The organism is Nocardioides sp. NPDC059952 (assembly GCF_042730435.1).
Taxonomy (GTDB): Bacteria; Actinomycetota; Actinomycetes; order Propionibacteriales; family Nocardioidaceae; genus Nocardioides.
In genome coordinates this window covers 1-55,293 of record NZ_JBHWLY010000005.1, presented here as the reverse complement: position 1 = coordinate 55,293, position 55,293 = coordinate 1, and the positions used below count along the sequence as shown (strand labels likewise).

Here is a 55,293-nt window from a genome sequence, read left to right as displayed (position 1 = left end):
GCCAGCGGGTTGTGCGCCAGCGAGACGTACGACTCGATGCCGTGGGTGAGCGCGTCCAGACCGGTCGCGGCGTTGAGCGCCTCCGGCATGGTGGTCAGCAGCCGAGGGTCGGTGATCGAGACATCGGGCACCAGGGCGCGGCCCATGATCGTGATCTTCACGCGGCGGTCGGTGTCGGTGACGATGCAGAACTGGGAGACGTCGGCGCCGGTCCCCGAGGTGCTGGGGATCATCAGCATCGGCGGGATCGGGCGCGCGATCTGGTCGATCCCGGCGTAGTCGAGGATGTCGCCACCGTTGCCCGAGAGCACCGCGACACCCTTGGCCGCATCCATGCAGGAGCCGCCGCCGATGGCCACGATGACGTCGGCCTCGGCCTCGACGTAGCGCTCGTAGGCGCGGCGTACCTCGTGGTCCTTGGGGTTCGGCGTGACCTCGGTCCACAGCACCGGGACGAGACCCTCGGCCCGGAGCAGCCGGAGCAGCTCGTCGACCCAGCCGGCCTCGACGATGCCGGGGTCGGTGACGACGAACGGTCGCCGGGCCCCCAGCCGGGAGGCGGCATAGCCCGCCTCCTCGAGCGAGTTGTGCCCGAAGACCACCTCGGGCGCCTGGAACTTCACGACCTGGTCCAGCGGGGCGCTGGTCGGTGGGACCTGCTCCTGGCGAGGAGCCAGCTCCCAGGTGCGTGCCATCACCGCCGTCGTCGGCGCCGCTCCGACGGCCATCTCAGAGACCGACCTCGCGGTCCAGCCGGGCGATCTGGCCGTCCGCGAGCGCCAGCAACGGGGAGCCGGACGGCAGCAGGGCCCGGAGCCGGAGCCACATCTCGTAGTCGTCGGCACCCCACGCCGACCGCGTCCAGGTCGAGACCAGGTCGGGCTGACCCGACTGCAGCACCGCCGCGCGCAGCTGCTGCGCCAGCGTCTCGCGGAGCCGGACCACGCCGGGCGCCACCGAGCGCGGCAGGATCGGGCCGCGATAGCAGCGGAGCGCGCCCGCGACGTCGCCCACCGCGAGTCGTGCCTCCACGCCCAGCCAGTCGCCGGTCACCTCGGTCGTGAGCCGGTAGGGCCGGGAGGCGAGGAACTCCTCCCCGAGCAGGTTGCGCAGCCGGTTCAGCTCGGCGCGGAGCGTCGAGGAGCCGCCGTCGTCCTCGTACAGCAGGACCGCGAGCTCGTCGCCCGAGAGCCCGCGCGGGGCGCTGGCGAGGAGCAGGAAGATCTCGCTGTGGCGGGGGGAGAGCCGCAGCTGCGCGCGATGTCCGCGCCCGTCGTCGATCGACAGCAGCAGGTCCTGACGGCCGAGCGTCTCCACCGCGATGCGTGCCCAGCCCGGTCGTGTCTCGGGCTGCCGCGGCAGCAGCTGCTCGCGGGCGAGCTCGGACTCCGCCAGCCTCGCCGCGGCGCGGACCATCGCCATCGTCTGGGGTACGACGATGGAGTCGCCGCCGGTGATGTCGAGGACGCCGAGCAGGCGTGAGTCGCCCGGGTCGTGGATCGGGGTCGCGGCGCAGCTCCACTGCTGCACCGAGCGCCGGAAGTGCTCGGCGGCGACGACGCTGGTCGGCCGATCGAGCCGGAGCGCGAGCCCGGGCGCGTTCGTACCGGCCAGGCGCTCGTCCCAGTTGCTCCCCGCGACGAAACCGATCCGCTCCGCGCGCCGGAGCGCCGCCGGAGCACCGCACACCCAGAGCAGCTGACCGGCCTCGTCCGAGACGGCCATGATCGCGTCGCAGTCGCGCGCCGCCTGCCCGAGCACGTCGTCGAGGAGCGGGAACACCCGCGCCAGCGGATGGGCCGCGCGGATGTCCCTCAGCTGGTCCTCGGGGAGCGTGATCGGCGCGGACGTGTCGTCCGCGGTCACCCCGGCGGCAGCGGATCGGTGCCATGAGTCAGCCACGGCTGCGCGCATCGAGGGGTTCTGCTCAGTGTGGTTCATCCCGACCTCCTCAAGTGATGAGGGTCACATTTGAAGGTTGCATTCACGTTGCTTCGGTCGATCTTCGCCGGCGTCCGGTGGTCGCAACGTTGCTGCAACCTCGGCGTTTCTAGCGTCTGTGACCACGATCACGCCCCAATGCCTGAACTGCCTGAGGAGAAGTCCCGATGACCGTATACACAGCTCCTGGCCAGCCCGACTCGCTGGTCACCGTCCAAGGCCGCTACGGCCACTACATCGGCGGCCAGTGGGTCGACCCGGTCAAGGGTGCCTACTTCGAGAACATCTCGCCGGTGAACGGCAAGCCGTTCACCGAGATCGCCCGGGGCACGGCCGAGGACATCGAGGCTGCCCTGGACGCCGCACATGCTGCCGCTCCGTCGTGGGGGAAGACCTCGACGACGGAGCGGGCCAACACTCTGCTGAAGATCGCCGACGTGATGGAGGAGAACCTCACCGCGATCGCCGTCGCCGAGACCTGGGAGAACGGCAAGCCGGTCCGCGAGACGCTCGCCGCCGACATCCCGCTCGCCATCGACCACTTCCGCTACTTCGCCGGAGTGCTGCGTGCCCAGGAGGGCACCATCGGTGAGATCGACGAGAACACCGTGGCGTACCACTTCCACGAGCCGCTGGGCGTGGTCGGCCAGATCATCCCGTGGAACTTCCCGATCCTGATGGCGGTCTGGAAGCTCGCCCCGGCGCTCGCCGCGGGCAACTGCGTGGTCCTGAAGCCGGCCGAGCAGACGCCCTGGTCGATCCTCAAGCTGATGGAGCTGGTCGGCGACCTGCTGCCCGCCGGCGTGCTCAACGTCGTCAACGGCTTCGGCGTCGAGGCCGGCAAGCCGCTGGCCTCCTCGCCGCGCGTGGCCAAGGTCGCCTTCACCGGTGAGACCACCACCGGCCGCCTGATCATGCAGTACGCCAGCCAGAACATCATTCCGGTGACCCTCGAGCTCGGCGGCAAGAGCCCGAACATCTTCTTCGACTCCGTCGCCGCGGAGAAGGACGCCTTCTACGACAAGGCGCTCGAGGGCTTCACGATGTTCGCCCTCAACCAGGGCGAGGTCTGCACCTGCCCGTCGCGTGCGCTCGTCCAGCGCTCGATGTACTCCGACTTCGTCGGCGACGCCATCGCCCGCGTCGAGAAGATCAAGCAGGGCAACCCGCTCGACGACACCACGATGATCGGTGCCCAGGCCAGCAACGACCAGCTCGAGAAGATCCTGTCCTACATCGAGATCGGCAAGGACGAGGGCGCCAAGGTCCTCACCGGTGGCGAGCGGAACATCCTCGAGGGCGACCTCGCCGAGGGCTACTACGTGCAGCCGACCGTCTTCGAGGGCGACAACTCGATGCGGATCTTCCAGGAGGAGATCTTCGGGCCGGTCGTCTCGCTGACCAGCTTCGACGACGAGGCCGACGCCCTCAAGGTCGCCAACGACACCCTGTACGGCCTCGGCGCCGGCGTATGGTCGCGCGACGGGTCGCAGGCCTTCCGGGCCGGCAAGGAGATCAAGGCCGGCCGGGTCTGGACGAACTGCTACCACGCCTACCCGGCCCACGCGGCCTTCGGTGGCTACAAGCAGTCCGGCATCGGCCGCGAGACCCACAAGATGATGCTGGACCACTACCAGCAGACCAAGAACCTGCTCGTCAGCTACAGCCCCGACGCACTCGGGTTCTTCTGATGAGCGCGACCCACGCCTCCTCCCTTCCGGCGCGGGTCGCCGTGACCGACGAGGCGGCGGCTCTGCTCCGCCGCCTCGTCGGTATCCACGGGCCGGTCATGTTCCACCAGTCCGGTGGATGCTGCGACGGCTCGGCCCCGATGTGCTACCCGAACGGTGACTTCCTGCTCGGCGACGCCGACATCCACCTCGGCGACCTGGACATCGGGCTGGACCACCGGGTGCCCGTCTGGATGTCGCGTGCGCAGTTCGAGTACTGGTCGCACACCCACATCACCATCGACGTCGTCCCTGGACGCGGCGCCGGCTTCTCCCTGGAGGCGCCCGAGGGCGTGCGGTTCCTGATCCGATCTCGACTGTTCACCGACGAGGAGGCGCAGAGCCTTGACCGAGAAACTGCTCAGCACTGACCATCCGATCCGCTTCGAGCCGCCCGCCGCCCTGGCCGCTGCCGCCAACGTCACCGAAGCGGCGTACGCCCGGGCCGATTCCGACGTCGAGGGCTTCTGGGCGGAGCAGGCCGAGCGTCTGACCTGGGCCGAGCCGTTCACCGAGGTGCTGGACTGGTCCGACGCGCCCCACGCGCGGTGGTTCGTGGGCGGGAAGCTCAACGCGGCGTACAACTGCGTCGACCGACACGTCGAGGCCGGTCGCGGTGACAAGGTGGCCTTCCACTTCGTCGGCGAGCCCGGTGACACCCGGGACCTCACCTACGCCGATCTCCAGGACGAGGTGTCCCGGGCCGCCAACGCGCTGACCGACCTCGGAGTGGTCAGTGGCGATCTGGTCGCGATCTACCTGCCGATGATCCCCGAGGCCATCGTCGCGATGCTGGCCTGCGCCCGCATCGGAGCGACCCACACCGTGGTCTTCGGTGGGTTCTCGGCCGAGGCGCTCGCCTCGAGGATCGAGGACTGCCGGGCCAAGCTGGTCATCACCTCCGACGGCGGCTACCGCCGCGGGGCCCCGTCGGCGCTGAAGCCGGCCGTCGACGCCGCCCTGGCGCGGCTGGGCGGCAAGAGCCCGGTCGACCACGTCCTCGTCGTGCGCCGCACCGGGGAGTACGTGCCCTTCGACGACGCCACCGATCTGTGGTGGCACGACGTCGTCGACGCTGCTTCCCCGGAGCACACGCCCGAGGCGTTCGACTCCGAGCACCCGCTGTACGTCATGTACTCCTCGGGCACGACCGGCAAGCCCAAGGGCATCCTGCACACCACCGGTGGCTACCTGACCGGCGCGGCCTACACCCACCATGCCGTCTTCGACCTCAAGCCCGACACCGATGTCTACTGGTGCACCGCCGACATCGGCTGGGTCACCGGTCACAGCTACATCGTCTACGGCCCGCTCGCCAACGGTGTCACCCAGGTGCTCTACGAGGGCACGCCCGACAGCCCGCACCGGGGTCGTTGGTGGGAGATCATCCAGCAGTACGGCGTGACCCTCTTCTACACCGCCCCGACGGCGATCCGGACGTTCATGAAGTGGGGACGCGAGATCCCGGACGGGTACGACCTCACCTCGCTGCGGCTCCTCGGGTCGGTCGGCGAGCCGATCAACCCCGAGGCGTACCTCTGGTACCGCAACGTCATCGGTGGTGACCGCTGTCCCGTCGTCGACACCTGGTGGCAGACCGAGACCGGTCAGATGATGATCAGCCCCCTCCCCGGGGTGACCGCCGGCAAGCCCGGCTCGGCGATGCGGCCGCTGCCCGGCATCGGCGCCGACGTGGTCGACGAGGAGGGTCGCTCGGTGCCGAACGGGTCGCGCGGCTACCTGGTCCTCACCAAGCCGTGGCCCGCCATGCTGCGCACGTTGTGGCAGGACGACGACCGCTTCGTCGAGACGTACTGGACCCGCTTCGCGGACCTCGGCTACTACTTCGCCGGTGACGGCGCCAAGAAGGACGAGGACGGCGACATCTGGATCCTGGGCCGCGTCGACGACGTGATGAACGTGTCCGGTCACCGCCTCTCCACGAGCGAGATCGAGTCCGCCCTGGTCTCCCACCCGCGGATCGCCGAAGCAGCCGTCGTCGGTGCCGCCGACGAGACCACCGGCCAGGCGGTCGTCGCCTACGTGATCCTGCGCTCCGGGGACGGCAACACCGGCGAGGCGCTGATCCAGGAGCTCCGCGGCCATGTGGCCACGGAGATCGGGGCCATCGCGAAGCCGCGGCAGATCAGAATCGTCCCGGAGCTGCCCAAGACGCGGTCCGGGAAGATCATGCGCCGCCTCCTGCGCGATGTCGCCGAAGGCAGGGACGTCGGCGACACCACCACGCTCAGCGACCCGAGCGTCATGGCGCTGATCGCGGAGGGATGAGATGGCCGTGCCCGCCACCGGCGTCGATCCCAGGACGATCGGGCGCAGCTGGATCATCGTGGCCAGGCACCGCCAGCCTGCCAGGACCGCGGCTCCGGCCCCCTGGGGCGAGGCGCATCTCAAGCGCATCGGCACCCAGGTGACCATCTGCGGTGCTCCGGCCCAGGGGTGGCACGCCTTCTGGCAGCTGCGGTCCGAGGACATCCGCCGGTGGTGCGCCGAATGCTCCGTCGCGGCACGCCCGACCCGCACCGTGTCGGGCTCCCTGAAGACCATGTGACCCCGAGGAAGAGGACGATCCATGAAGACCGTGATCCACACCTGCAGCTGCCCCGAGGTGTTCCATCAGCTCGGGCTGCACACTCGCGAGGGCGTGCTGCCGGCTGGTCCTCGCTGGTTGCAGGTGCTGGCAGGACTTCTGCGCTCGTCATGACTGAGAATTCGGTCAACAGGGACATCCCCTCACGATCGGAGACCCGTTGCCCGACTTCCGCCTCTCACGCCGGGCCGCTCTGCGCGCACTCGCCGGGATCGGCGCGCTCGCCCTCGGCACCGCGGCGTGCGGACCCGGCGATCCGAGCAGATCGACCGCCGCGCGCCGCCTCGGTGCCGAATGGGGGAGCCACGCCCGCACGTTCATGTCGTGGCCCGCGCTGGAGACCGTCTGGGGCGAAGACCTCCGTCACGTACGGCGGGACATCGCGCGCCTCGCCCGGGCGATCGCGGAGTACGAGTACGTCGTGATGTTGGCCCGCCCGGATCAGGTGGCCGCGGCGCAGAAGGCGTGCGGTGCCGACGTCGAGGTCATCCCGCTCGCCGTCGACGACCTGTGGGCCCGTGACACCGTGCCGCTCTTCGTCGAAGAGGGCGGAGAGGCCGTGGGTGTCGACCTCAACTTCAACGGCTGGGGCGACAAGCAGGTTCACGACAACGACGCCCGGGTCGGCCGGAGGCTGCTCGCGGAGTACGAGATCCCCCGCGAGCGGGCGCCTCTCGTCGCCGAGGGCGGCTCCTTCGAGACGGACGGCGAGGGCACGCTCCTCATCACCGAGAGCTCGATCGTCAACGACAACCGCAACCCCGGGAAGAGCCGCGACCAGATCGAGGCCGAGCTCGAGGAGGTCCTCGGCATGGAGAAGGTGATCTGGCTGAAGGGCGTGCGTGGCGAGGACATCACCGACGCACACGTCGACAGCCTCGTACGGTTCACCGCGCCCGGCGTGATCCTCCTGGACCGCGCCTTCCCCGGCACACCCGCCGACTCCTGGTCCCGCTCGTCGGACCAGGCCATGTCCGTGCTGAGCGAGGCGACCGACGCGAAGGGCCGCCGCTTCGAGGTCATCGACCTGCCTCAGCCCGATCCCTACCGGATCCGGGGCTACAGCGACGACTTCCTCTGCACGTACGCGAACTTCTACATCGGCAACGATGCCGTCTATCTGCCCGAGTTCGGTGACAGGAGGGCCGACGACCGTGCGCGAGGCATCCTGCAGGAGCACTTTCCCCGTCGCGACATCGTGCCGGTGAACATCGACACCATCGCCACCGGTGGCGGCGGCATCCACTGCGCCACCCACGACCAGCCCGGCAAGCCGCTCGACTGATCCCGCCGCGGCCGCGCTTAGGCTCATGGGCATGGACCATCGGGTGATGCTGATCGTCGGGGCGGCGCTGGCGATCATGATCGCGGCGTCGGTGTTCGCGCGGCGTACGGGGGTGGCGGCGCCGCTGCTCCTCGTGGGGCTCGGGATCGGGGCGAGCTATCTGCCCGGGGTGCCGGCGATCGAGCTCGACCCGGAGCTGATCCTGGCCGGCGTACTTCCGCCGTTGCTCTACTCCTCCGCGGTCAACCTGCCGGTGATCGACTTCCGGCGGAACCTCCGGCTGATCAGCTGGCTCTCGGTCGTGATGGTGATCGTCTCGGCCCTGGTGATCGGCGCGGTCGTCCACTGGCTGTTCCCGGAGATCTCGTTCCCGCTCGCGGTTGCGCTCGGCGCGGTCGTCAGTCCCACCGACGCGGTGGCGGCGACGGCGATCGGGCGCCGGGCCGGGCTGCCGCCGCGGGTGATGACGGTGCTGGAGGGCGAGAGCCTGGTCAACGACGCCTCCGCCCTGGTCGTCCTGCGGACGGCTGTCGCGGGGATCGCGGTGGCCGGCTCCTTCTCGCTGTGGCGTACGACGCTCGAGTTCGGCTGGGCGGTGCTGGGCGCGGTCGTGATCGGCGGCGTGGTCGGCTGGATCACCGTGCTGCTCCGCCAGCGTCTGGACGATCCGGTGCTCAACACGACGATCTCGTTGGCGGTGCCGTTCATCGCCTACTTCCCGGCCGAGGAGCTGAACGCGTCCGGTGTGCTCGCGGTCGTCATCGCCGGGCTGGTGACGGGCGGTCTCGGCAGCCGCCGGTTCAGCGCCCGCGACCGCGAGACCCAGGCCACCACCTGGACGACCTTCAGCTTCATCCTGGAGAGCGGCGTCTTCCTGGCGATGGGCTACCAGCTGCCGGACTTCGTCGACGCCGCCCAGGGTGAGACCACGCCCGGCGAGATGGCCGCGCTCGTCCTGATCATCGTGGGCCTGCTGGTCGTGCTCCGGTTCGTCGGCCTCGCCGGCCCCGCGCTCCGGGACCGGGAGGTGAGCCAGGAAGGCGTACGCAGCCGTCTGGACCAGTTCGAGGAGAAGCTCGACTCGCTGACCCCTGCGGACGACCGGGAGGACGCCCGGATCACCGCCGCTCGGCACCGGTTGGCGCGGGGCCGGGCGGACATCGACTTCGAGGAGCGGGAGCCGATCACCCGGCGCGGCTTCCTGGTGATCGGCTGGGCCGGGATGCGCGGCGTCGTCACGGTCGCAGCGGCCCAGACCATCCCGGCCGGCACCTCGCACCGGGCGACCGTCGTGCTCGCCGCGTTCCTGGTCGCACTCATCACCCTCGTCTTCTTCGGCCTCACCCTCCCGGCTGTGATCCGCCGGTTGCGATTCACCACGGAGAGCGCCAAGGACAGGCACGATGCGTTCCGCGCCCTGTTGCGTCAGGTCGGTGAGTCGGCCGTCGACACCCTCGGGCCGCTGGATTCGCAGACCATCGATGGCGAGCCGATCGACCCGAAGCTGGTGACGAAGCTCAAGGACCGCATCCTCCCGCGGGTGCTCGCGGGCGTGCAGGAGGCGCCGAGACTCCGTCCGGCGGTGATGGAGCAGACGATGATCCTGCAGATGCGCTACCTCGATGCGATGCGCGAGGCGCTCGCGACCGAGCGCAGCATCGGGGCCTACAGCTCCCACACCTACCGGAGGGTCGAGTCGATCCTCGACGACATGGAGAAGCGCCTCGACATGAGCTGATCGATCCGGTCAGCTCTGACGGGCGTCGTAGCGCCGGCGCTCGTCCTCGATCCGGGGGTTGTGCCGGATCGCCCACTCGGCCAGCCCCACCGCCGGCCCGACGAGGGTCCGGCCCATGTCGGTCAGCTCGTACTCCACGCGCGGAGGCACCTCCGGATAGCTCGTACGTGTCACCAGACCGTCGCGCTCCAGATGGCGGAGCGTGAGGGTGAGCATGCGCTGCGAGATGCCCGGGACGCGCGTCTTGAGGTCGCCGAACCGGGACCGGCCTCCGTCGAGGGTGGCGATCACCAGCAGGCTCCACTTGTCACCGATCCGGTCCAGGATGCCGCGGATCGCGCGTCCGCCGTCTCCCCTGATCAGGCAGGCCTTCTCGTAGTCCGACATCGGGCCCCTCCGTCCGCTCGGGCACACCGATGTGCCTTTTGTACGCCTCCCGGAAGCCGGTCATGCTGGATCTCGATCGGTCAGTTACTCATCGTAACCAAGGAGTTCGACATGGTGGTCGCATACGGGATCGTCGCGGGGTTGCTGGCGGCGTTCTATCTGTACTCGGGCGGGATCAAGGTGGTGCGGAGCCAGGAGCAGCTGGCGCCCATGATGGCGTGGGCGGGCACGGCGATCCCGATGGCGGGAGTCAGGGCGATAGGCGTGGTGGAGGTCGCCGGCGCGCTGGGGCTGATCCTCCCGCCGCTCACCGGCATCGCCCCGAGCCTGGCGATCTGGGCGGCGGCAGGTCTCGCGCTCGTGCAGGTGCTCGCGACGCTCTTCCACCTCTCGCGCGGCGAGCGGCGCGACCTGTGGCTCAACGCGGTCCTGGTGGTCGTCGCGCTCGTCGCGCTGGTCCTCGCCACTCGATCGTGACCGCAGCCGGCCGGGGTCAGATCGTCTCGAACCCGGCCATCATCGCCATGTCCTCGTGCTCCAGGTTGTGGCAGTGGATCAGGAACCGGCCGGCGTACTTCTCGAACCTCACCCGGACCTGGACGGCCTCGTAGGGACGTACGTCGACGGTGTCCTTCCAGCCGAGGTCCATCGGGCCGGGGCCGCGGTTGCCGCGGCGCAGGACCTGGAAGGGCGAGAGGTGGACGTGGACCGGGTGGTGCGCGTCGGTGAAGAACTCCCAGATCTCGGTGGACTCGCGCGGCACCCGGGCCTGCGGGACCGCCGGGTCGAAGGGCTTGCCGTTGATCCCCCAGCCGCGGCGGCCGTGCACGCTCGCCTGGCGGAAGTGCCACCTGCGTACGACCGCACCGGCGGGCTCCTCGGGCTCGGGTACGTCGCCCAGGCGCTCCGGGATCCGGACGTCGTCGGCCGCCTTCCTGCCGATGCGGAACCGCATCACCTGAGCGGTCCGGCCGGAGCCGAGACCGTTGCGCATCTCGACCGTCGTGCCCGGTGGCAGCGAGCGGAAGTCGACGACGACGTCGAACCGCTCGCCCGAGGCCATCGTGATCTGGTCGTGCTCGACGGGGGCGGCGAGCAGTCCGCCGTCGGAGCCGATCTGCGTGAACTCGACCGGCTTGCCGTCGGCGGTGCGCAGGCTGAGCGTGTAGCGGCGCGCGTTGGAGGCGTTGAGCAGCCGCAGCCGATACTGCGCCGCCTCGACCTCGGCCTCGGGCCACGGGGCACCGTTGACGAGGATGACGTCGCCGAGCACGCCGGCCATGTAGCGGTCCTCGACTCCGGGCTCGCCGAGCAGTTCCGGGTCGAGCGCCGGGTAGCGCAGCGCGCCGTCTTCGTCGAAGGCCCGGTCGGCGATCATCAGCGGCAGCTCCCGCTCGCTGCGCGGCAACGAGAGCGCGTCCTCCTCGTCGTCGCGGACGATGTGGAAGCCGGCCAGCCCACGCCACACCTGCGGGGCCGTGAAATCCATCCGATGGTCGTGGTACCAGAGCGTCGTCGCCGGCTGCTCGAGCGGATAGCGGTAGTCGCGCTTCCCCGTCCTGACCTGCGCCTTCGGGTCGGCCATGGCCTCGTGCCCGCCGTGCCCGCTCCCGTGCCCGACATGAGCGGCCGGCGCCTCGAAGCCCGGCGGCATCAGCAGGTCCGTCGGCCAGCCGTCGCTCTGCGCCGGGGTGTGCCCGCCGTGGAGATGCGTCGCGGTGGGCAGGGTGAGGGAGTTGGTGTGGCGTACGGTCACCGCCTCGCCGCGGCGGGTCTCCAGCGTCGGCCCGGGGAAGACCCCGTCGTACGTCATCATCTCGGTCCGCAGCCCAGGCAGGATCTCCACCGACGCGGTGCGCTGGGCGATCTCGATCATCCCGCCCGAGGGCCGCTTGACCGGCGGCAACGGCAGCGGGGTCTCGTACGCCTTCGGCAGCCGTGCCGCGCTGCGCAGGATCCGTCCGGTCTGCCCGGGGGCCTCGCCGCACGCGACCAGTGCTCCGGCGACCGGGGCGGCCAGTCCGGCGCCGAGGAGGGTGCGTCTCCCGATCCTCATCGCCGGACCTCCCGCGGGCTGCCGGCGCCGGGGCGCAGGGAGGCGATGGCCACGGCCACCGCCACACCGACGGTGAGGACGCCGACCGGGACGTGCAGCTGGAGGACCCGGGTGTAGCCGAGGATCGCCTGGACGTGGATGAGGAAGAAGAGCGCGACCGACCAGATGAGGAACCACCAGCGTCCGCGCATCGCGACGACGGCGCCCGCGGCGACCGGCAGCAGCAGACCGAGGCCCTGCAGCGCGGCCGCTCCCGCGGAGTGGAGGCTCAACGCCTCGAAGGTGCCGGCGAAGTAGGAGCCGATGAAGATCGGCTGCCCGATCGCGAAGAGCGCGGTCACAGCCGCGACGGCTCGGAAGCAGAAGAGGCTGATGCGTGGTCGGCGCTCGCGTATCTGTGTGGTCACGCCATCCACGATATGTAGGCAGAATACCTATGGCATCGGGCGTTCCCCTGACCGCCGGCGGATCCTCGTCGGGGTCAGCCCTGGTGGGTGAAGACCTCGTCGCGGGCCGTGTCGAGACCCATCTGAAGGGCGCCGCGGAGCACGGCGTCACCCGAGATCTCGGTGGGGACGACGGTCGGGACGTTGGGGCCGAGGGCGGCGATCGCCTTCTGTACGCGTGCGGCCAGGACCGGCCCGCCGGCGCTCCCGACCTCGCCTGCGAGCACGCACAGCTCGGGGTCGAGCACCACGCAGATGCCCGCCAGGCCGAGGGCGAGCCGCCTGGCCAGCTCCTCCAGGAACGGCTCGGCGTCGGGGTCGCCCCCGGCGGCTGCTCGGACGCAGTCCACGCCGCTGCCCTCCAGCCCGAACGCACGGGCGAGGGTGTCCATGGCCTCGACGCTGACCAGCGACTGGAAGGCCGCGTGCTGCGGGCTGTCGGTGCCGTGAGGCGTGGAGGCGCCCGGAACTGCCAGATAGCCGATCTCGCCGGCACCGCCGCCGGCGCCGCGGTGGAGGCGGCCGTCGACGATCACCGCGAGCCCCAGGCCGCGGTCGATCCAGGCGAGCACCGAGTCCTTGACGCCGTGGGAGGCTCCGGCGGACTGCTCGGCTAGCCCGGCCAGGTTGACGTCGTTCTCGATCAGTATCGGCCGCTGGAAGCTGTGGCGGAGGTCGGCGAGGACGCCCGCGCGCCAGTCCGGCAGGTCGTTGGCGAAGCGGATGTCGCCGGTGCGCGGGTCGATCATGCCCGGCGTACCGATCGAGAGGCAGCGGAGCTGCGGCATGGTGATGCCGGCGCTGCGGGTGGCGTCGGCGACCGTGGCCCGCACCGCCTCGACCGGGTCGGAGGCCTCGTGGGGGTCGAGGGCACCGGTGGCGAGCTCGGTGCCGGTGATGTCGGCGACCGACGCGGTGATCTGGTCGGGGCCGATGTGGAGGGCTGCGACATAGCCCGCCGACGGGACCACGCCGTAGAGCGCGGCGTTGGGGCCGCGACCGCCCTGCTGAGTGCCGACGACCTCGACCAGGCCACGCTCACCCAGCCGGATCAGCAGCTGTCCCGCGGTCACCTTGGAGAGACCGACGAGCTCGCCGAGCCGGGTCTTCGTCACCGGACCGTCCGAGAGCATCAGGTCGAGCGCCGCGCGGTCGTTGGTGTCACGGATCAGGTGTGTCCTGAGCGGTCTCGACATCGGCGGCGCTCCTTTCGAGGGTCGGGGTGGCGTACGGAAAGCAACTTAACAACTGAAGGGCCCGCGCCGGTGTTTGTCCACCCAGGGTCTAGACGGTAACTGTAAAGGAACCTTACAGTGGGGGCTCGATCGCCATCCATCTCAACCCCCTCAAGGAGCTTGGAATGCGTACTAAGACAAAGATCGCCGTTCTCGGCGGGATCTTGCTGGCGCCCGTCCTGGCCATGTTGCCGACGAGCCCCGCAAGTGCGCACGGCTACATCTCGAACCCCCCGAGCAGGCAGGCCCAGTGTGCTGCCGGCACCGTCGACTGCGGGGACATCAAGTACGAACCGCAGAGTGTCGAGGGCCCGAAGGGCCTGACCAGCTGCTCCGGCGGCAACTCCCGCTTCGCGGAGCTCGACGACGACTCGAAGAACTGGCAGGTCACACCCGTCGGTAGGAGCCAGACGTTCAGCTGGTCGCTGAGCGCCCGGCACAGCACCAGCACCTGGCAGTACTTCATCGGTGGCACCAAGATCGCCGAGTTCGACGACGGCGGCGCGCAGCCGCCGGCCACCGTCGAGCACCAGGTCGACTTCGGCTCGTTCACCGGCCGCCAGAAGGTGCTCGCGGTCTGGAACGTCGCCGACACGACGAACGCCTTCTACGCCTGCATCGACGTGAACATCGGCGGCACTGCCACCGACCCGGAGTCGCCGGCCCCGGTGGCCGGTGAGTTCCCGGTCAGCGAGGCGCAGTTCAACCAGCTCTTCCCCAACCGCAACCCCTTCTACACGTACGCGGGTCTCGTCGAGGCGCTCAGCGCCTACCCGGAATTCACCAATGCCGGGGACGAGGCGACCCAGAAGCGGGAAGCCGCCGCGTTCATCGCCAACGTCGCCCACGAGACCGGTGACCTGCTCTACGTCGTCGAGCAGAACGAGGCCAACTACCCGCACTACTGCGACCCCAATCAGTCCTACGGCTGCCCCGCCGGCAACGACCAGTACTACGGCCGCGGTCCGGTCCAGCTGAGCTGGAACTTCAACTACAAGGCCGCCGGTGACGCGCTCGGGATCGACCTGCTGAACAACCCCAACCTGGTCGCCACCGATCCGGCGGTCGCCTGGAAGACCGGGCTCTGGTACTGGAACACCCAGAACGGCCCGGGCACCATGACCGCGCACGCGGCGATGGTCAACGGCGCCGGCTTCGGCGAGACCATCCGGTCGATCAACGGGTCCATCGAGTGCAACGGTGGCAACCCGGGGCAGGTGCAGAGCCGCGTCGACAACTACACCGAGGTCACCTCGCTGCTCGGGGTGGACCCGGGCGGGAACCTCTACTGCTGATCGCACCAACCCGCACAGAACAAGCGGCGTACGCAGCCCCACCTGCGTACGCCGCTTGTTTCTGTTTTGTGACAACCGCACAAACAGGTTCTGTTCCTGTGCCGGTGCCCGCCGCGCGGCCGCGCCCCTACCGTCGAGTAGCAACCGGAACCCGGACAGCCCGGGCCGGATGGACGAAGGAGCATGCTCGGTGCTCGAATCACACCCCCTCAGGTCACTCTCTCTCCGGATCGCCGCGGTCGCCGCGGCCGTCACTCTCCCCCTCTTCGGTCTGGTCGCGCCGGCCGACGCGGAGAGCCCCTACGAGCGCGGGCCGGACCCGACGTCGGCCAGCGTCCTGGACAACGGCACGTTCTCCCTCTCCACCGCCTCGGTCTCCTCGCTGGTGATCGGCTTCGGCGGCGGGACGATCTACTACCCCACCTCGACCAGCCAGGGGACGTACGGCGGCGTCGTGCTCGCCCCCGGTTTCACCGCGACGTCCTCGGCCTACTCCTCGATCGCCCGCCGGGTCGCCTCGCACGGGTTCGTGGTCTTCGCGATCGACACCGACACCATCTACGACCAGCCCGACAGCCGCGGCTCACAGATCCTGGCCGCGGTCGACTATCTGAAGGAGGACGCCTCCTCCGCCGTCGCCTCACGCCTGGACGAGACCCGGATCGCGGTCTCGGGCCACTCGATGGGCGGCGGTGGCACGCTCGCCGCGGCCAACCAGGACTCCTCGGTCAAGGCCGCGGTCGCGCTGCAGCCCTGGCATACCGACAAGACCTGGCCCGGCATCCAGGTCCCGACCATGATCATCGGCGCGGAGCTGGACACGATCGCACCGGTGTCGTCGCACTCGGTCCCGTTCTACACCTCGGCCACCGGGGCGCGGGAGAAGGCGTACGGCGAGATCAACAACGGCGACCACCTCATCGCCAACACCGACGACGACTGGCAAGGGCGCCTGTTCGTCACCTGGCTGAAGAGGTACGTCGACGACGACACCCGCTACTCGCAGTTCCTCTGCCCGGCGCCGTCCTCGGTCAACCTGTCCGACTACCGCAACACCTGCCCGGACTGATCCTCCCGGTTCGAGCGTACGGAACCGGTCACCTCGGGGGAGGTGGCCGGTTCCTTGTGCTCGGCGTCTCGTCGGTGACCCCGGCGAGCGGCGGCGGTCGCTGCGCCGGCTCCGATAGGGTCGGATCATGCCCACGACCAGCCCGAAGGGCGAGGAGATCGTCGGATCACTGCTGCGCGGTCTGGACGTGATCGGCATCCTCAGCGAAGCCGAGCAGCCGCTGTCCCTGGCCGAGGTGGCGACCCTCGCCGACACCTCCCGGGCCACCGCCCGGCGGCTGCTGCTGACCCTGGAACGCGTCGGGTACGTCCGCACCGACGGTCGCACCTTCCAGCTGCGCCCCAAGGTGATGGAGCTCGGCGACGCGTACCTCGAGGGGCTGGGGCTCCCGCGGCTCCATCCTCACCTGACCTCGCTCGCCGAGCGGGTGCGCGACACCTGCTCGCTGACCGTCCTGGACGGCGACACGGTCGTCTACGTCGACCGTGTCAAAGCGGATCGGCTGATGACGGTCAACATCGCGGTCGGCACCCGGATGCCGGCGTACGCGATGTCCAGCGGTCGCGTCCTGCTCGCCGATCTCGACCCGGAGGCGCTGCGCGACTACCTCGAGCATCTGCATGCCGAGCCACTCACCGGACGCACCGCGGTCGCCCGTGACGAGCTCGCCCGCAGGATCGCCCAGGCCCGCAAGGACGGCTACGTCATCACCGACCAGGAGATCGACCCGACGCTGCGCTCGATCGCCGCCCCCGTACGCGGGCCCGACGGTCGCGCCATCGCTGCGGTGAACGTCGCGACCCATGTCAACCGCACCTCGGTCGAGCAGCTGCGCGAGGAGATCCTGCCCGAGCTCCTCGCCACCACGCGCGCCATCGAGGCCGAGCTGGCCGCCTCGTGACGCCGTGGTGCTCGCCCTCAGAGGTCGAGCACCAGCCGGGGGCTCTTCGAGCGCCCGACGCAGACCATCATGGTCTTGCCGGAGGCCCGTTCCTTCTCGTTGAGGATCGTGTCGTGGTGCTCCGGGACACCCTCGAGGACCGTGGTCTCGCAGGTGCCGCAGAAGCCGTCCTCGCAGGAGGTCATGATGTCGCAGTGATCCTCGATGACCTCGAGCAGACCCTGGTCGGAGCCGACGGTGAGGACGGTTCCTGACCTGCGCAGCTCGACCTCGAAGGAGTCACCGGTCGAGGCTTCGAGCAGCGCTTCGCCGTCGGAGGCGAACTTCTCCAGCCGCAGCTGACCGGACCGCCCCGCCTTCTCGCAGATCTCCTCGATCTCCTTGAGCATCGAGATCGGGCCGCAGGCGTAGATGAGGGTGTCGTCGCTGACGCCGTCGACGAGCGAGGCGAGGTCGGGGCGACCGGTCGACGAGCTGACGACGACCTTGACGTTCGGCCCGGTCGCGAGCTTCTCACGGAAGGCCATCGACTCGAGGTGGCGGCCGACGTAGACGAGCTCGTACGGCGACTTCTCACGCTCGGCGCGGATGACCATCGCCAGCATCGGGGTGATGCCGATGCCGCCGGCGACGAACAGGTAGCGCGGAGACGGCTCGAGCGGGAAGTGGTTACGGGGACCGCGGATGCGGACCCGCTTACCGACCAGTGCGGTCTCGTGGACCTCCTCGGAGCCACCGCGGCCCTCGGGCTCTCGGAGCACCGCGATCCGGTAGAAGCTCAGGTCGGCCGGCGGGCTGCACAGGCTGTACTGCCGGACGAGGCCCGAGGGCAGCTCGATGTCGAGATGCGACCCGGGCTCGTAGGCCGGCAGCAGACCGCTGTCGGGCACCAGCTCGAGCGAGATCACCCCGTCGGCCTCCAGCTTCGCCTGCCGCACGGTGACCTCGAAGAAGTCCTGCTCCTCGCCGGTCATGCCGACATCTCCTTCTCCGCCGCCGCGGCGCCGGCCTCCGCGCGGGCACCGCCGCGCAGCACGTCGAGCAGAGCGGCGAGCAGCTGGGGGCCGCGTACGGACACCAGCATGTCGACCTCCTGGCGCAGGGTGATCATGGCCGAGGCGCCGGCCGGCTCCTGCCAGTGCTCGGGGGCGACGAGGACGGCGGCGATCAGGTCGCCACCCTCGCGCGCCGCGGTGCACACCTCGCGTACGACCCGCTCGGGGACCTCGGTGAGGTCGCTCCCGACCAGGACGACCATGTCGGCCGACTCGGCGACGGCGCTGGTGCCGGCCGGCATCGGCGGCGCCCAGGCCCCCTCGCCCAGCGGCTTGGTCAGCGCCTCGACCGGGTCCGGCCCGGTCAGGATCTGGACGCCTTCGACCCCGAGCTTCCGCAGCTCGTCGACGAGCTGGGCGCTGCCAGGACCGAGCGGCACGACGAGAACACGGGCCTCATAGGACCTACGCAGGGGGTTCATCGGGTCTCCTTCACAGACTCGGAGCGGGTTGGGTCGACCCGCAGCCACGGGTCGATCACGACATGAGGGGTGAGCGGAGCCTTGCCCTGGTCCATGTCGCGCAGGCTCTGTCCGACCTGCTCCAGGGGAACGTTGTGCGTCGGGATCCGCTCCAGGCCGGTCCTGCCGGAGGAGAGGAGCTCGATGGCACGGGTGACGGCCTGCGGCGACCGGCCGCGTACGCCGCGCACGGTCACCAGGTTGCGGACGATCGCGGTCGGATCGAGTGCGGCGTCGCCACCGCTGAGCCCGGCGATCACCAGCACACCGAAGCGGCCCAGCAGCTGGATGGCGGTCGCCATGGTCTGCGGGGTGCCGATGGTGTCGATGACCGCGTCGAGCGGACCGTACTTCTCCCGTACGACATCGACGACGGTGTCGTCGTTGAGCTCCGTGGCCGCGCCGAGCCGGCGGGCGAGCCCGAGGCGTCCTGCGCTGGACCGGCGACCGAGCGCGATCACGGTCTCTGCACCGCCCGCGATGGCGGCGGCCACACAGGAGAGCCCGTGGTAGCCGGGGCCGACGATAGCGACCTTCGAGCCCGGGCCGACGCCGCCGGCGTCGAGGGTCCAGTCGACGGCGTTGGCCAGCGGCAGCGTCCAGGCGGCCTGGTCGACGCTGAGGTGGTCGGGCAGCGGGTGGAGCACGTGGCGCGAGGAGAGCTCCATGAACTCCGCGTTGCCGCCGTGCAGCCCCGAGGCGCGCGAGGCCGGGATCATCCCGACCCGCTCACCCCCGGTCCACAGATCGACATCGGCGCACAGCCGGTAGCGGCCGGCCGAGCACTCGGCGCACGTGCCGCAGCCTACGTACTCCTCGACGGCGACGCGGGTGCCGACCTCGAGCCCGAGCGCCTCGGCGTCCTCGGGGGTCAGGTGGTCGATGCGGCCGATCGTGTGGTGACCGAGCACCGCGGGAGCCCTGAGCCCCCGCTGGTGCAGCATCACGTCCGTGCCGCACACGGCGGAGGACTCGACGCGCAGCCTGCTCACCGAGGCCGGGAGCACCAGCTCCCGGACCTCGGTGTCGCCGGCCCCGTCACTGACGGCGGCGCGAACCAGCAGATCGTTCATCGGCGGAAGAGCCCCCGCTTCTTCGGGGCGACGCGGGCGTCGGCCTGCTGCTTGGCCTTCTCGACCTCTTCCTTCAGCTGGCTCCAGATGCCGTAGACGATCTCGCCGTACTCCTGCTCGTGGCGCAGCTGCAGGACGTCGCGCGGCCGCGCGAACGGCACGTCGATGAACGCCTTGGCCCGGCCCGGCTGGGCGCTCATCACCATGATCCGGTCGCTCAGCGTGACGGCCTCGTCGACGGAGTGGGTGATGAAGACGACCGTCTTGCGGGTCTCGTCCCAGATGCGGAGCAGCTCGGCCTGCAGGAGTGTCTTGTTCTGCTCGTCGAGAGCCGAGAACGGCTCGTCCATCAGCAGGATCTCGGGGTCGTTGGCGAACGCACGGGCGATCGAGACGCGCTGCCGCATGCCGCCGGAGAGCTGGTGAGGGTAGGCGTCGGCGAACTTCGTCAGGCCGGTCGCGTCGAGGTAGTGCCCGACGGTGTCCTTGATCTCCGACCTCGGGGCGCCACGCACGGTCAGGCCGTACGCGGCGTTGTCCCAGACGCTCATCCACGGGAAGATCGAGTCGCCCTGGAACACCATCGAGTTCTCCGGGCGGCCGGCGGTGCTGCCGGCGACCTCGATGGTGCCCGCCGAGGCCGACTCCAGGCCGGCGAGCATCCGCAGGAGAGTGGTCTTGCCGCAACCCGACGGACCGACGATCGTCAGGAACTGACCCTGAGGTACGTCGAGGTCGAAGGAGTCGACGGCGGTCACGACGTGGCCGCCGGGGACCGTGAAGCGCTTGCTGAGACCGCGGATCCGGATCTTCGGGTCGGCCACGGCCGACGCTGTCTCGGGGGCGGCCGGTGCAGTGGTGTTGGACATGAGGGGTGGTCCGTTTCTCTAGTAGGCCGCCGTCAGTGGCGGGTGATCCACGGGGTGAGCTTGTGACCCACGAATCCGACGATGAGGGCGAGCAGGAGCCCGACGAGCGCGAAGACCAGCAGGTAGGCGTACATCGACTCGATGGTGAAGAGCTGGAAGGAGTTCCAGACCATGAATCCCCAGCCGTTGCCCTGGCCGCCCATCATCTCGGCGATGGCGAGCATGATCAGGCCCATGCCGGCGCCGAGCTCGAGGCCGGTGATGACGTTGGGCATCGCCCCGGGGAGCGCGACGGTGCGGAAGACCGTGAACCGCTTGGCCCCGAAGTTCTCGGCGACGTCGTAGAAGATCGCCGAGACGTTCGAGACCCCGGTGTAGGTGTTGATGACGACGGGGAAGAAGACGCCCATCGCCACGAAGTACCAGATCGTGTCCTCGCCCAGGCCGAAGAAGAGCAGGAACAGCGGCAGCACCGCGCTCTTCGGGACGGGGTAGAGGGCGGAGATGATCGGGCGCACGGCCGCGTTCACGATCTTGTTGAGCCCCATCGCGACACCGAGGAGGACTGCCGGGATGGCGCCGACCAGGAAGCCGACGACCAGACGGGTGAGGCTGTGCTGGGACTGAGCCCACAGTTCGCCGCTGCTCGCCTCGGTCCACAGTGCCTGGAAGATCAGGGTCGGTGCTGGGAAGAACCTGTCCTCGAGGAGCCCGGCGCGGGAGAAGATCTCCCAGGCCACGAGCACGAGGATCGGGCTGAGGATCGAGATGGTGCGGAGGGCACCCTTGCTCAAGGTACGGCGCTGCTCCACCTGGCGGGCAGCAACCGCTGCCTTCGGGGTCGTGGCCGCTTCTGCAACGTTGGTCATGGCACTCATTCCTTGGTCGCGGCCTGGGCCGCCCTGTCGACGTAGCTGGTGTCGACCAGCGCGTCGAAATCGATGTGCGACGTGCCCGTGTAGAGACCCTGCTTGACGAAGAAGGCGTAGTCCTTCTTCAGGCTCTCGACGTTGAGCGATGCGTCGGGGTTCACGTAGCTGGGGACGGTCTTCTTGACCGCCTCAGGGTCGGTCTTGATGTTGGCTCCGATGATCGAGGCGATCTCGTCGGCCCCCGCACCGGCCCACCTGCCGCCCTCGACCGCCGCGCTGTAGTCGCGTGCGGCGTGCGCGTACGCGTTCATGAAGCACTGGGCGGCCTTGCCCTGCTCCTTGGGGAAGTCGCCGCTGTAGAGGAGCACGGCGAGCTGCTGGTTGTTGTAGACGGTCGTGGAGTCCGCAAGCTTGACCGCAGCGCCGCTGCTCAGCGCCTTGGTCGCGGCCGGCTCGGTGGTGAGCGCGGCGTCGATCGACCCGTTCTGCAGGGCAGCGACGTGGTCGGGGAAGCCGAGGAACATGTGCGAGACGTCGTTGTAGGCGAGCCCCTCGGTCTCGAGCAGCGCGGCCAGGGTCGAGGAGGTCGCCGTGCCGGGCGCCGGCTCGGCCACGCTGAGGCCCTCGAGGTCTCTGATGCTCTTGACCTTGCCCGAGTCGACGAGCTCCTTGCGGACCAGCAGCGGCATGTAGTCGTGGTTGGTCACCAGTTGGCCCTTGTCCGCGACGATCTTGATGTCGATGTCGCGGGCGATGCCGTTGTAGAAGCCCGCTGACGGGGCACCGGCGCCGACGGCCAGGTGACCAGCCGCCAGGTAGGGGACCATCTCGCCGGCCGACTTGAACGGGCGGAGCTTCACCTCGAGACCTTCCTCGGTGAAGTAGCCCTTGTCCTGGGCGATGAAGAGCAGGGCGTCGGAGAGGCTGTTCGTGATGCCGGCCTCGACCTCGACACCGACGCACGACGTCGCCCCGGTGGCACTGGTGCCGCACCCGGCCACGGTGATCGCCCCGAAGGAGAGGGCCACGGCGGCAACCATCGCGCGCGACCGTTTGAAGTGTGTACGCATGAGTCTGCCGATCAGATCGAGTGGAAGTTCTCGCCGGGCCTGACCGCCAAGACGTCCTTCGCACCCTCCTGGAAGGGCACGTCGCGAGGCAGCAGGATCGAGGTGGAGCGCACGCTGGTGTGCTCGGGAGCCAGACCCGGCAGCTTGTCGGAGTCGAGCTCCTCGAGCGCAGCGAGCAGGCGGCGGCGGGCAAGGATGATGGCGGCGTCGGAGGTGCCGAGGCGCTCCTTGGTGCGGTCGGCGACGATCCCCATCGACTCCTGCAGCGAGAAGTCCTGAGCAGCGATGCCCGCGATACCGGAGAAGGTCTCCTTGCGGCGCTGGGCGGCCCGGTCCATGAGGTAGTCGTTCTCGGCCGAGGCCAGCGGGTCGTACGTTCCCGGCTTGTACTTCACATGGATGCCGTCTCCGCCGTTGAGGGCGTTGATCTCGCGTTCGCCGAAGTCCTGGGTGGGGTGGTAGTTCCAGCTCCAGGCCCAGCAGGTCTCGTCGTCGATGGGGACCCAGGCGTGGCCACCCATCGGGTTGTGCTCACCGAACGGCGGGATGATCGTGTACCACGGCATCATCCACTGCGTGATGCGCCAGTAGTAGTTCTCCTCGTCGGCGTTCCGACGCGCACCGATCAGCAGGCCACCGTCGGACTCGGCCACCTCGAACTTCGGTCGGGTGTCGGCCTTGAGGTACTTGTTGCCCTCGGTGCCGGAGTGCAGCGGGTCGTCGTCGAGGTTGAACCGGTGCGCGAAGGAGACGTGGCTGGAGTCGATGCCACCCTCCATCGCCTGCAGATAGTTGGAGAACTGGCGACGCTTCGAGATGAAGCGCTTCTCCGGGTTGAGACCCATCCACTCCAAGTTCGGCAGCGGCGGCTCCGTGCCTGGGTCGCCCATGTAGGCCCAGATCAGGCCGCCGGCCTCGACGGCCTCGTACGCCCGCTGCTTGATCTTGGAGCAGAACTTGCTGCCCTCGGGCTCGGACGGCATGTCGACGCAGTTGCCGTCGATGTCGTACTTCCAGCCGTGGTAGGCGCACCGCAGGCCACCCTCCTCGTTGCGCCCGAAGTAAAGGGACGCCGTGCGATGGCTGCAGAACTCGTCGATCAGGCCGATGCGGCCCTCGGAGTCACGGAACGCGATCAGCTTCTCGCCGAGCAGCTGCACCCGCACGGGGTCGCAGTCGGCGCCCTCGATCTCCTCGGCGAGCAGCGCGGGGATCCAGTAGCGACGGAACAGGTTGCCCATGGGGGTGCCCGGACCGGTCTGGGTCAGCAGGTCGTTCTGTTCACGGGTGAGCATTCAGGTTGCCTTTCAGAGGGGTGATGCGGCGGGGAAGGCTGATGAGTGCTGCCGCCACGAAGGCGGCCAGCGGAACCAGCCAGGCGACGCCGAAGCCGGCGCCCAGATCGAGGGTGAGTCCGAACGCGAGCGGTCCGGAGCCGAAGCCGAGGTACATGCCGGTGGCCAGGAACGCCGTCGCGGTGCCGAGGGATTCGACGGGGACGGTGCTGATCAGGACCACCATGGTCACGGAGTTGGAGGCGAGCGCGGCGGCCCCGAACACGGCGGCGCCGACCCACACCAGCCAGCTGCCGACCAGGGTCGAGGCCATCACGAGCACGACGCCGAGCGCGGCGCCGATGGCCAGGACGAGGAGCGTGGAGGCCTGCCGGGAGCCCGCGTCCGCGTGGCGGCCCCACCAGATGCGGCTCAGCAGTCCGACCAGCCCGACCAGCGCGGCGATCAGGCCCGCGGGGCGCAGGCCCAGACCGAGTTCCAAGTGGGCGAAGAGGGGGAGGTGGGCGTTGGTGGCCTGGAGGCCGAACCCGATGAAGAACGTGTACGCCGTCAGCATCACGACCGAGATCGGTCCGGACTCCTCGGTCCTGCCGGGTGTCCGGTCGGCCCTGGCCAGGGGACGGGTCGCGAGCGCGCTGACCACACCGAGGATCCCGAGGACGACACCGGCGGCGACGGCCCAGCGCCACCCGGCGGCGGCCGCGATCAGTGGAGCGGCGAGGCCCGCGACGAGCTGCGCGGCCTGGACCCCGGACTGCTTCCAGCCGATGAGGGCACCTCGCTGCTGCACCGGCACGCCGGCGACCATCCGGTTGGTGGCCGGATTGGAGAGCGCCTGGGCGACACCGCTCAGGACGCCCGCGACCACCACGACGGCGTACGACTCGGCGAGTGCCAGCACGGCGAGGCCGGAGATCGAGCCGACCGAGACCGCGACCATCACGGTGCGCGCGCCGAAGCGGCTCGACGGCCCGCCCAGGAGAAGTGCCGTGAGCGCTGCAGCGCCGAAGGTCACGGTCGAGATCGCGCCGTACTCGGCCGGGCTCAGATCGAGGTCGGCGATCACCAGGGGAGAGATCGCGGTGAGTGTGTAGAGAAACAACGGCCCGATGCCCATACACACGAACAGCGACATCCACAGCGCCGGGGAGATCTTCTCCCGGGCGCTGGTGGCATCGGCCGTGTCGCTGCTCATCTGACTCCATTCCGCTATGCGCACAACTGTGCATTGTGACCGTGGACACACGGTTACACGGCGAAGACCTCAGGTCAAGTGAGGGGCGGGAAAATCTGCCCGATCTTCGTTAGGGTGTGCGCATGGCGGAACGAATCGTGGCGGATGACGAGCGGCGGGTCTCCGACCGTGACGTCGTCCAGTCCCTGATGCGAGGTCTGGACGTCGTGCGGGCCTTCGACGGCACCCATCCAGAGCTCTCGCTGGACGAGGCGGCCGAGCGCACCGGCTTCAGCCGGTCGGCCACGCGGCGGCTGCTGCGTACCCTCATGACCGCGGGGCTGGCGGTGTACGACGGCCGGCACTACCGCCTCACGTCGCGGCTGCTCGACCTCGGCTACGCCAGCCAGTCACGCCTCTCCCTCGCCGAGGTGGCGCTGCCTCATTGCGAGGAGCTCTCGCACCGGCTCGGGCGGACGGTGTCGCTCGCCCGGCTCGACGGCGACAGCATCGTCTACCTCCTGAGGGTCGGCGCGCCGCGCCTGGTGGCCGTCTCGCTCCACGTCGGCAGCAGGCTGCCGGCGTCTCTCCCGGCCATCGGCCGGGTCGTCCTGGCAGGTCTCCCCGACGAGGAGCTGGCTGGCTTCCTCGCCTCCGACGCCTTCCAGGAGCAGTCGGAGCGCACCGGGTTGTCCGCCGATGATCTCGTCAAGGAGCTGGTCGACATCCGCGCTCGCGGCTGGTGCCACGTATCGGAGGTCCTCGAGGCCGGGCTCAGCGCTGTCGCGACACCGATCCGCAACCGGGCCGGCCGGGTGGTCGCCGGGCTCAACGTCTCGACACGCACCGGAGGGCAGGCGCCCGTGCTCGATCTTCTCGACACGGTTCCGGACCTGATGCGTTCGGCGGCGCGTATCGGCGACGACCTCCACCAGACCCACCAAGCCTGAGGCGCGCGTCCTGGGCGGGGGAGGTGGCCGGTTCCTTGTGCCCGGCATTGGAAGATGGGGGCATGACCGGAAATAGTGGAAACGGCGGCAGCACAGGAATCCGCGTCGCGTCCGTGGACGACATCCCGGAGGGTGAGGGGATCGCGATCTCCTCCGACATCACCGGCACCGAGGACGACATCGCCATCCTGCGCGACGACGACGGCACCTGCTGGGCCCTCAACGACACCTGCACCCATGAGACCGCTTCGCTGGCCGAGGGCTGGGTCGAGGACGGCGACGTCGAGTGCCCGCTGCACTCCTCGCGGTTCAACCTCAAGACCGGCAAGGTCGACGGGCTCCCGGCCACCCGGGACACGGTTCCGCACCGGGTCGAGGTGCGTGACGGGGAGGTCTACCTGTTCCCGAACGAGCGTCCGTGACGGTCTCGTCGGTCCTCGTCGTCGGTGGCGGGATCGCCGGTGTGTCCACGGTCGCGGAGCTGCGGAAGAGCGGGTACGCCGGTGAGCTGACCCTCGTCTCCGTCGACCCGTTCCCCTACGACCGCCCACCACTGTCCAAGGAGTATCTCGCCGGCGGCCGCGACCTCGAGTCGATCGCACTGCAGGCACCGGAGTGGTACGCCGAGCAGCGGATCGAGCTGATCGGGGATGCGTTGGTGGAGGTGCTGGATCCGGAGGCCGGCACGGTGACGCTGTTGGACGGTCGAGAGCTCTCCGCCGACCGGATCGTCCTCGCCACGGGTGGGGGGTCGCGGTGGCCGGACGTCGAACGCGTCGTTCGGGAGCTGCTCGACCATCCAACTCCCGGCCGAGGACTCCCGGTGTCGACCACCGGGATCCACACGCTGCGAAGTGCCGAGGACGCCGATGCGTTGCGGGGCGTACTGCTCCCGGGCGCCCGGCTGCTGATCGTCGGCGCCGGCCTGATCGGGGCCGAGGTCGCCTCGACCGCCCGGAAGCTGGGGTGTGAGGTCGTACTCGTGGATCCCGCCGATCCGCCGATCGCGGCAGCGGTGGGCATCCGGGTCGCGACGTGGCTGCACTCCTTGCACTCCGTCCACGGGGTGGAGACGGTGACCGCGACGGTCCGGAAGGTCGAGTCGACGAGAAGCGGAGTCATGGCACACATCGAGGGCGAGCCAGGGCCGCGTACGTTCGATGCCGTCCTGTTCGCTGTCGGGATGGGCCCCGACACCATCTTGGCGAAGGCTGCTGGGCTGGACGTCGAGAACGGAGTCCTCGTCGACGGCCGTCAGGTCACCTCGCACCCCGACGTCCTGGCCGTCGGCGACTGCGCCCGTCGTCGCGGCCACCGTCGCGTGGAGCACTGGGAGGCGGCCCTGAACGACGGCCAACGGGCGGCGGCAACGATCCTCGACATCGATCCTCCCCCGGAGACCGCACCTTGGTTCTGGACCGACCGCTACGACCTGCACGTCGAGGTCGTCGGTGAGATGCGCGAACCGGACGCCGAGCACACCACCGTCGTACGCGGCACCCTCGGCGAGCCGCCCTTCGCCGTCTTCACGCTCCGCGGCGAGCATGTCATCGGTGCGGTCTCGGTCGACGACCCGTCTGCTGCGAAGGCCGCGCGCCGGATGATCGACCGGGGTGTCGACGTACGAGCTTCCGATCTCGCCGACCCCGGGATCGACCTCCGAAAGCTGTTGCGCGGGGCCAGGTAGCTCTGGGCTGCAGACTCCCGCCATGGCGGGGTTGTGGCGCGCTTCGCGTCCTCGCGCACCCTCAGATTCCCGCCATGGCGGGAAAATGCGCCCGCCCGCCCGAGGGCACACACGAAGGACGGCGCCCCGCGAGATCGCGGGACGCCGTCCTAGGGGAAAGATCTCAGACGGTCAGCTGAGCGGGCTTGGACTGGTTGGCGACGCGGTTCTCGGAGTCGATGAACCAGGCGAGCTGCTCGACGCGGGTGATGATCGCGTGCAGCAGGTCGGCGGTGGTCGGGTCCTCGGAGTCGATGTCGTCGTGGATGTCACGAGCGGTCTTCGAGGTGGCGTAGAGCGCGGCGGCGGCGAGGTCGGCGGCGGTCGCGGTGTCGACCTCGGTCGCCGGGAGCGGCGCGAGGGTGGTGTCCTCGGCGACGGTGCCGGTGCGGCCGTCGGGGAGGATGTAGAGCGCACGCATGCGCTCGGCGACCTCGTCGGTGAAGTCGCGGGCGGCGTCGACGACCTCGTCGAGGACGAGGTGCATGTCGCGGAAGTTCTTGCCCACGACGTTCCAGTGCAGCTGCTTGCCCTGCAGGCTGAGCTCGGTCAGATCGACGAGCAGGCGCTGCATCTGCGTCGCGAACGCCGGGCTCGGGACGAACGCGGGGTGCGAGGTGTGGGTGGCGCTGCTCGTGGCGGTCTGCGTGGCCATGTTCGGTGTATCCCCCTGGATCGATGTGGTTCGTTCTTGGTGACATCCACTGTGCCACCTTTTCTTGAACGATTCCAGAAAGGTTAGTCTTCCCTAAGTCATCGCCGTGGCTCGCGGCACGCCGTAGAGTCGGTCCGTGCCGCCAGCCGGAGACGATCCAGCCCCCCTCGTCGCGCGGGTTCGCCGCCCGGAGGTCTTCGAGACCAGCCGGCTGAACACGGACGCGCAGGTCGAGGCCTGGGAACGCCACAACGCGTGCGCCCTCGTGGCGCTCGAGTGCCGGCCGATCGACGGCCACGGGTTCGACGCCCAGGAGGTCAACCTGCAGCTCGACGAGATCCATCTGGCGCGGGTCCGGGCCACTCGCCACGTCGTCGAGCGGCCGGCCAGCCTCGTCAAGGAGATCCCGGCCCGGTCGATCGCCGTCTATGCCAGCCTCCGCGGCGAGGCGATCCTGGAGTACGCCGGCCGCCGCAAGGTGATCCGGCCCGGGCAGCTGATCGTGTGCGATGTCGACGCGCCCTTCCTGCGGGGCTTCGGGCACGGGCTCGAGGAGCTCGCGGTCAAGGTGCCGGTGCAGGCCTTCGCGGCTCGCACCGGGATCACGTCGATGCCGGAGCCGCTCGTCCTCGACGCCGGCCGCGACCAGGACCCGCACGGGCGAGCGCTCGTGCAGATGGTCGGGCGCGCGCTCCGCCCCCACGACCCGGTGCCGGCCGACGAGGAGGCCGTGCTCGACCTGATCTCGGTGATCGCCACCGCCGGGAAGGTCTCGCTGGCCACGGCCCACAGGGCAGCGGCGAAGGCGTTCATCGAGGACCATCTGGCCGACCCCGGCCTCTCCGCCCCCACCGTCGCCGCGGGCGCCGGCATCTCCGAGCGCCACCTGTCCCGGCTCTTCGCCGACGCCGGCACCAGCGTCCCCCGCCACATCCTCGGCCGCCGCCTCGAGCTCGCCTACGCGATGCTCGCCACCGGCTCGGACCCGGCGATCCGCACCGTCGACGTCGCCGAGAAGTGCGGCTTCACCTCGGCCTCGTACTTCTCCCAGGCCTTCCGCAAGCGCTTCGGCGTCGCCGCCGGAGACGTGCGCCGCGCCGCTCGTGCCTGACCGAGTTGTGTACGCCACAGCTCACGTATCGGCGCGAAAGGGTGACAAGTCCACCAAAGTCCGATAGGTCTTCCATGCGATTTTCCGCCAATCGGACCCTGCTTCCCACCTGTAGGGGCGGTGGCGGACGACACTCTCGAACACCCCACACTCTCTAAGGAGACGTACGTGCGCAACGGACTCACCACCGGACGCGGCCTGAGCATGGCCGCCGCCGGTGTCGCAGCGATGGCGCTGACCTTGACGGCCTGCGGGTCGGGCGGCATCGACGACGAAGGCGGTGGCGGCGAGGACACGCTCACCATCGGGTTCGTCTCGACCGAGACGGGCTCCTCGGCGCCGTTCGGCGAGGCGAACAGCTTCGTCGTCGACGAGATGGAGGCCTACTTCAAGGACCACCCGGTCAAGGCAGGCGACAAGGAGCTCGACGTCGAGATCGTGGTGCGCGACGCGCAGAGCGACACCACGAAGGCCGGGGCGGTGGCCGGCGACCTGATCAACAAGGACGGCGCGGACATCATCGTCGCCTCCTCGACGCCCGACATCGTCAACCCGGTCTCGGAGCAGTGCGAGGCCAACTCGATCCCGTGCATCACCACGGTCGCCCCGTGGCAGCCCTTCGCGATCCGCAGCGGCGACAAGCCGGCCGACCTGAAGTACAGCTACCACTTCTTCTGGGGCCTGGAGGACGTCGCGACGGTCTACGCCGACATCTGGGGCAAGGTCCCCAACAACAAGAAGGCCGGCGGCCTGTTCCCGAAGGACCCCGACGGCGAGGCCTGGGGCGCCAACTTCCCGGCGCTGACCGAGGCGTCCGGGGTCAAGATCGACAACCCGGGCAACTACCCCAACGGCACCAAGGACTTCTCCGCCCAGATCAGCGCCTACAAGGGCCACGACGTCCTGGTCGGCGTCCCGATCCCGCCGGACTTCACCACGTTCTGGCAGCAGGCGAAGCAGCAGGGCTACAACCCGAAGGTCGCCACCATCGGCAAGGCGCTCCTCTTCCCGAGCAGCGTCGAGGCGCTGGGCCCGATCGCCCACAACCTCTCCACCGAGGTGTGGTGGACCCCGACCGCGCCCTACAAGTCCTCGCTGACCGGCCAGTCCGCGCAGGAGCTGGCGGATGCGTACGAGGAGAAGACCGGCAAGCAGTGGACCCAGCCGCTCGGCTTCGCGCACGCGCTCTTCGAGGTCGCGACCGCGGCGGTGACCGAGGCCGGCTCGACCGACGCCGACGCGATCACCAAGGCCCTCTCCGGCCTCGAGGTCTCCACGGTCGTCGGTGACGTCGCCTGGGGCAAGGACGCGAACGTCCCGCCGTACGTCGCCAAGACCTCGCTCGCGGGCGGTCAGTGGCGCCAGGTCGAGGGCGGGGAGCACCCCTTCGAGCTGGTCGTCGTGCAGAACTCGCTGGCTCCCGACGTACCTCTCGGGGGCGAGCCCGAGGCACTCAAGTGACCTCTGCCCCACCATCGCTCGAGGTCTCCAGCGGCGTGCCCACCGGCGCGCTGCTGGAGGCCGAAGGCCTGGCCAAGTCGTTCGGCCAGGTCGTCACCGCCCGCTCGGTCTCCTTCCACGTCGCCGCCGGCGAGGCGCTCGGCATCGTCGGGCCCAACGGCGCCGGCAAGTCCACGCTGCTCAACCTGGTGACCGGCACGCTCCCGGTCGACGCGGGCGCCATCCGATTCGACGGCACCGACGTCACCCGGATGCCGGCGGCCCGCCGCACGGCCCTCGGGATCGGGCGTACGTTCCAGATCCCCCGCCCCTTCGAGGGGCTCACCGTCTTCGAGAACGTGCTGGTCGGGTCCACCTTCGGTGCGGGCGCGCGTCGTCGCGAGGCCGACGCGCAGGCCTGGGAGGCGCTGGAGACGGCCGACCTGACCCGCTTGGCCAACACCCCTGCGGGCTCGCTGCGCCTGCTCGACCGCAAGCGGCTCGAGCTCGCCCGCGCACTGGCCACCCGGCCGCGGCTGCTACTGCTCGACGAGATCGCCGGCGGCCTCACCGAGCACGAGCTGCCCGCGCTGATCGAGACCATCTCGGCGATCCGCGACAGCGGCACCGGCGTCGTCTGGATCGAGCACATCGTGCACGCGTTGCTGCAGGTCGTGGACCGGTTGATGTGCCTGGCCCAGGGCGACGTCGTCGCCACCGGCGACCCGCGCGAGGTGATGGCCAGCGATGCCGTCGCCGCCGTCTATCTCGGTTCTCCCGACCTGGAGGGCGAGTGAGCCCGGCGAATGCTCACCGAGGTAACTCGGTCAACGGTCACTTCCTTCGTGGAGTTCAGCGAAGGGAGCGCGAGGTCAGTGAGGTACCTCGGTCAACGTTCCAAAGCCGCCCGGCGAATGCTCACCGAGGTAACTCGGTGAGCGACTACTCCGCTCGTGGAGTTCCGCGAAGCAAGCACCCCTTCACCGAGTTACCTCGGTCAGCATCCCGGAGAACCCGATGACCCTGCTCGAGGTCGACGCGATCGACGTCGCCTACGGCGACTTCCGCGCGCTCCACGGCATCACCCTGACCGTCGCCGAGGGCGAGACGCTCGCGGTGATCGGCGCCAACGGCGCCGGCAAGTCCACGCTGCTGAAGACCATCGCCGGCCTGCTCCGTCCGAGCGCCGGCCAGATCCGCTTCGACGGCCACAACGTCTCCCACACCCCCGCGCACCGACGGGTGCGCGAGGGCATCGCGCTCACGCCGGAAGGACGCCGGATCTTCGCCTCGCTCACGGTCGAGGAGAACCTCAAGGTCGGCGCGCACGGCCGCCGGCCCGGCCCCTGGAACCTCCGGACCGTCTACGACGCGTTCCCGCTCCTCGCCGAGAAGCGGGCGCGCCGAGGGGCCCATCTCTCCGGTGGCGAGCAGCAGGCGACCGCCATCGGCCGGGCGCTGATGTCCAACCCGAAGCTGCTCCTGCTCGACGAGGTCTCGCTCGGCCTCGCGCCGGTCGTGATCGCCGACATCTACCGGGCGCTGCCCACCATCGCGGAGAAGGGGACGACGGTGCTCGTGGTCGAGCAGGACCTCACCCAGGCACTCACCGTCGCCGACCGGGTGCAATGCCTCCTCGAGGGCCGCACCGTCCTCGAGGGCGCCGCGGCCGACGTCACCCGGGAGCAGGTCCAGGCGGCGTACTTCGGGGTCGATGCCTCGGACGGAAGGGAGGCCGGCTGATGGACTGGATCAACGCGGTCCTCCAAGGACTCCTGCTCGGCGGGCAGTACGCACTCCTCGCCTGCGGTCTGAGCCTCATCTTCGGCGTGATGCGGATCGTCAACCTCGCCCACGGCGTCCTCGCGGTCGCCTCCGCCTATCTCGCGTTCTGGCTCGTCCAGCTGACCGGGATGCCGTCGTTCCTCACCATCGTCATCGTGATCCCGGTGCTCGCCGCGGTCGGCTACGCGATCCAGCGCGGCCTGTTCAACAAGGCGCTGCGCCACGGCGAGCTGTCGCCGCTGCTGGTCTCGTTCGGCCTGGCGGTCATCGGCGCCAACCTGCTCCAGGAGATCTTCACCGCCGACTCCCGCAAGATCTCGATCGGCGACCTGTCGACCTCGTCGATGAGGCTGGGCGACCTACGCATCGGCGTCTTCTCGCTGATCACGCTCGTGGTGGCGGTCGCCGTCATCGTCGGCCTCCAGCTCTACCTCTCCCACACCCGCATCGGCCGCGCCATGCGCGCGACGAAGGACGACCCCGAGGCGGCCACGCTCATGGGGATCGACGAGAAGCACATGTACGCCCTGGCCACCGCCATCGCGATCGGCACCGTGGCCCTGGCGGGTGTCTTCCTCGGCATGTCGACGCAGTTCAGCCCGACGTACGGGGATCTGGTCCTGATCTTCGCCTTCGAGGCGGTCATCATCGGTGGGCTCGGCTCGTTGTGGGGCACGCTCCTCGGCGGCCTCGTGCTCGGCGTCGCGCAGACCGTCGGCGCCCAGATCGACCCGGCCTACGGCGTCCTCGCCGGCCACCTGGTCTTCCTGGTCGTACTCCTGTTCCGGCCCCAGGGCCTGCTCCCGAAGGCGGTGGCCGCATGAGCACTCTCGCCCTGCAAGACCTCAAGGTCGTACGCGGCGGCTGGCCGTCGCTCACCGGCGGCGGCGTCCTCGCCGCGATCGTGGTGTTCCTGGCCGCGGCGCCGTGGTTCGTGTTCAGCCCGGGCGACGTGACCAACCTGGTCACGCTCTTCGCGCTGATCATCCTCGGCACGACCTGGAACCTGATGGCCGGCTACGGCGGGCTCGTCTCGATCGGGCAGCAGGCGTACATCGGCGCCGGCGGCTACGGCGTGATCAAGCTCGCCGACGTCGTCGGACTGCCGATCCCGGCCGCCGTCCTGGCGGCCGGCGTGGTCTGTGCGGCCCTGGCGATCCCGACCTCGTTCCTGCTGTTCCGGCTGGTCGGAGGCTATTTCGCGATCGGCACCTGGGTGGTGGCCGAGGTCTTCAAGCTGGTCACCCAGGAGCTCCCGGGCTTCGGTGGCGGCTCCGGCCTCTCGCTCACCGCCTTCCAGGGCGTCGACCGGGTGACCCGGATCGCGACCGTCTACTACCTGGCGCTCGTGCTGGCCGTGCTCGTCGTGCTCGCGACGTACCTCCTGATGCGCTCGCGCGTCGGGCTCGGCCTGACCGCGATCCGTGACGACTCGGTGGCCGCGGCCTCCCTCGGCGTCGCGGTGCGGCGCTCGCAGCGTCTCGTCTACGTCGCCGCCTCCGGCGGCGCCGGCCTGGCCGGCGCGCTGATCGCGGTCAACGGCCTGCGGGTCTCGCCCGACTCGATGTTCTCGGTCCAGTACACCGCCTTCATGATCTTCATCGTGGTCATCGGCGGGCTGGGGACGATCGAGGGCCCGATCCTGGGAGCGGTGATCTTCTTCGCGCTGCAGCAGCTGCTCGACTCGTACGGCACCTGGTATCTCATCGCGCTCGGCGCGGTCGCGATCGCCGTGGTGCTGCTCGCCCCGCGGGGGCTGTGGGGGCTGGCGACACGGGGTCGCTACGAGGTCTTCCCGGTCGGTCGCCAGGTTTATCCACAGGGTTCTCCACAAGAGCCCTAGTCTGTGGATTTCGGGTGATTTTGGACTGACTGGTCCTGATTCGAGGTAGGCTCGGCGGATGGCCTTCACCACTAAGGGCATGGCCACGCGCCAGCGACTGCTCGAGGGCGCGGCGACCTACCTCCGCAGCACCGACCCCGGAAATGCGACGTTGGACGACATCCGCGCGGTCACCGGGACGAGCAAGAGCCAGATCTTCCACTACTTCCCGGGTGGCAAGGAGGAGCTGTTCCTCGAGGTCGCCCGGCTGGAGGCCGCCCGGGTGATCGAGGACCAGCAGCCGCACCTCGGCGAGCTCGACTCGTGGGCCGCCTGGGACCGCTGGCGCAGGGCGGTCCTGGCGCGCTACCAGGCGCAGGGTGCGAACTGCCCGCTCGCGGCGCTGATGAACCAGGTGGGCAGCGTCCCCGGCGCCGCCGAGGTCTCGACCACGCTGATCCGCCAGTGGCAGGACCAGGTGCAGCGCGGCATCGAGACGATGCAGGCGAACGGCTCCGTGAGCGCCGAGCTCAACGCGCGACGTACGTCGGCCGCGATCATCGCCGGCATCCAGGGCGGTGTCTCGGTGCTGCAGGTGACGGGTAGGACCGACCACCTCGAGGCGATCCTGGCGCTCCTCATCACCCACCTGCGTGAGTCATCTCCCGCCTAGAGCCCCTGCCAACTCGCGCCGGGACGCGATCCCGAGCTTCGTGTAGATCTTGCGCAGATGCCACTCGACGGTGCGCGGGCTGAGGAACATCACGGCCGCGATCTCCGGGTTGGTGCGTCCGGCGGCCGCCGCGCGAGCGATCTGGGACTCCTGCGGGGTGAGGCCCTCCTGGACGGCTCCCGTCCGCCGGGGAAGGTTCTCACCGGCCGCCGCGAGCTCCCGCGCAGCCCGGTCGGCGAAGGCCTCCGCACCCATCGCGGCGAAGGCGTCGTAGGCCGTACGCAGCACCTGCCGCGCGTCGGCGGGGCGGTTCTCCCGGCGCAGCCACTCCCCGAAGAGCAGCCGCGCCCGGGCGAGGATCCAGGTCATCCACGACCCGTCGAGCTGGTCGATCGCCTCGAGGTAGAGGGCCTCCGCCTCCGCCCCGGGAGCCACCAACGCGTCGACCAGGGCCTGGACGCCCCGCGCCCACGGGGCGTCGACGCCGCGGGTCCGCTCGGCGAGCCGGTCCCGCGCCTTGGTGGCGCGGGCGAGATCACCCGTACGAGACGCGGCCTCGACCAGCTCCTGAAGCGTCCACTGCAGGACCGCGACGTCACCGTGCTCGGCGGTTCGGTCGGCCGCCTCGAGCGCTTCCGCGTAGCGGCCGAGGCCGTTGAGCAGGGTCGCGCGGCTGAACCCGGTGACGGCCAGCAGCCAGCCGAGACTCCCCTCCTCGGCTTCGCGGCCGAGGGCGTCGATCTGGTCCAGCGCCGAGGCCTCCTGGCCGCGGGACGCGGCGAGGATGACTGCGGTGGCCGAGCGCGGCGAGGAGCCGGTGGCCCCGCCGAGGGCCTCGGCCTCGGCGACCAGGTCCGCGGCGTCGGCGAAGCGGCCGGCGTGGATCAGCGCCATCGCGCGGGAGGACAGCGCGTAGGGCAGCAGCGAGCGGATGCCGGTCTCGCGGGCGTACGCGAGGGTGCGCTCGGTCCGGGCCTGGTAGGCGGCGTCGTCCCACACCTCGTGCACGAGGATCGCGCACAACCAGGCCAGGTCGACGTCGTTCTCGGGTCCGACCTCGGCCAGGGCTCGGGTGATCAGCGGCACCGAGGCGGCATGGCCGTCGAGGACCCAGGCCGAGAGGGCGGTGAGCAGCAGCCCGGCCGGCTCCTCACCCGCAGGTACGCCGCGAGCGGCCTCCGCCGCCCGGCGCAGCTCGTCGGTGCCGTACCGGCCGGCGTTCACGCCCGCGGCGATCGCCGCGAGGTACGTCTCGCGCGCAGCGCTCGGGTCGAGGGTCTCGAGCCGGTGGGCGGCCTCGAGCAGCGCCGGCACCGCGCCGACACCGGCGTCGACCGCGAAGGTGACCTTGGCCCGCAGCCGCTCCAGCCGGGCACGCTGGACCAGGTCGAGCGGGCCGAGCTCGGCAGCCGAGAGCGCACCGGGCACATCGGTGAGCGCACCGCACGCGAAGAGCGCCTCGGCCGCGGCGAGCATCCGCCCTGCTCGCGTGGACGCGTCGGGAGTGAGCTCGGCCGCCCGCTCGAGGAAGGCCGCGGCGGCCGCCCGCCCTCCGCGCCCGAGCGCCCGGTCGGCGGACCGCTCCAGCTCGTCGGCCACCTCCTGGTCGGGGCCCAGCGCCGCGTGCGCGCGGTGCCAGGCGCGACGGTCCGGGTCGACCTCGGGATCGGTCGCGGCCGCGAGCGCGGCATGCACCGCACGGAGCGCGGAGGCGTCGGCCCCGCGACGGCTCGCGGAGCGGACCAACGGGTGCCGGAAGCGCACCGTCGTCCCGATCTCCAGCAGGCCGGCGTCCTCCGCCGGGGCGGCGGCGTCCAGACCGATCTCGAGACGCTCGAGGGTCCGCAGCAGCAGGGGGAGGTCGCCCACCGGCTCGACCGCAGCCGCGAGCACCAGAGTCCGGGTGGCGGCCGGCAGCGCGGCGATGCGTCGGGCGAAGCCGTCCTCCATCCGGCTGGTGAGCGGCGTGGAGCTCTGCCCGCCGAACCCGAAGTCGAGCTCGGCCCGGGTCAGCCCGCGAGGCAGCTCGAGCAGGGCGAGCGGGTTGCCCCGCGTCTCGGCGATGATCCGGTCCTGCACCCGGGCGTCCACCGGACCGTGCAGGGCCGACTCGAGCAGGATGCGCGCGTCGGCGTCCGCCAGACCGGTGACCTGCAGCTCGGGCAGACCACTGAGCAGCTGCTCGTCACCAGGCGTGCGCGCACCGAAGACGAGCGCCACCGACTCGGAGTCGAGGCGTCGGGCGACGAAGGTCAGGATCACCTCCGACATCCGGTCCAGCCACTGGGCGTCGTCGACGACGCAGACCAGCGGGTTCTCGGAGGCGGACTCCGCCATCAGGCCCAGCACGGCCAGCCCGACGATCAGCGCCTCGGGCGGTTCGCCGGCGCTGAGGCCGAACGCGGTCGCGAGCGCGGCGCGCTGCGGCTCGGCCAGCCGGTCGATGTGCGGCATCAGCGGCGCGCAGAGCTGCTGCAGCCCGGCGTACGCGATCTCCGACTCGAGCTCGACGCCCGCGGCCCGGACGACCCGGCCCGTGGTCGCGCGATCGCTCAGGTAGTCGAGCAGTGCTGTCTTGCCGGCGCCGGCCTCGCCGCGGACCACCAGCACCCGGCTCTGTCCCGCGCCGATGTCCCGCACGATCCGATCAAGGGCGTCCCGCTCCGTACGCCGCCCGCGCAGGGCGGAATTCTCCGTGCTCATCGTCTGTCATTATGACGCGCGTTCGCTCACCTCCTGGAGCAGGAAGCCGTTGCCGTCCGGATCGGCGAACGAGGCGAACGAGGCGTACGACCTCCGGCCGGGGCTCAGCCCGGCCAGCCGGTGCGCGGTCCCGGCGTGCGGGAACACCCCGCCGGAGTCGTGGAAGATCTCGCTCACCTCGACACCGCAGCCGAGCAGGTCGCGCCGGGCCCGCTCGATGTCGGTGACGAAGAGGTGGAGGTTCTGCACCGAGCCCGGCTCGGCGCCCGTGATCCCGCGCCCGATGATGATGGAGGTCGGGGAGCCCGGTGGGGTCAGCTGTACGACGCGGAAGTCGTGGTCGTCGATGTAGTCGGCGTCCTCCCGGAAGCCGATCCGGTGGTAGAAGGCCTTGGCCCGGTCGACGTCGGAGACCGGAAGCACGAGCAGCTCGAGTCTGTAGTCCATGTCGGCACTGTGGCCCAACGGACGGACGACGCGCCCGCGGTCGAGCCACTGGTGATGCCTGGCGCCGGGACACCGGTGGGTGACCCGTGGGTCGGCCAGTGTCCTTCCCTGGTGTCCGGCCAGTGGGTCTGCCGAGAGAGTCAGGGCGTCGAGAAAGACACCTCACCACAGGAGAACATCACCATGGCACTCAGCTACACCGGCACCGTCACCACCACGGGCGAGGGACGCAACGGCGGCCACATCGCGTCGAACGACGGGGCCATCGACCAGGTCCTCGCGACCCCCACCGAGCTCGGCGGCGCCGGCGGCGGCACCAACCCCGAGCAGCTCTTCGCGGCCGGCTGGTCGGGCTGCTTCATGGGTGCGCTCCGGCTCGCGGCGGGCGCCGAGAAGATCCGCCTCGACGGCATCGAGATCACGGCCGACGTCACGCTCAACCACGATGAGACGCAGGGCTTCTTCCTGACCGCGAAGCTCGAGGTCGTGGCCGGCGGCGTCGACGAGGAGACCATCCAGCGCCTCGCCGAGAAGGCCCACCAGACCTGCCCGTACTCGAAGGCCATCACCGGCAACGTCCCGGTCGAGATCATCGCGCGAGCCAAGTGACCTCGAGCGACACCCAGCCCGGGTCGGTCGACGCACTGGCCCGGGCGGCCGACGTCCTGCTGCTCGCCGCGACCACCGCGCTCGGCTGGTCCAGCCCGTGGCTCCCGTATCGGCTTCCGTATCCGGCCACCATCCACGCAGAGAGAGACTTCCATGCTTGATCGACGGAGCTTCACCAAGGCGGTCGGTCTGGCCGCGGGCACGACGGCGCTGATCGCAGCCGGAGGAGGCCCGGCCGCCGGCCAGGCACCCCGGAGGCGTCCGCACGCCCCGGAGAGCACCTCGTTCGAGGACGTCCTGCAGATCGAGGCCGGCGAGCTCAGCGTCGGGTACGTCGACCTGGGCCCGCGCGACGGCCGGCCGGTCGTCCTGCTGCACGGCTGGCCGTACGACATCCACAGCTTCGCCGACGTGGCGCCGATCCTGGCGGCCCAGGGCTACCGCGCGATCGTGCCGCACCTGCGCGGGCACGGCAGCACGACCTTCCTCTCGAGCCGGACGTTCCGCAACGCCCAGCAGTCCCGGGTCGCCCTCGACATCATCGACCTGATGGACGCCCTCGGGATCGAGCAGGCAGTGCTCGCGGGTTACGACTGGGGTTCGCGTACGGCCGACATCATCGCCGCGCTGTGGCCGGAGCGGGTCAAGGCGCTCGTCTCCGTCACGGGCTACCTCATCACCAACCGGGAGACCCAGAAGAAGCCGCTCCCGCCGGCCGCGGAGTGGGCGTGGTGGTACCAGTACTACTTCGCGACCGAGCGCGGCGCCCAGGGCCTCGCGGACGAGACGTACCGCGTCGACCTCGGCCGCCTGGTCTGGCGCTTCAACTCGCCCACCTGGGCCTTCGACGAGGCGACCTTCCTGCGCTCGGCCGAGGCCTTCGGCAACCCGGACTACGTCGACATCGTGCTCCACAACTACCGCTGGCGGCAGGGCCTGGCCGACGGCGACCGACGCTACGACGCCCTCGAGCGCAAGCTCGCCGCCGGGCCGTCGATCTCGGTCCCGACCATCACCCTCGACGGTGAGAAGGACCCGTTCACGCCCGCCGGCGACGGTGCCGGCTACCGCGACCACTTCACCGGCCCCTACGACCACCGCACGCTGGCCGGTATCGGTCACAACGTGCCGCAGGAGGCGCCGCTGGAGTTCGCCCGCGCCGTGGTGGACGCCGACTCCCTCTGAGTCGTGAGCCGGAGCCGCCCCGATCCAGGAGGATCGGGGCGGCTCTGTCGTTCAGGTCAGCCGAGGATCCGGCGGAAGGTCTCCTGCAGGTCGGCGGCGAACGCCTCGGGGTTCTCGTAGTGGACGAAGTGGCCACCCTTCAGGTGGGCGTTGACGTTGACCACGTTGAACATCCCGCGCGTCGGGCCGTTCTCGAAGGAGGCGATCCGGTCCTCGACCGTGTCGATGGCCGGTGGGTACGCGTCGCCGAGCAGGAACGTGAACCCGGCCGGCGGCTCCACGACCGGCCGACGGTCGTGAGAGGGCACGAACCGGTAGCGCTCCGCGTTGCGGTACATCCGGATGGAGGTGCCGATCGACTGCGTCACCCAGAAGATGGTCGCCTGGGTGAGGATGAAGTCACGCGGGAACGCCTCCTCGAAGTCGCCCCGCTTGTCGCTCCAGGACTTCCAGCGCTTGAGCAGCCAGGCCAGCATCCCGATCGGGGAATCGTTGAGGCCGTGCGTCAGCGTCGAGCCGTCCAGCATGTGCGCGGCGACGTGCGAGGCGTACGTGTCGACGAAGTACGTCCAGCCGGCCCGCCACTCCGCCGAGGCGTCCTCGGGGACCTTGGCCCCGTCGGTCAGGTCCCAGAACCGCTCGTTCTCGAACATCCCGGGGACGAGATCATGGCCGTAGTGCAGGCCGATGATGCTGTCGGCGTACTTGTGGCCCAGCGCGCTCGTGACGAGGGCGCCGTAGTCGGAGCCGGCCACCGCGTACTTCTCGTAGCCGAGCACCCCGGTCATCAGCTCGTGCATGATGTCGGCGATCTTCCAGTAGTTCAGGTCGCCACGGCCGACGGGCGTCGAGAAGCCGAAGCCGGGGAGGTCCGGGATGATCACGTCGAACGACAACGAGGGGTCGCCGCCGTGGGCGGCCGGGTCGGTCAACGGCTCGATGAGCTGGTAGCTGAACTCGCCGGGCCACGGCCAGCCGTGGTGGATGATCAGCGGGACCGGGTCGGGGCCCTTGCCGCGTACGTGGACGAAGTGCACCGGCGTGCCGTCGATCTCGACCTGGTGGCGGTCGTAGGTGTTGAGCCGCTCCTCCTGGGCGCGCCAGTCGAAGCCGTCGGCCCAGTACTCGACGAGAGGCTTGAGGTACGCGGTGCTGATCCCGTAGTAGCCCTCCTCGTTGTCGAGGTCGTCGAAGAAGCGGGTCCGCCTCAGGCGGTCCCGGAGGTCGTCCAGGGCGTCCTGCGGGACGTCGATCTTGAAAGGGGTCGCCTCGGTCACGGTGTGTGCTGCTCTCTCTGTTCGGTGTGAAGGTCAGTTGGTGAAGTCGAGCCGGACGCGGGTCTGGGTCAGCTCGGCGATCCGCCAGGAGCCGTCGGTCTTGACGAACCGGGCGTGGTAGTGGCCGAACCCGTGCATGCGGCGGAAAGGGATGGCCTCGGACAGCTCGGCGTCCTCGGGCCGGGTGACGATGTCCTCCATCGCGAAGACGCCGTTCGCGCTCGTCTCGGAGTCGACGTCGATCTCGTCGGAGAACAGGTGGTGGATCAGGGTGACGCCGGGGCCGCCGCTCGCGCCGACCGTCGCGGTGATCTCCTCGCGTCCGTTCATGTGCAGCCAGACCGACCCGTCCGGCTTGTGCGGGGTGAAGGTGCCGTCCTCGGTGAACAGGTTCGCCAGGTCCTGCCAGCGCTGGTGGTCGGCGTAGCGGACGTAGCGGGCCATCAGACGGCGTACGTCCTCGGTGATGCCGAGTCGCTCGAGGGTCTCCATGAGATTTCCTTCCTGTGTGGACTACTTGGTCCAAACAGGATGCTCCGCGAAATTTGGACCCACAAGTCCAGAATCTCGGCGGAGTGAACCCGTCGCCTTACTGGCGGGTAACATTGCTCGGGTGACCGAGACTTCGTCCCCCACGACCATCCCTGAGGCGTACGGCATCGAGCGTGCCGAGGGCACCAGCTTCACGCTGACCGTGGTCCGTGCGGCGGACCCCGAGGCGCCGACGCTGCTGGTCGTGCCCGCGATGGGCATGCCGGCCGGCTACTACGACAAGCTGATCGTGGCCTTCGCGGAGGCGGGGATCAACGTCGGCCGGATGGAGCAGCGTGGCCACGAGGAGCTCGGCGGGCGCGTCGCGGGCTGGTCCTACGACTTCGGCTACGCCGACCTCGTCGACGACATCGCCGCGGCCGTCGACCGCCTCGGCGAGCTGATCCCGGCCTCGGCCGGCGCGGCGTACGTCCTCGGGCACAGCCTCGGCGGCCAGGCCGCCAGCGCCTACGCGGCCCTGCACCCCGACCGGGTCGCCGGCCTGATCTACGTCGCCTCGCAGACGCCCTACTGGCGCAACTACGGCCCGGGCTTCCTGGTCGCCAGCCAGGCGATGGGCCTGGTCGGTCGCGTCGTCGGCCACTTCCCCGGCAAGCAGCTCAAGTTCGCCGGCCGCGAGGCCCGCACCCTGATGAGGGAATGGGCGCGGTACGCCCGCACCGGCCGGCTCCGGCTCGGCAGCCCGGCCCGCGACGTCACCCCGGCCATGCGCGCCCTCGCGAAGCCCGCGTTGATCGTCTCCATCGAGGGCGACTGGCTGGCCCCGAGCGCGACGGTCGACGAGATCCAGCGTCGCATGCCGGGCCTCGAGGTCGCCCGCGTCCACCTGGACGAGCCCGGCATCGACCACTTCAAGTGGGCCCGGAAGCCGGACTCGACCATCGCCGCAGTCCAGGAGTGGCTCCCGCGCTAGAGGTGGTGTCGGTCGGGCCTTCGGCTCGCTGGCCCGATCATCGGGCATGCCGCCGGTCGAGCCGCCGGAGCCGCTAGGCGGAGGCGTGTCGAGACCAACACAGTCGGACTACCGCTACGACTTCCCTCGACGCCGAGCCAGATCGTGCAGCCGCTCGAAGTCTCCGGCTATCAGTGCCTCCCGCTTTGCCCGACTCCACCCCTGGACCTGTTTCTCGCGTCGATAGGCATCCTCGATCCGCTGATGTTCCTCTGCGTACGCCAAGGTCACTGGCAGACGCCGAGCAGTGAACTCGGCACCTTGCCCAGCGTTGTGCGCGGCCAATCTCTTTTCGAGGTCTACGGTGCTGCCGACGTACAGCATGTGGTCGCGGCAACGAAGGATGTACATGAAGGCCATGTCAGTCATTCTTGGCGAGAGCACCGACAACTTGGCCCCACGAGGATTGCTGTGTGCCTACCGGACACCTCGATCGCTGATCTGGAGAAAACAACGATGACCCCGGCGCATTCCGCAGTTGAGAACGAGGATCTCCCATGGTTGAGGACCCTGCTCGATGCCGGTGTGGATGTTGAAGAGTCGGATGGCGGCATGACCTTGTTGCAGCGCGCGATCGATGTCGAGCTTGATGGGCACACGCAGTCTGGTGAACCATTGCACGTTGATGTCACGGCGTACCTGCTGGCTCGCGGAGCCGACCCACACCGGTCGACCGAGGGGCATGGTGCAGGATCGGCTTTTCATATGGCGAGGACTGGCGGGCACTGGCTCGCGGTCGCTCTGATCGAAGGCTTGGCAAAGTGAGCTGAAGGTGATCGCCGGCCAGCCGGAGCGGTAAACGACCGTGTTGGTCTCGACACGCCTCCGCCTAGCGGCTTCGGCGGCTCGACCAGCGGTGATCCGTACGCATTTCCGCCAACCCGCGACCCCACCTTTGAAGCGGCCCGATCGGGCCGGTAAGACTCGCCTTGAGACTGCGATCCCACACCCCGCCGCGGTCTCAGAAAGGTGAGAACATGCCAGTCTTCGACGACGGCCAGCAGGAGACCGAGGTCCCCGAGACCGAGGATGTCGTGACCACCGACGTCCTCGTCGTGGGATCCGGCCCGGCCGGTGCGTCCGCTGCGCTCTTCCTGAGCGAGCTCGGTGTCGACAACATCATGATCACGAAGTACCGCTGGACCGCGAACACCCCGCGGGCGCACATCACCAACCAGCGCGCGATGGAGATCTTCCGCGACCTGGGCATCGAGGAGCAGGTGCTGGCCGACGCGACGCCGCACGAGCTCGTCGGGGACACCGTCTTCTGCACGAGCATCGCCGGCGAGGAGATCGGCCGGATCCGCACCTGGGGCACCCGCCCGGACCGGGAGGCCGACTACCAGCTGGCGAGCCCGTGCCTGACCGTCGACATCCCGCAGACGTACCTCGAGCCGATCCTGGTCCGCAACGCGACCGAGCGCGGCACCCAGACGCGGTTCTCCACCGAATACCTCAGCCACACCCAGGACGACGAGGGTGTCACCACGATCGCCCGCGACCGGCTGACCGGCCACGAGTACAAGATCCGGTCGAAGTTCCTCATCGGCGCCGACGGCGCCCGCACCCAGGTCGGCGCCGACATCGACCTGCCGCTCGAGGGCGCGATGGACATCGCCGGGTCGATGAACATCACCTTCAAGGCCGACCTCTCCGAGCTCGTCGACCACCGCCCCTCCGTCCTCTACTGGGTCATCCAGCCGGGCTCGAACGTCGGCGGCATCGGCACCGGTCTGGTCCGCATGGTCCGCCCCTGGGACGAGTGGCTGATCGTGTGGGGCTACGACATCAACCAGCCGCCGCCCGAGCTGACCGAGGAGTACGCGGTCAAGGTCATCCGCGACCTGCTCGGGATGCCCGACCTGGAGCCGGACGTGACCGGCTACTCGCTGTGGGGTGTGAACGAGATGTACGCCACCCACGCCCAGAAGGGGCGCGTCTTCTGCGCCGGCGACGCCATCCACCGGCACCCGCCGTCGAACGGCCTCGGCTCGAACACGTCCATCCAGGACTCCTACAACCTGGCCTGGAAGCTCGCTGCCGTGGTCCAGGGCTACGCCGAGCCGTCGCTCCTGGAGTCCTACTCCGCCGAGCGTGCCCCCGTCGCCAAGCGCATCGTCACCCGCGCCAACCAGTCCGCGCGCGAGTTCGGTGAGCTCTTCGAGGCGCTCGGTGTCGTCGGTCTCGAGGGCGAGGAGATGGCCAAGGCCATCGAGGAGCGCAAGGCGAACACCCCCGAGGGCGCGGCCAAGCGGGCCGCGCTGGTCACCGCGATGGAGCGCAAGAACTACGAGTTCAACGCTCACGGCGTCGAGCTCGGCCAGTTCTACGAGTCCGACGCGATCGTCTCCGACGGCACCCGGCCCGCGCCGACCGACGACGAGGACCTCTACCACCGGATGTCCACCTCGCCGGGCGCTCACCTGCCGCACGCCTGGGTCGGCGACAACGTCGAGAAGCACGCGATGCTCGACCTCGCCCCCTACTCGCAGTGGACGCTGATCACCGGCGTCGCCGGCGAGGCGTGGTCAGATGCTGCGGAGGCGGCCCGGACGAAGTTCGGGATCCCGCTCCAGACCGTCGTGATCGGTCCCGGCCGGGAGGTGACCGATCTCTACTTCGACTGGGCCAAGCTCCGCGAGGTCGAGGAGTCGGGCGCGATCCTGGTCCGTCCCGACAAGCACGTCGCCTGGCGCTCCATGTCGCTTCCCGACGACCCCGGCGCCGTGCTGGGCGAGGCGGTCGCGACGCTGCTGGGCAAAGCCTGATCGTTCCGGCTGAGCGGGGGGAATCTCATGGAGTTCATGCATGAATCGCTGCCGCAGCGGGTCCGCTTCGCCACCGGCGAGGCACCCGCGGCGGTGGCCGCCGAGATCGAGACACTCGGTGCAGAGCGGGTGATGGTCATCGCCTCCGCGCGCGAGGCCGAGCTCGCCGCCCGGGTGACCGATCTCGTCCCGGTCGCGGTGCGCCACGACGAGGTCGTGATGCACGTCCCGGTCGAGGTCGCCGAGCGCGCCCGGGACCGGGCGGCCGAGTCCGCGGTCGACGCGCTGGTGTGCGTCGGCGGCGGCTCGACCACGGGCCTGGCCAAGGCCATCGCGCTCACCACGGGCCTGCCGATCGTGGCGGTCCCGACGACGTACGCCGGGTCCGAGGCGACCAACGTCTGGGGCCTGACCTCGGGCGAGACCAAGACGACCGGCATCGACGCCCGCGTGCTGCCGAGGTCGGTCGTCTACGACGCCTCGCTGCTGACCACGCTGCCCGGCGAGATGACCGTCGCCAGCGGCCTGAACGCGCTCGCGCACTGCGTCGACGCGATGTGGGGTCCGCGAGTGGACCCGATCGACCAGGTGTTCGCGGCCGAGGGGATCCGGGGGCTCGCCACCGGACTGCCGCTGGTCGCGTCGGACGGTGCGAGCGTCGAAGGGATCGAGCAGACCCTCTACGGCGCCTACCTGGCGGCGGTCTCCTTCACGTCCGCCGGCTCGGGGATGCACCACAAGATCTGCCACGTGCTCGGCGGCATGTTCAACCTGCCGCACGCCCAGACCCACGCGGTCGTGCTGCCGCATGTGCTCGCCTTCAACGCACCGTCCGCCCCCGAGGCGGAGGCACGGATCGCGGCGGCCTTCGGGGCGCCGAGCGCCGTGGCGGGGCTGGCGGAGCTGCGTACGAGACTGTCTGCGCCGAGGGCGCTCAAGGACTTCGGCATGCCCGAGGACGGCATCGCCAAGGCGGTCGCCCCGATCATGGCCGCCATCCCCGACAACAACCCGACCCCGGTCACCGAGGAGAACCTGACCGCGCTGCTGACCGCGGCGTGGATGGGAGAGGAGAGCTGATGAGCACCGAGATCTCGCCGGAGCAGCAGGCGGTCGAGCAGACCCTGGTCGACACCGTGGTCGCGTCCTTCGACGCCTGCGAGGACCCGCGCCTGAAAGAGGTCATGGTCTCGCTGACGCGTCACCTGCACGCCTTCATCCGCGACGTACGCCTCACCGAGGAGGAGTGGGGTGCGGCCATCGATTTCCTGACGAAGGCCGGCCACATCACCGACGACGTACGCCAGGAGTTCATCCTCCTCTCCGACACCCTCGGCGCCTCGATGCAGACGATCAACATCAACAACCAGGCGTACGCCGACGCGACCGAGGCCACGGTCTTCGGGCCGTTCTTCGTGGAGGACTCACCGGGGATCGAGCTGGGTGGGGACATGGCCTTCGGGGCCCCGGGTGAGCCGTGCTGGGTCACCGGAACGGTCACCGGCACCGATGGAAAGCCGCTGGTCGGAGCCAAGATCGAGGTCTGGGAGGCGGACGAGGACGGGCTCTACGACGTGCAGCGGGATGCCGGCGCGCGGGCGGCCCGGGCGCACCTGTTCACCGACGCCGAGGGCGGCTACCGGTTCTGGGGGCTGACGCCCACGCCGTACCCGATCCCCGACGACGGTCCCGTCGGCAAGATGCTGGCCGCGGTCGGACGCTCGCCGCTGCGCGCCTCGCACCTGCACTTCATGGTCACCCACGAGGGCTGCCGCACCCTGGTCACCCACATCTTCCCGGAGGGCGACCCGATCGGCTGGAAGGACACCGTCTTCGGGGTCAAGGAGTCGCTGATCAAGCGGTTCGAGCAGCAGCCCGCCGGGACGCCGACGCCGGACGGCCGGGCCGTCGACGGCACCTGGTCGTCGGTGCGGTTCGACATCGTCCTCGCGCCAGTGGGGGCCTGAAACGTCCCTGGCGTGCTTCGGCCACAGGGGTGTTGCCCGGGCACGTCAGGGACCCCCTCAGGGGGCCCGATGGACGATGTAGGTGAACTCCTCGTGGACCAGGACGTTGCCGGCGGAGTCCGTGATCACGAGGTGATCGGTCACGCGGGAGTCCGGCGGATAGGAGTCGAACCCGATCGGCACCTCGGTCACGGTCTCGCCTTCGGGGAGGAAGGATCCCTTCACGTCGAGCCCGCCCGGCGGGGCCGGATGGTCCAGGGTGATCCGGAGGGTCCCGTGCACCCAGCCCTCGGTCCCCTCGGGCGTCAGGATCGGCTCGTTCACCGTGAACCGATCCCCCTCCCTAAACGTTCGGATCTCCGGCCGGACCTGCATCACCCGGGTGGCGCTCGTCCGGTTCCGGGTCGCCTTGATCGTGACGTTGAACGCGGGCAGGGTCCCGGTGGCGGGCGCCTTCGTGACCGCCGTGAAGGACGCCGTACGCCACCCGGCCTGGATCGTGAGCGTGCCCGGGACCGTGACCCAGGACGAGCTCGAGGTGAGGCTCACCGCCAGGGACGTCTTGGCGACGCAGTCGAGTGTGACCGTCCCGGTGGCGCGCTGCCCGGCATGGACGTAGGCGGGCAGGGCCACGGTGGTCGGCACCGGCGTGGGGTAGCACGGGGTGACCGTGCGGATGAGTGTCACGCGGCGTACGACTCCCTTGTAGGTCGCCTTGACCCTGCCGCTGGTCCGGACCGTCGTGGGTGAGGTCCGGACGGTGACCTCGCGCGTGCTCCGGCCGCCGGCGACATAGACGTACGCCGGGACCCGGATGCCGGTGCTCGCCCACAGGGCGACCTTGGCGCGCCTGGGTGTCCGGCAGGTCAACCGGATCGTGGCGGTGGTCGAGGCGCCTCCGGCCACACTGCTCCTGGCGAGGGTCAGCGACTTGAGCGCCGGCCGACAGGCTGCCTCCGCCGGCGACGGCGTCACCGCGGCAGGCACGTTGAGGACGGCGACGGCCAGGACGAGGCCGAGGACGAGTCGGCCGAAAAAGCGTGGCATGGGGTACCTCCAGATCCTCGGAAAGTACCGAAACCGCCGGCACACGCAGCTCGCTCGTGCCGGCGGTCCCTCAGATCAGGTACCCGGGTCGAAGTCGACCTTGAGCGAGTCGAGGATCGAGGTGATGCTCTGCTCGGTGCTCTCCTTCTCGATCCCGGCCTCATGGAGGATCCCGGCGCCGTCCTCGTGCTCGAGGAGGGCGAGCAGGATGTGCTCGGTGCCGACGTAGGAATGCTCGAGCCGCAGGGCCTCGCGGAAGGTCAGCTCGAGCACCTTCTTGGCGTCGGCGGTGAACGGGATCATCTCGCCGACCTCGCCGTAGGGCTCCGGGGTAGCCGCGGTCGCCGCCGCGCGCACGGCGTCGAGGGTCACGTCCTGGGCCCTGATCGCGTGGCCCGCGACGCCCTCCGGCTCGGCGAGGAGGCCAAGCACGAGGTGAGGTACGCCGGTCTCCGCGTTCGCGGCCTTCCGTGCCTCCCCCTGGGCGGCGACGACCACCGTCCGGGCACGCGGGGTGAACTTCGCGAACCCGGCGTTCGGGTCGAGCGACTGGTCGCCGGCCTTGGGGACGTACTTCTTCTGGGCGGCCTGCTTCGTCACCCCCATCCGGGTCCCGATCTCGGTCCAGGAGGCGCCGGAGCGGCGAGCCTGGTCGACGAAGTGCCCGATCAGATGGTCGGCCACCTCGCCCAGGTGCTCGCCGACCACCATCGCGTCGGCCAGCTGGTCAAGGGGCTCGTCCCGAGCCTTCTTGATCGAGTCGATCAGGGTGTCGAGGCGTACGGCCTTGAGGGCAGGGTCTGGGGTGCTGGTCATGCGTTTCTCCTAGGTCGATCTGAAATGACAGTCATGGCACTCGCCGGAGTGGGATCGCGATGCCCACCGTGACGGTGTTCAGGGTGAACTTCCCGCCGAGGTCGTCGATGGCCGCACCGACCACCTCCAACACCGGCGCACACTGTTCGCGCGAGAGCCGGGTGAGGAAGCCTTGTGTCGGCACGAAGTCGAGCCACTCCTCGCGGGTGAAGTCACGCGACCACGAGAACCGCCACGGCTCCGGCTCTGCGAACCCGCCGAGGTCGACGAAGCGCTCGCCGACCTGCCGGGCACCCTCTTCGTACGTCTTGTCGGCCTGCTTCATGGCGCCCAAGCCGAGCGGGAGGTCGGGCGCGACGTCCCTCAGGCACTCGAGAAGTGCATCGCCGACCGACGCGGGCGGCTCATAGACGTTCCAGAAGGCCGCGAACAACCCGCCGGGGCGCAGCGCGTCTCTCACTTTCGCGGCGCCGGCAACCGGGTCCACCCAGTGCCACGCCTGCGCTGAGATGACGGCGTCGAACGTACGCCCTGCGGCATCCCAGTCCTCGAACCTCGACTCCTCCACGACGAGCCCGCGCGAGCGGGCGTACGCCGCCATCCGACCGTCCGGCTCGACGCCGAGCACGCTTGCGCCGATCGCCTGAAGCTGCCTGGCCTCGATCCCCGTCCCACACCCGACATCCAGTACCTCGGGACCCGGGGAGAGTTTCAGGATCCGGGCGATCAGCTCGTCGGGATAGGCCATCCGTGCTCGGTCGTAACGGTCGGCGTCAGCCCCGAACGACTCGGCCATCTGTCGTTGTCGGTGCGCGGCGGCGGATTCAGAAGTGGCCATGCGTCAACTCTAGGTTGACGAAGTGCGAACGTCAACCACTGGTTGACGGTCGAGGCGATGGCCTGGATTTCCGGGCAAGTTCTGTTTAGCCCGTGTCGATGTGGTGTCTTGCCATGGCAACTTCGGCTACGCGCTGGCGGTCCGGTGCCCGGCGTCTGGCGAATCGATGGGCGCGATCCTGATGGCATTTCAACGAGTCAGTGACGTACCGCCGGATACATACCCCGCAGGGCACCTGATCGAGTAGGCTCCCGCCGCTCCCCGTGTCGGTTGTGAGCCTGAACTCGAAGTAGGTCGCCGTGAAGCCTCTGCCCCTTGTCGTCGCTGCAGTTGTTGCGGCCGTAACGGTGATCGTCCCTCTCTCGGTCGTGGCCGCTGAGTCGGCGTTGGCGGCATGCTCTCCGCGCCTGTCGTCTCTCACCCTGAGCGCGTCGACTGTCGTGGGCGGCAAAAGTACGAGGGCGACCGTGAAATTGTCGTGTTCGGTGCGTACGAGGACGAAGGTCGCGATCAGCGCCGGTGCTGGTCTGTCCGCGCCGACAGCGGTGTATGTCGCGAGGGGCACGCGCGCCAAGACCTTCGCCGTCTCGACCCGCCTCACCTCCATCAGGACGAGCTCGAAGATAAGGGCCACCTTCCGGCAGCGGACGCTGAGCGCCACCTTGGTGCGGAAGCCGGCAGCCTGTTATCCACAGTCCGTAGGTGTGTCGCCTGCCAGTGTCATGGGTGGCACCTCTGCCGTCGGCAAGGTCACGCTCACCTGTCTGCCGGCCAGCGCCAAGACCGTCTGGCTACGCGCGTCCTCGGGTGTCGGGATGCCCAGCAGCGTGATCGTCGGCCGCGATAAGCAGAGCGCCACATTCAGGGTCACGACGAGCATCCCGAGCACCACCGGCACCAGCACCGTCACGGCCCGTCACGGTGGACAGCAGAAGTCGAGGACATTCACCAGGGCGCGGTGCGTTCCCACCATCAACTTGCCGACCCGTGCCAACGCTGCCAGTACGATCAACGGCTCGATCGTGCTGGGATGCGTGGCCGTCTCGCCGGTCGTACTCAAGCTGAGCACGAACGACGGCCGCCTCTCAGTACCGGCTACCGTTACGGTGCCTGCGAAGTCACGATCGGTCGGCTTCGCGGTGAAGATCTCGGCCAAGGAAGCCAGTTCAACGGCCGCGTCGCCCACCGTCAAGGTGTCGTCTGCGGTCGGTTCGGCGAGCCGGTCGCTCGTCCTGGACCCTGGTATCGCCGGGGTGACTTTCTCCGCTGATGGGTGGGCGGCCAACACCTACCGATTCAGCTTTTCCCTGACTGGGCAAGCGCTGGACGGATCAGCGATCAAGATCGCTTCGACCGTGGCTTCTGACATCCCGGCGACCTTTCCTTTGGCCAAAGGCTTCTGGTTGTATCAGTCGCAAGGGCCATGGCGCTTCGAGAGTCCCGATGAGGACACGGTCGCGAGGGTGACTTTCACCCTTGGAACGTCCAGTGTCACGGTCCAGGTCCCGGTGAAACGAGACTTCCGCAGCGGCGACGATTTCAGCATCGCCACGCCGCCAGTCACCGCGGTCTCCCCGCCGACCGAAGCCTGGAAGGCAAGCGGGTTCAGGATCAAGCTCGACCATCAGGCAGGTCCTGCAGGTAAGCAGTTGAGCGTCACCACCGAGCCGTCGTTCCCTGGATGCGGCGTAGAGACGGTCGACATCCCAGCAGGACACACGGCGGCGGACTTCGCGCCATGCGTCGGATCGGTCGGCACGACCGCCGAGGTTGCGGTCGTCGTCACGGACGGCGTGGTCACGCGACGGCTCCCGGTCACGCTCGAGCCGGCTCTGATCGGCATCGAACTTCCGGCCGAAGTGGCCGCAGGACAATTCGCGACCGGTCAGCTTCGTTTCGCCGGGCCTTCCGATCACGATCGCATCGTGACCTTCTTCGAGAGTGTCTTGGTTCCGGAGGAAGCGAGCATTGTCGTACCTAGCGGCGCGACGACCATGGAATTCTCGTTTGCCGCACCAGACAGCGGCTCCCTGGCGCGGTTGGAGGCGATCACGCCACAGGAGCGGTCGGAGTCGGTGTGGTCGAACACCACTCAGATCATGCGGCTGACCCCCGGGAGCTGACCAGTCGCCGTCGTCGCCGGCTTGCTCCAGCAATCGGAGATCGCGACCAGCCTGCCGTCCGGCAGAGAACAGTTTTGACGAGCGCTCGACCCAACGAGCGACTTCCCGTATCGGATTCTGAGGTTCCAATATGCGTATTCATCCGATGGCGTACGTCGCCGGCAGCATCCTCATGGCTGGCATCGCGGTCGGGACGGCATCGTCGCGAGCGGTGGCCGAGGAACCGTTGTCCTGCAATGGCGAACCCGTGACCATCGACCTCACCGCGGCTGAGCACCCAGACCCTGACCGTGAAGCGAGCGACGTGATCTGGGGGACGCCCGGCGATGACGTGATCGACACCGGGCTGGGTAACGACACCGTATGCGGCGGCGAGGGAAACGATCTCATCACCGGTGCCACCACGGCGATCGGAGGCGGTGGCGACGATCAGATCCATTCCGACTTCATTGCTGACGGCGGAGCGGGAGACGACCAGCTCTACCTTGAAGGTGGGTCGGCGTACCTCCGTCCGGGTTCTGGCTCTGACCTCGTGAATCTGTCCGCGAACGTGTCATCGATGACGGTCATCTACAGCGACCTCTCGACACCGATCGAGGCCGATTTCGCCGCGGCGTCGCCAACGGTGAAGGAGATCGGCACCGACTACGTGGACCTCTATCTGTCCGCGGACGGGTCGAGCCAGTGGCGCCAGCGCGGAATCGCCTTCGCAGGGACCGGTGGAGCTGACGTGATCCGGGCCACGGATGGCTACGACACGATCTGGGCCGACGCCGGCGATGACCACGTTCAATCTCTCGGCGGCGGTGACCTCGTCAACCCGGGTGATGGCAACGATGTGGTCGACGGTGGGCCGGATCAGGAGGGCAAAGAACCTGACAGGGTGACCTTCGCGAGTTCTGACGCAGGCGTCCGCGTTGACCTGGGTGCTGGGTTGGCCTCGGGGGGATCCGGGAACGACACGATCATCAACTTCGAGAACGTGGACGGCTCCTCGCATGACGACGTCCTAAGCGCGCCTCCGGGTCGCACGAACCGCCTGTCCGGCGGTGGCGGGAGCGACATCTTTCCGGTGGCTGGGCTGGAGGACGAGTTCTACGGGGGCCCGGGCGACGACGTGGTCTCGTTCGCCGCCTGGTCCACTGGAGTCGACCTCACAGAAAGGCCTGTCACCACCGGCGCGGTCGAGTGGATCAGAGGCTCAGAACACGATGATGTGCTCACCGGCGATTACGGGCAAAGCCTTGCCGGTGGGGCTGGCGATGATGTGATCCTGCCTGACGGCCACGTGGTTGCCGACGGTGGTGGAGGAACGGACACACTGTCCTACGCCGACAGAGAGTTTCCCCGTGGCTACGAGTCGGGCATGGATGTCTCTCTGGCCATCACCGGTCCTCAGGGCGTGAGGGGGGTCGACGGCGCGCCACAGGAGACCCAGACGATCCTGGGCTTTGAGAACCTCATCGGATCGCCCGGCATGGATTCGCTCACTGGAAGTGACGGGCCGAACGTCATCGATGGACTCGGCTACGACGACAACTCGCTCGGCGGGCACGGTGACGAGATCCACGGCAAGGGTGGCAACGACACACTGGTCGCCGGAGCGAGTGACGACACCCTCTATCCGGGCTCGGGCAACGATGTCGTTGACGGCGGGGCGGGCCATGATGCGGTGTCGTACGACGATGCCGCTGCAGGGGTCAGGGTTGGGCTTGGTGGAGTCAGCGTCCCTGGGACGCAAGCGTCTGGCACCGACATCCTCAGAGGGGTAGAGCGCCTTGTGGGTTCTCGTTACGCGGACACACTGTTCGGCGACTCCGGTGACAACGAGATCATGGGCCGCCACGGCCCTGACGTGATCCATACCGCCGGTGGCGTAGACGTTGTCTACGGCCATGACGACGGCTCGTACAGCTACGACGACGCGATCGACACCGTTTCGTACAGCGAGGCCTCTGCAGGTGTCGCAGTGAACCTGACGACCGGCACGCTGGGTCAGGGCGTTGCTTCAGGAATCGACAACGTCATCGGCTCCCGGTTCGCGGACGCCATCACCGGGTCGTACGACGCCAACGTCATCACAGCGGGTGGCGGCGACGACGTGATCTCCGGTGGAGAGGGCAACGATCGGATCGACGGTGGCGCGGGAGCGGATCGGATCGCAGGCGGTGGTGGAACAGACCTGGTGAGCTACGGGACGGCATCGGCGGGTGTCCGGGTCAACCTATCCACAACCGCTCGGCAGGACACCGTAGGAGCAGGATGGGACACCATCGCCACGGTTGAAAATGCCTCCGGAAGTGCCCACACCGACAGTCTGACGGGTACGTCCGGAACCAACGTTCTCGACGGAGGAGCAGGAAATGACACGCTCACCGGTTCGGGCGGCAATGACCGATTGCAAGGAGGAAGCGGGACCGATACTGCGTCGTACGCGCTCTCGCCTGCGAGCGTCAAGGTCTCGCCGACCCGATCCACAGGCGGGTCAGGAAGTGATGTCATGACTGGGATCGAGAATCTGACCGGCAGCAACTACTCGGACACGTTGAGCGGTGACTCGGGTTCGAATCTCCTGCGCGGAGGCTCGGGCAACGATGTGATCCTGCCGGGCGCTGGGAACGACAGGGTGTATGGAGGCAGCGGCGTCGACACCCTCTCCTACGCGGGTATCTCTAGGCCGCTCTCGGTGTCCATGGGCCTGACCAGCACCCAGAACACCGGAGGTGCTGGTGCTGATCTGATCAGTGCTTTCGAACGTCTTATCGGTGGTTCCGGGTCCGATGTCCTCGTAGGCGGTCCCGTTTCAGAAGTGATCACGGGGGGCGCTGGCAACGATCGCGTTCACGGAAACGGCGGCAACGACGTGATCAGAGGAGGGGTCGGATACGACGCCGTCTCGGGTGGTGCCGGGGCTGACCAACTCCACGGCGATGGTGGGAATGACACGCTTCGCGGTGGGGCTGGGGACGACAGAGTTTACGGTGAGACTGGTGCCGACAAGCTTTACGGTGACGACGGAGCAGATGTGCTCAACGGGGGCTCCGGCCTGGACAGCGGATACGGCGGCCCGGGACGAGACCGCTCGATCGCCGTCGAGCGGCGGTTCAGTATCCCCTGAGACTGGCTGAGGGAAATGTGGCGCGGGGGGGGGGGGACCACAGGTGGTTGACGCCCCCCCCCCGCACAAAAAGATATAAGTGGGGTTTGTATTGTTTTAAAAAGTCGGGGGGGGGGGGAGGAGAGAGCGCCCCCCCCCGGCCCCCCCCCCGGGGCGCCACGCGGAGCGG

General features: G+C 69.4%; 55 protein-coding genes (1 of these 55 only partly in view). 31 read left to right on the top strand and 24 right to left on the bottom strand.

From position 1 onward, the window contains the following. Together ACFV9G_RS03730 and ACFV9G_RS03725 are read right to left on the bottom strand one after the other, a co-directional pair. A protein-coding gene (locus ACFV9G_RS03730; protein ID WP_378724986.1) for an iron-containing alcohol dehydrogenase crosses the window boundary here: on the bottom strand, window positions 1-728 show its 5' portion. Its footprint begins 517 nt before the window's first position; the window shows 728 of its 1,245 coding nt (coding positions 1-728); it begins with the start codon at window positions 726-728; its stop codon lies beyond the left edge, outside the window. A gap of 1 nt (window position 729) precedes the next feature. Next, window positions 730-1,941: a GAF domain-containing protein gene (locus ACFV9G_RS03725; protein ID WP_378724984.1), complete on the bottom strand. Its 1,212-nt coding sequence runs from the start codon at window positions 1,939-1,941 to the stop codon at window positions 730-732. A 167-nt stretch (window positions 1,942-2,108) separates the two neighbouring features. On the opposite strand from ACFV9G_RS03725, the gene ACFV9G_RS03720 reads away from it, so the two are divergent. Genes ACFV9G_RS03720 through ACFV9G_RS03690 form a run of 7 tightly spaced genes read left to right on the top strand, consistent with a single transcriptional unit; the run spans window position 2,109 to window position 9,302 of the window. Then, window positions 2,109-3,632 carry an aldehyde dehydrogenase family protein gene (locus ACFV9G_RS03720; RefSeq protein WP_378724982.1) on the top strand — a complete coding sequence of 508 codons (1,524 nt, stop codon included), beginning with the start codon at window positions 2,109-2,111 and terminating at the stop codon, window positions 3,630-3,632. Further along, the gene (locus ACFV9G_RS03715; protein WP_378724981.1) at window positions 3,632-4,042 is read left to right on the top strand and encodes a DUF779 domain-containing protein; all 411 of its coding nucleotides are present in this window, start codon (window positions 3,632-3,634) and stop codon (window positions 4,040-4,042) included. Before ACFV9G_RS03720 ends, ACFV9G_RS03715 begins: the two co-directional genes overlap by 1 nt. Continuing rightward, window positions 4,017-5,960 (top strand): acetate--CoA ligase, encoded by a 1,944-nt coding sequence (acs, locus tag ACFV9G_RS03710; protein WP_378724979.1) that lies wholly within the window; start codon window positions 4,017-4,019, stop codon window positions 5,958-5,960. Before ACFV9G_RS03715 ends, acs begins: the two co-directional genes overlap by 26 nt. A 1-nt stretch (window position 5,961) precedes the next feature. Beyond that, complete coding sequence (locus ACFV9G_RS03705; RefSeq protein ID WP_378724978.1) at window positions 5,962-6,240, top strand: hypothetical protein; 279 nt, start codon at window positions 5,962-5,964, stop codon at window positions 6,238-6,240. 21 nt (window positions 6,241-6,261) lie between these two features. Beyond that, entirely contained in the window at window positions 6,262-6,393 is a 132-nt protein-coding gene (locus tag ACFV9G_RS03700) for a hypothetical protein (protein ID WP_378724976.1), read from the top strand. A 46-nt stretch (window positions 6,394-6,439) separates the two neighbouring features. Further along, entirely contained in the window at window positions 6,440-7,564 is a 1,125-nt protein-coding gene (locus ACFV9G_RS03695) for an agmatine/peptidylarginine deiminase (RefSeq protein WP_378724974.1), read from the top strand. Between the two features lie 31 nt (window positions 7,565-7,595). After that, window positions 7,596-9,302 carry a cation:proton antiporter gene (locus ACFV9G_RS03690; protein ID WP_378724972.1) on the top strand — a complete coding sequence of 569 codons (1,707 nt, stop codon included), beginning with the start codon at window positions 7,596-7,598 and terminating at the stop codon, window positions 9,300-9,302. Window positions 9,303-9,311: 9 nt separating this feature from the next. Here ACFV9G_RS03690 and ACFV9G_RS03685 read toward each other — a convergent pair whose 3' ends face one another. Continuing rightward, window positions 9,312-9,689, bottom strand: coding sequence for a winged helix-turn-helix transcriptional regulator (locus tag ACFV9G_RS03685; RefSeq protein WP_378724970.1), 378 nt, complete (start codon window positions 9,687-9,689; stop codon window positions 9,312-9,314). Window positions 9,690-9,800: 111 nt separating this feature from the next. On the opposite strand from ACFV9G_RS03685, the gene ACFV9G_RS03680 reads away from it, so the two are divergent. Continuing rightward, window positions 9,801-10,166 (top strand): DoxX family protein, encoded by a 366-nt coding sequence (locus tag ACFV9G_RS03680; RefSeq protein WP_378724968.1) that lies wholly within the window; start codon window positions 9,801-9,803, stop codon window positions 10,164-10,166. A gap of 16 nt (window positions 10,167-10,182) precedes the next feature. Here ACFV9G_RS03680 and ACFV9G_RS03675 read toward each other — a convergent pair whose 3' ends face one another. From ACFV9G_RS03675 to ACFV9G_RS03665, 3 genes are all read right to left on the bottom strand, one after another. After that, on the bottom strand, window positions 10,183-11,745 hold the full coding sequence (locus tag ACFV9G_RS03675) for a multicopper oxidase family protein (RefSeq protein ID WP_378724966.1): 1,563 nt from the start codon (window positions 11,743-11,745) through the stop codon (window positions 10,183-10,185). Then, window positions 11,742-12,152: a hypothetical protein gene (locus tag ACFV9G_RS03670; protein ID WP_378724965.1), complete on the bottom strand. Its 411-nt coding sequence runs from the start codon at window positions 12,150-12,152 to the stop codon at window positions 11,742-11,744. The genes ACFV9G_RS03675 and ACFV9G_RS03670 overlap by 4 nt, the downstream gene beginning before the upstream one ends. A gap of 74 nt (window positions 12,153-12,226) precedes the next feature. Further along, window positions 12,227-13,387 (bottom strand): ROK family protein, encoded by a 1,161-nt coding sequence (locus tag ACFV9G_RS03665; protein WP_378724964.1) that lies wholly within the window; start codon window positions 13,385-13,387, stop codon window positions 12,227-12,229. A gap of 164 nt (window positions 13,388-13,551) precedes the next feature. Between ACFV9G_RS03665 and ACFV9G_RS03660 the strand changes: the two genes are divergently transcribed. The 3 genes from ACFV9G_RS03660 to ACFV9G_RS03650 all read left to right on the top strand — a co-directional run bounded on the left by ACFV9G_RS03660 (window position 13,552) and on the right by ACFV9G_RS03650 (window position 16,691). After that, on the top strand, window positions 13,552-14,721 hold the full coding sequence (locus ACFV9G_RS03660) for a glycoside hydrolase family 19 protein (RefSeq protein ID WP_378724963.1): 1,170 nt from the start codon (window positions 13,552-13,554) through the stop codon (window positions 14,719-14,721). 190 nt (window positions 14,722-14,911) lie between these two features. After that, on the top strand, window positions 14,912-15,790 hold the full coding sequence (locus ACFV9G_RS03655) for an alpha/beta hydrolase family protein (protein ID WP_378724961.1): 879 nt from the start codon (window positions 14,912-14,914) through the stop codon (window positions 15,788-15,790). A 127-nt stretch (window positions 15,791-15,917) separates the two neighbouring features. Further along, complete coding sequence (locus ACFV9G_RS03650; protein WP_378724960.1) at window positions 15,918-16,691, top strand: IclR family transcriptional regulator C-terminal domain-containing protein; 774 nt, start codon at window positions 15,918-15,920, stop codon at window positions 16,689-16,691. Window positions 16,692-16,708: 17 nt separating this feature from the next. Here the strand turns inward: ACFV9G_RS03650 and ACFV9G_RS03645 are convergent, their stop codons facing one another. From ACFV9G_RS03645 to ACFV9G_RS03610, 8 genes are read right to left on the bottom strand one after another with little or no spacing between them, the layout of a single operon-like run. Next, complete coding sequence (locus tag ACFV9G_RS03645; protein WP_378724958.1) at window positions 16,709-17,665, bottom strand: PDR/VanB family oxidoreductase; 957 nt, start codon at window positions 17,663-17,665, stop codon at window positions 16,709-16,711. Beyond that, complete coding sequence (locus ACFV9G_RS03640; RefSeq protein ID WP_378724957.1) at window positions 17,662-18,168, bottom strand: hypothetical protein; 507 nt, start codon at window positions 18,166-18,168, stop codon at window positions 17,662-17,664. Before ACFV9G_RS03640 ends, ACFV9G_RS03645 begins: the two co-directional genes overlap by 4 nt. Beyond that, window positions 18,165-19,280: a zinc-binding dehydrogenase gene (locus ACFV9G_RS03635; RefSeq protein WP_378724955.1), complete on the bottom strand. Its 1,116-nt coding sequence runs from the start codon at window positions 19,278-19,280 to the stop codon at window positions 18,165-18,167. The genes ACFV9G_RS03640 and ACFV9G_RS03635 overlap by 4 nt, the downstream gene beginning before the upstream one ends. Then, on the bottom strand, window positions 19,277-20,149 hold the full coding sequence (locus ACFV9G_RS03630) for an ABC transporter ATP-binding protein (RefSeq protein ID WP_378724953.1): 873 nt from the start codon (window positions 20,147-20,149) through the stop codon (window positions 19,277-19,279). The genes ACFV9G_RS03635 and ACFV9G_RS03630 overlap by 4 nt, the downstream gene beginning before the upstream one ends. A gap of 32 nt (window positions 20,150-20,181) precedes the next feature. Then, window positions 20,182-21,018 carry an ABC transporter permease gene (locus ACFV9G_RS03625; RefSeq protein WP_378724951.1) on the bottom strand — a complete coding sequence of 279 codons (837 nt, stop codon included), beginning with the start codon at window positions 21,016-21,018 and terminating at the stop codon, window positions 20,182-20,184. A gap of 5 nt (window positions 21,019-21,023) precedes the next feature. Further along, entirely contained in the window at window positions 21,024-22,061 is a 1,038-nt protein-coding gene (locus ACFV9G_RS03620) for an ABC transporter substrate-binding protein (protein ID WP_378724949.1), read from the bottom strand. Window positions 22,062-22,102: 41 nt separating this feature from the next. Then, the gene (locus ACFV9G_RS03615; protein ID WP_378724947.1) at window positions 22,103-23,386 is read right to left on the bottom strand and encodes a Rieske 2Fe-2S domain-containing protein; all 1,284 of its coding nucleotides are present in this window, start codon (window positions 23,384-23,386) and stop codon (window positions 22,103-22,105) included. Next, window positions 23,373-24,581 carry an MFS transporter gene (locus tag ACFV9G_RS03610; protein WP_378724945.1) on the bottom strand — a complete coding sequence of 403 codons (1,209 nt, stop codon included), beginning with the start codon at window positions 24,579-24,581 and terminating at the stop codon, window positions 23,373-23,375. Before ACFV9G_RS03610 ends, ACFV9G_RS03615 begins: the two co-directional genes overlap by 14 nt. A gap of 122 nt (window positions 24,582-24,703) precedes the next feature. On the opposite strand from ACFV9G_RS03610, the gene ACFV9G_RS03605 reads away from it, so the two are divergent. From ACFV9G_RS03605 to ACFV9G_RS03595, 3 genes are all read left to right on the top strand, one after another. Further along, window positions 24,704-25,510 carry an IclR family transcriptional regulator C-terminal domain-containing protein gene (locus ACFV9G_RS03605; protein WP_378724943.1) on the top strand — a complete coding sequence of 269 codons (807 nt, stop codon included), beginning with the start codon at window positions 24,704-24,706 and terminating at the stop codon, window positions 25,508-25,510. Window positions 25,511-25,572: 62 nt separating this feature from the next. Next, window positions 25,573-25,932, top strand: coding sequence for a non-heme iron oxygenase ferredoxin subunit (locus ACFV9G_RS03600; protein ID WP_378724942.1), 360 nt, complete (start codon window positions 25,573-25,575; stop codon window positions 25,930-25,932). After that, complete coding sequence (locus ACFV9G_RS03595) at window positions 25,929-27,197, top strand: NAD(P)/FAD-dependent oxidoreductase (protein ID WP_378724940.1); 1,269 nt, start codon at window positions 25,929-25,931, stop codon at window positions 27,195-27,197. The genes ACFV9G_RS03600 and ACFV9G_RS03595 overlap by 4 nt, the downstream gene beginning before the upstream one ends. A gap of 163 nt (window positions 27,198-27,360) precedes the next feature. Here ACFV9G_RS03595 and ACFV9G_RS03590 read toward each other — a convergent pair whose 3' ends face one another. Next, a complete protein-coding gene (locus tag ACFV9G_RS03590) occupies window positions 27,361-27,891 on the bottom strand; it encodes a Dps family protein (protein ID WP_378724938.1) in 531 nt (176 codons plus the stop codon). 136 nt (window positions 27,892-28,027) lie between these two features. On the opposite strand from ACFV9G_RS03590, the gene ACFV9G_RS03585 reads away from it, so the two are divergent. The 7 genes from ACFV9G_RS03585 (at window position 28,028) to ACFV9G_RS03555 (ending at window position 34,722) form a co-directional block, all read left to right on the top strand. Continuing rightward, the gene (locus tag ACFV9G_RS03585; RefSeq protein WP_378724936.1) at window positions 28,028-29,002 is read left to right on the top strand and encodes a helix-turn-helix domain-containing protein; all 975 of its coding nucleotides are present in this window, start codon (window positions 28,028-28,030) and stop codon (window positions 29,000-29,002) included. Window positions 29,003-29,170: 168 nt separating this feature from the next. After that, a complete protein-coding gene (locus ACFV9G_RS03580; RefSeq protein WP_378724934.1) occupies window positions 29,171-30,463 on the top strand; it encodes an ABC transporter substrate-binding protein in 1,293 nt (430 codons plus the stop codon). Further along, window positions 30,460-31,239, top strand: coding sequence for an ABC transporter ATP-binding protein (locus ACFV9G_RS03575; RefSeq protein WP_378724933.1), 780 nt, complete (start codon window positions 30,460-30,462; stop codon window positions 31,237-31,239). The genes ACFV9G_RS03580 and ACFV9G_RS03575 overlap by 4 nt, the downstream gene beginning before the upstream one ends. A 220-nt stretch (window positions 31,240-31,459) precedes the next feature. Beyond that, window positions 31,460-32,185 (top strand): ABC transporter ATP-binding protein, encoded by a 726-nt coding sequence (locus ACFV9G_RS03570; protein WP_378724932.1) that lies wholly within the window; start codon window positions 31,460-31,462, stop codon window positions 32,183-32,185. Then, on the top strand, window positions 32,185-33,051 hold the full coding sequence (locus ACFV9G_RS03565; RefSeq protein WP_378724930.1) for a branched-chain amino acid ABC transporter permease: 867 nt from the start codon (window positions 32,185-32,187) through the stop codon (window positions 33,049-33,051). Before ACFV9G_RS03570 ends, ACFV9G_RS03565 begins: the two co-directional genes overlap by 1 nt. Further along, window positions 33,048-34,070: a branched-chain amino acid ABC transporter permease gene (locus ACFV9G_RS03560; protein WP_378724928.1), complete on the top strand. Its 1,023-nt coding sequence runs from the start codon at window positions 33,048-33,050 to the stop codon at window positions 34,068-34,070. Before ACFV9G_RS03565 ends, ACFV9G_RS03560 begins: the two co-directional genes overlap by 4 nt. Window positions 34,071-34,128: 58 nt before the next feature. Next, window positions 34,129-34,722 (top strand): TetR/AcrR family transcriptional regulator, encoded by a 594-nt coding sequence (locus ACFV9G_RS03555; protein ID WP_378724926.1) that lies wholly within the window; start codon window positions 34,129-34,131, stop codon window positions 34,720-34,722. On the opposite strand, the gene ACFV9G_RS03550 is transcribed toward ACFV9G_RS03555, so the two are convergent. Then, complete coding sequence (locus tag ACFV9G_RS03550; protein ID WP_378724924.1) at window positions 34,708-37,425, bottom strand: AAA family ATPase; 2,718 nt, start codon at window positions 37,423-37,425, stop codon at window positions 34,708-34,710. The genes ACFV9G_RS03555 and ACFV9G_RS03550 overlap by 15 nt on opposite strands. A 9-nt stretch (window positions 37,426-37,434) precedes the next feature. Beyond that, window positions 37,435-37,872 carry a VOC family protein gene (locus ACFV9G_RS03545; protein WP_378724922.1) on the bottom strand — a complete coding sequence of 146 codons (438 nt, stop codon included), beginning with the start codon at window positions 37,870-37,872 and terminating at the stop codon, window positions 37,435-37,437. A gap of 183 nt (window positions 37,873-38,055) precedes the next feature. Between ACFV9G_RS03545 and ACFV9G_RS03540 the strand changes: the two genes are divergently transcribed. Genes ACFV9G_RS03540 through ACFV9G_RS03530 form a run of 3 tightly spaced genes read left to right on the top strand, consistent with a single transcriptional unit; the run spans window position 38,056 to window position 39,666 of the window. Further along, window positions 38,056-38,481 carry an Ohr family peroxiredoxin gene (locus ACFV9G_RS03540; RefSeq protein ID WP_378724920.1) on the top strand — a complete coding sequence of 142 codons (426 nt, stop codon included), beginning with the start codon at window positions 38,056-38,058 and terminating at the stop codon, window positions 38,479-38,481. Further along, the gene (locus ACFV9G_RS03535; RefSeq protein ID WP_378724918.1) at window positions 38,478-38,642 is read left to right on the top strand and encodes a hypothetical protein; all 165 of its coding nucleotides are present in this window, start codon (window positions 38,478-38,480) and stop codon (window positions 38,640-38,642) included. Before ACFV9G_RS03540 ends, ACFV9G_RS03535 begins: the two co-directional genes overlap by 4 nt. Next, window positions 38,635-39,666 carry an alpha/beta fold hydrolase gene (locus ACFV9G_RS03530; protein ID WP_378724916.1) on the top strand — a complete coding sequence of 344 codons (1,032 nt, stop codon included), beginning with the start codon at window positions 38,635-38,637 and terminating at the stop codon, window positions 39,664-39,666. Before ACFV9G_RS03535 ends, ACFV9G_RS03530 begins: the two co-directional genes overlap by 8 nt. A 56-nt stretch (window positions 39,667-39,722) precedes the next feature. Here ACFV9G_RS03530 and ACFV9G_RS03525 read toward each other — a convergent pair whose 3' ends face one another. Further along, window positions 39,723-40,943: an epoxide hydrolase family protein gene (locus tag ACFV9G_RS03525; RefSeq protein WP_378724913.1), complete on the bottom strand. Its 1,221-nt coding sequence runs from the start codon at window positions 40,941-40,943 to the stop codon at window positions 39,723-39,725. Between the two features lie 33 nt (window positions 40,944-40,976). Then, window positions 40,977-41,435 carry a nuclear transport factor 2 family protein gene (locus tag ACFV9G_RS03520; protein WP_378724911.1) on the bottom strand — a complete coding sequence of 153 codons (459 nt, stop codon included), beginning with the start codon at window positions 41,433-41,435 and terminating at the stop codon, window positions 40,977-40,979. 121 nt (window positions 41,436-41,556) lie between these two features. On the opposite strand from ACFV9G_RS03520, the gene ACFV9G_RS03515 reads away from it, so the two are divergent. Further along, on the top strand, window positions 41,557-42,408 hold the full coding sequence (locus ACFV9G_RS03515; protein WP_378724909.1) for an alpha/beta fold hydrolase: 852 nt from the start codon (window positions 41,557-41,559) through the stop codon (window positions 42,406-42,408). A 114-nt stretch (window positions 42,409-42,522) separates the two neighbouring features. On the opposite strand, the gene ACFV9G_RS03510 is transcribed toward ACFV9G_RS03515, so the two are convergent. Further along, window positions 42,523-42,771, bottom strand: coding sequence for a GIY-YIG nuclease family protein (locus ACFV9G_RS03510; protein WP_378725138.1), 249 nt, complete (start codon window positions 42,769-42,771; stop codon window positions 42,523-42,525). 132 nt (window positions 42,772-42,903) lie between these two features. Between ACFV9G_RS03510 and ACFV9G_RS03505 the strand changes: the two genes are divergently transcribed. The 4 genes from ACFV9G_RS03505 to ACFV9G_RS03490 all read left to right on the top strand — a co-directional run bounded on the left by ACFV9G_RS03505 (window position 42,904) and on the right by ACFV9G_RS03490 (window position 47,182). Beyond that, on the top strand, window positions 42,904-43,212 hold the full coding sequence (locus ACFV9G_RS03505) for an ankyrin repeat domain-containing protein (protein ID WP_378724907.1): 309 nt from the start codon (window positions 42,904-42,906) through the stop codon (window positions 43,210-43,212). Window positions 43,213-43,424: 212 nt separating this feature from the next. Then, complete coding sequence (locus ACFV9G_RS03500; RefSeq protein ID WP_378724905.1) at window positions 43,425-45,215, top strand: FAD-dependent oxidoreductase; 1,791 nt, start codon at window positions 43,425-43,427, stop codon at window positions 45,213-45,215. 36 nt (window positions 45,216-45,251) lie between these two features. Beyond that, window positions 45,252-46,295: a maleylacetate reductase gene (locus ACFV9G_RS03495; RefSeq protein ID WP_378724904.1), complete on the top strand. Its 1,044-nt coding sequence runs from the start codon at window positions 45,252-45,254 to the stop codon at window positions 46,293-46,295. Then, window positions 46,295-47,182, top strand: a complete 888-nt coding sequence (locus ACFV9G_RS03490) for a dioxygenase (RefSeq protein ID WP_378724902.1) — start codon at window positions 46,295-46,297, stop codon at window positions 47,180-47,182. Before ACFV9G_RS03495 ends, ACFV9G_RS03490 begins: the two co-directional genes overlap by 1 nt. Window positions 47,183-47,239: 57 nt before the next feature. On the opposite strand, the gene ACFV9G_RS03485 is transcribed toward ACFV9G_RS03490, so the two are convergent. The 4 genes from ACFV9G_RS03485 to ACFV9G_RS03470 form a co-directional block, all read right to left on the bottom strand. Next, the gene (locus ACFV9G_RS03485; protein ID WP_378724900.1) at window positions 47,240-48,229 is read right to left on the bottom strand and encodes a hypothetical protein; all 990 of its coding nucleotides are present in this window, start codon (window positions 48,227-48,229) and stop codon (window positions 47,240-47,242) included. Window positions 48,230-48,304: 75 nt separating this feature from the next. Continuing rightward, entirely contained in the window at window positions 48,305-49,045 is a 741-nt protein-coding gene (locus tag ACFV9G_RS03480) for a Clp protease N-terminal domain-containing protein (RefSeq protein WP_378724898.1), read from the bottom strand. A 31-nt stretch (window positions 49,046-49,076) separates the two neighbouring features. Further along, the gene (locus ACFV9G_RS03475) at window positions 49,077-49,883 is read right to left on the bottom strand and encodes a class I SAM-dependent methyltransferase (RefSeq protein ID WP_378724897.1); all 807 of its coding nucleotides are present in this window, start codon (window positions 49,881-49,883) and stop codon (window positions 49,077-49,079) included. A gap of 85 nt (window positions 49,884-49,968) precedes the next feature. Next, window positions 49,969-50,544, bottom strand: coding sequence for a hypothetical protein (locus ACFV9G_RS03470; protein ID WP_378724895.1), 576 nt, complete (start codon window positions 50,542-50,544; stop codon window positions 49,969-49,971). Window positions 50,545-50,605: 61 nt separating this feature from the next. Between ACFV9G_RS03470 and ACFV9G_RS03465 the strand changes: the two genes are divergently transcribed. Continuing rightward, window positions 50,606-52,006 (top strand): hypothetical protein, encoded by a 1,401-nt coding sequence (locus ACFV9G_RS03465; RefSeq protein WP_378724893.1) that lies wholly within the window; start codon window positions 50,606-50,608, stop codon window positions 52,004-52,006. Between the two features lie 130 nt (window positions 52,007-52,136). Continuing rightward, window positions 52,137-55,124 carry a calcium-binding protein gene (locus ACFV9G_RS03460; RefSeq protein WP_378724891.1) on the top strand — a complete coding sequence of 996 codons (2,988 nt, stop codon included), beginning with the start codon at window positions 52,137-52,139 and terminating at the stop codon, window positions 55,122-55,124. Window positions 55,125-55,293: the final 169 nt, after the last annotated feature.

Bases quoted from the DNA above. Each gene is read 5' to 3' on its own strand.
- ACFV9G_RS03725 (WP_378724984.1), bottom strand. From the start codon at position 1,941: ATGAACCACACTGAGCAGAACCCCTCGATGCGCGCAGCCGTGGCTGAC.
- ACFV9G_RS03720 (WP_378724982.1), top strand. From the start codon at position 2,109: ATGACCGTATACACAGCTCCTGGCCAGCCCGACTCGCTGGTCACCGTC.
- ACFV9G_RS03715 (WP_378724981.1), top strand. From the start codon at position 3,632: ATGAGCGCGACCCACGCCTCCTCCCTTCCGGCGCGGGTCGCCGTGACC.
- ACFV9G_RS03705 (WP_378724978.1), top strand. From the start codon at position 5,962: ATGGCCGTGCCCGCCACCGGCGTCGATCCCAGGACGATCGGGCGCAGC.
- ACFV9G_RS03700 (WP_378724976.1), top strand. From the start codon at position 6,262: ATGAAGACCGTGATCCACACCTGCAGCTGCCCCGAGGTGTTCCATCAG.
- ACFV9G_RS03690 (WP_378724972.1), top strand. From the start codon at position 7,596: ATGGACCATCGGGTGATGCTGATCGTCGGGGCGGCGCTGGCGATCATG.
- ACFV9G_RS03685 (WP_378724970.1), bottom strand. From the start codon at position 9,689: ATGTCGGACTACGAGAAGGCCTGCCTGATCAGGGGAGACGGCGGACGC.
- ACFV9G_RS03680 (WP_378724968.1), top strand. From the start codon at position 9,801: ATGGTGGTCGCATACGGGATCGTCGCGGGGTTGCTGGCGGCGTTCTAT.
- ACFV9G_RS03675 (WP_378724966.1), bottom strand. From the start codon at position 11,745: ATGAGGATCGGGAGACGCACCCTCCTCGGCGCCGGACTGGCCGCCCCG.
- ACFV9G_RS03665 (WP_378724964.1), bottom strand. From the start codon at position 13,387: ATGTCGAGACCGCTCAGGACACACCTGATCCGTGACACCAACGACCGC.
- ACFV9G_RS03660 (WP_378724963.1), top strand. From the start codon at position 13,552: ATGCGTACTAAGACAAAGATCGCCGTTCTCGGCGGGATCTTGCTGGCG.
- ACFV9G_RS03650 (WP_378724960.1), top strand. From the start codon at position 15,918: ATGCCCACGACCAGCCCGAAGGGCGAGGAGATCGTCGGATCACTGCTG.
- ACFV9G_RS03645 (WP_378724958.1), bottom strand. From the start codon at position 17,665: ATGACCGGCGAGGAGCAGGACTTCTTCGAGGTCACCGTGCGGCAGGCG.
- ACFV9G_RS03640 (WP_378724957.1), bottom strand. From the start codon at position 18,168: ATGAACCCCCTGCGTAGGTCCTATGAGGCCCGTGTTCTCGTCGTGCCG.
- ACFV9G_RS03635 (WP_378724955.1), bottom strand. From the start codon at position 19,280: ATGAACGATCTGCTGGTTCGCGCCGCCGTCAGTGACGGGGCCGGCGAC.
- ACFV9G_RS03630 (WP_378724953.1), bottom strand. From the start codon at position 20,149: ATGTCCAACACCACTGCACCGGCCGCCCCCGAGACAGCGTCGGCCGTG.
- ACFV9G_RS03625 (WP_378724951.1), bottom strand. From the start codon at position 21,018: ATGACCAACGTTGCAGAAGCGGCCACGACCCCGAAGGCAGCGGTTGCT.
- ACFV9G_RS03620 (WP_378724949.1), bottom strand. From the start codon at position 22,061: ATGGTTGCCGCCGTGGCCCTCTCCTTCGGGGCGATCACCGTGGCCGGG.
- ACFV9G_RS03615 (WP_378724947.1), bottom strand. From the start codon at position 23,386: ATGCTCACCCGTGAACAGAACGACCTGCTGACCCAGACCGGTCCGGGC.
- ACFV9G_RS03610 (WP_378724945.1), bottom strand. From the start codon at position 24,581: ATGAGCAGCGACACGGCCGATGCCACCAGCGCCCGGGAGAAGATCTCC.
- ACFV9G_RS03605 (WP_378724943.1), top strand. From the start codon at position 24,704: ATGGCGGAACGAATCGTGGCGGATGACGAGCGGCGGGTCTCCGACCGT.
- ACFV9G_RS03600 (WP_378724942.1), top strand. From the start codon at position 25,573: ATGACCGGAAATAGTGGAAACGGCGGCAGCACAGGAATCCGCGTCGCG.
- ACFV9G_RS03590 (WP_378724938.1), bottom strand. From the start codon at position 27,891: ATGGCCACGCAGACCGCCACGAGCAGCGCCACCCACACCTCGCACCCC.
- ACFV9G_RS03570 (WP_378724932.1), top strand. From the start codon at position 31,460: ATGACCCTGCTCGAGGTCGACGCGATCGACGTCGCCTACGGCGACTTC.
- ACFV9G_RS03565 (WP_378724930.1), top strand. From the start codon at position 32,185: ATGGACTGGATCAACGCGGTCCTCCAAGGACTCCTGCTCGGCGGGCAG.
- ACFV9G_RS03560 (WP_378724928.1), top strand. From the start codon at position 33,048: ATGAGCACTCTCGCCCTGCAAGACCTCAAGGTCGTACGCGGCGGCTGG.
- ACFV9G_RS03555 (WP_378724926.1), top strand. From the start codon at position 34,129: ATGGCCTTCACCACTAAGGGCATGGCCACGCGCCAGCGACTGCTCGAG.
- ACFV9G_RS03550 (WP_378724924.1), bottom strand. From the start codon at position 37,425: ATGAGCACGGAGAATTCCGCCCTGCGCGGGCGGCGTACGGAGCGGGAC.
- ACFV9G_RS03545 (WP_378724922.1), bottom strand. From the start codon at position 37,872: ATGGACTACAGACTCGAGCTGCTCGTGCTTCCGGTCTCCGACGTCGAC.
- ACFV9G_RS03540 (WP_378724920.1), top strand. From the start codon at position 38,056: ATGGCACTCAGCTACACCGGCACCGTCACCACCACGGGCGAGGGACGC.
- ACFV9G_RS03530 (WP_378724916.1), top strand. From the start codon at position 38,635: ATGCTTGATCGACGGAGCTTCACCAAGGCGGTCGGTCTGGCCGCGGGC.
- ACFV9G_RS03520 (WP_378724911.1), bottom strand. From the start codon at position 41,435: ATGGAGACCCTCGAGCGACTCGGCATCACCGAGGACGTACGCCGTCTG.
- ACFV9G_RS03510 (WP_378725138.1), bottom strand. From the start codon at position 42,771: ATGCTGTACGTCGGCAGCACCGTAGACCTCGAAAAGAGATTGGCCGCG.
- ACFV9G_RS03505 (WP_378724907.1), top strand. From the start codon at position 42,904: ATGACCCCGGCGCATTCCGCAGTTGAGAACGAGGATCTCCCATGGTTG.
- ACFV9G_RS03500 (WP_378724905.1), top strand. From the start codon at position 43,425: ATGCCAGTCTTCGACGACGGCCAGCAGGAGACCGAGGTCCCCGAGACC.
- ACFV9G_RS03495 (WP_378724904.1), top strand. From the start codon at position 45,252: ATGCATGAATCGCTGCCGCAGCGGGTCCGCTTCGCCACCGGCGAGGCA.
- ACFV9G_RS03490 (WP_378724902.1), top strand. From the start codon at position 46,295: ATGAGCACCGAGATCTCGCCGGAGCAGCAGGCGGTCGAGCAGACCCTG.
- ACFV9G_RS03485 (WP_378724900.1), bottom strand. From the start codon at position 48,229: ATGCCACGCTTTTTCGGCCGACTCGTCCTCGGCCTCGTCCTGGCCGTC.
- ACFV9G_RS03480 (WP_378724898.1), bottom strand. From the start codon at position 49,045: ATGACCAGCACCCCAGACCCTGCCCTCAAGGCCGTACGCCTCGACACC.
- ACFV9G_RS03475 (WP_378724897.1), bottom strand. From the start codon at position 49,883: ATGGCCACTTCTGAATCCGCCGCCGCGCACCGACAACGACAGATGGCC.
- ACFV9G_RS03465 (WP_378724893.1), top strand. From the start codon at position 50,606: ATGGGTGGCACCTCTGCCGTCGGCAAGGTCACGCTCACCTGTCTGCCG.
- ACFV9G_RS03460 (WP_378724891.1), top strand. From the start codon at position 52,137: ATGCGTATTCATCCGATGGCGTACGTCGCCGGCAGCATCCTCATGGCT.